This is a genomic window from Microbacterium sp. Cr-K20, from assembly GCF_000708325.1.
Lineage (GTDB): Bacteria > Actinomycetota > Actinomycetes > Actinomycetales > Microbacteriaceae > Microbacterium.
In genome coordinates this window covers 340,942-398,612 of the sequence record NZ_JARE01000047.1, presented here as the reverse complement: position 1 = coordinate 398,612, position 57,671 = coordinate 340,942, and the positions used below count along the sequence as shown (strand labels likewise).

At 68.7% G+C, this 57,671-nt stretch carries 53 protein-coding genes (2 of these 53 only partly in view); 49 read left to right on the top strand and 4 right to left on the bottom strand.

All coding sequences use genetic code 11. The features are described 5' to 3' along the window. Positions 1 to 1,853 carry the 3' portion of a RelA/SpoT family protein gene (locus GZ67_RS0110080; protein ID WP_029263322.1) on the top strand. Its footprint begins 400 nt before the window's first position, so only the last 1,853 of its 2,253 coding nucleotides appear in the window; its start codon lies beyond the left edge, outside the window; it ends in the stop codon at positions 1,851 to 1,853. Here GZ67_RS0110080 and GZ67_RS0110075 read toward each other — a convergent pair. Then, positions 1,840 to 2,391 carry a type IV toxin-antitoxin system AbiEi family antitoxin gene (locus tag GZ67_RS0110075; protein WP_051662454.1) on the bottom strand — a complete coding sequence of 184 codons (552 nt, stop codon included), beginning with the start codon at positions 2,389 to 2,391 and terminating at the stop codon, positions 1,840 to 1,842. The two genes, GZ67_RS0110080 and GZ67_RS0110075, sit on opposite strands and share 14 nt — an antisense overlap. Before the next feature lie 61 nt (positions 2,392 to 2,452). Next, positions 2,453 to 3,811 carry a DUF349 domain-containing protein gene (locus tag GZ67_RS0110070; protein ID WP_029263324.1) on the bottom strand — a complete coding sequence of 453 codons (1,359 nt, stop codon included), beginning with the start codon at positions 3,809 to 3,811 and terminating at the stop codon, positions 2,453 to 2,455. 262 nt (positions 3,812 to 4,073) lie between these two features. Between GZ67_RS0110070 and nirB the strand changes: the two genes are divergently transcribed. Genes nirB through GZ67_RS0110045 form a run of 5 tightly spaced genes read left to right on the top strand, consistent with a single transcriptional unit; the run spans position 4,074 to position 9,994 of the window. After that, a complete protein-coding gene (gene nirB / locus GZ67_RS0110065) occupies positions 4,074 to 6,602 on the top strand; it encodes a nitrite reductase large subunit NirB (protein WP_036304003.1) in 2,529 nt (842 codons plus the stop codon). Continuing rightward, entirely contained in the window at positions 6,599 to 6,961 is a 363-nt protein-coding gene (gene nirD, locus GZ67_RS0110060) for a nitrite reductase small subunit NirD (protein WP_029263326.1), read from the top strand. The genes nirB and nirD overlap by 4 nt, the downstream gene beginning before the upstream one ends. Next, entirely contained in the window at positions 6,958 to 8,193 is a 1,236-nt protein-coding gene (gene cobA / locus GZ67_RS0110055; RefSeq protein WP_029263327.1) for a uroporphyrinogen-III C-methyltransferase, read from the top strand. The genes nirD and cobA overlap by 4 nt, the downstream gene beginning before the upstream one ends. A gap of 26 nt (positions 8,194 to 8,219) precedes the next feature. Beyond that, complete coding sequence (locus GZ67_RS0110050; RefSeq protein WP_197021072.1) at positions 8,220 to 9,320, top strand: uroporphyrinogen-III synthase; 1,101 nt, start codon at positions 8,220 to 8,222, stop codon at positions 9,318 to 9,320. Further along, complete coding sequence (locus tag GZ67_RS0110045; protein WP_029263329.1) at positions 9,317 to 9,994, top strand: sirohydrochlorin chelatase; 678 nt, start codon at positions 9,317 to 9,319, stop codon at positions 9,992 to 9,994. Before GZ67_RS0110050 ends, GZ67_RS0110045 begins: the two co-directional genes overlap by 4 nt. Positions 9,995 to 10,071: 77 nt before the next feature. On the opposite strand, the gene GZ67_RS0110040 is transcribed toward GZ67_RS0110045, so the two are convergent. Then, complete coding sequence (locus tag GZ67_RS0110040; RefSeq protein ID WP_081859952.1) at positions 10,072 to 10,995, bottom strand: formate/nitrite transporter family protein; 924 nt, start codon at positions 10,993 to 10,995, stop codon at positions 10,072 to 10,074. Positions 10,996 to 11,252: 257 nt separating this feature from the next. Here GZ67_RS0110040 and GZ67_RS0110035 point away from each other — a divergent pair, with 257 nt between their 5' ends. After that, positions 11,253 to 12,491, top strand: coding sequence for an NAD(P)/FAD-dependent oxidoreductase (locus tag GZ67_RS0110035; protein WP_051662453.1), 1,239 nt, complete (start codon positions 11,253 to 11,255; stop codon positions 12,489 to 12,491). Between the two features lie 22 nt (positions 12,492 to 12,513). Here the strand turns inward: GZ67_RS0110035 and GZ67_RS0110030 are convergent, their stop codons facing one another. Continuing rightward, on the bottom strand, positions 12,514 to 12,810 hold the full coding sequence (locus tag GZ67_RS0110030) for a hypothetical protein (protein WP_029263332.1): 297 nt from the start codon (positions 12,808 to 12,810) through the stop codon (positions 12,514 to 12,516). Between the two features lie 104 nt (positions 12,811 to 12,914). Between GZ67_RS0110030 and GZ67_RS0110025 the strand changes: the two genes are divergently transcribed. From GZ67_RS0110025 to gltB, 42 genes are all read left to right on the top strand, one after another. Further along, the gene (locus GZ67_RS0110025; protein ID WP_029263333.1) at positions 12,915 to 14,303 is read left to right on the top strand and encodes a replication-associated recombination protein A; all 1,389 of its coding nucleotides are present in this window, start codon (positions 12,915 to 12,917) and stop codon (positions 14,301 to 14,303) included. A 182-nt stretch (positions 14,304 to 14,485) separates the two neighbouring features. Next, positions 14,486 to 15,115, top strand: coding sequence for a 30S ribosomal protein S4 (rpsD, locus tag GZ67_RS0110020; protein WP_029263334.1), 630 nt, complete (start codon positions 14,486 to 14,488; stop codon positions 15,113 to 15,115). Positions 15,116 to 15,240: 125 nt separating this feature from the next. Continuing rightward, the gene (locus tag GZ67_RS0110015) at positions 15,241 to 15,429 is read left to right on the top strand and encodes a hypothetical protein (protein WP_029263335.1); all 189 of its coding nucleotides are present in this window, start codon (positions 15,241 to 15,243) and stop codon (positions 15,427 to 15,429) included. Positions 15,430 to 15,484: 55 nt separating this feature from the next. Further along, positions 15,485 to 18,145 (top strand): alanine--tRNA ligase, encoded by a 2,661-nt coding sequence (gene alaS, locus GZ67_RS0110010; RefSeq protein WP_029263336.1) that lies wholly within the window; start codon positions 15,485 to 15,487, stop codon positions 18,143 to 18,145. Beyond that, entirely contained in the window at positions 18,142 to 18,615 is a 474-nt protein-coding gene (gene ruvX / locus GZ67_RS0110005; protein WP_029263337.1) for a Holliday junction resolvase RuvX, read from the top strand. Before alaS ends, ruvX begins: the two co-directional genes overlap by 4 nt. A gap of 2 nt (positions 18,616 to 18,617) precedes the next feature. Continuing rightward, on the top strand, positions 18,618 to 20,138 hold the full coding sequence (gene mltG, locus GZ67_RS0110000; RefSeq protein WP_029263338.1) for an endolytic transglycosylase MltG: 1,521 nt from the start codon (positions 18,618 to 18,620) through the stop codon (positions 20,136 to 20,138). Positions 20,139 to 20,142: 4 nt separating this feature from the next. Then, entirely contained in the window at positions 20,143 to 20,955 is an 813-nt protein-coding gene (locus GZ67_RS0109995) for a shikimate dehydrogenase family protein (RefSeq protein ID WP_029263339.1), read from the top strand. A 60-nt stretch (positions 20,956 to 21,015) separates the two neighbouring features. Then, positions 21,016 to 22,245, top strand: a complete 1,230-nt coding sequence (gene aroC / locus GZ67_RS0109990) for a chorismate synthase (protein ID WP_029263340.1) — start codon at positions 21,016 to 21,018, stop codon at positions 22,243 to 22,245. After that, positions 22,229 to 22,750: a shikimate kinase gene (locus tag GZ67_RS0109985; protein ID WP_029263341.1), complete on the top strand. Its 522-nt coding sequence runs from the start codon at positions 22,229 to 22,231 to the stop codon at positions 22,748 to 22,750. Before aroC ends, GZ67_RS0109985 begins: the two co-directional genes overlap by 17 nt. Then, positions 22,747 to 23,835 (top strand): 3-dehydroquinate synthase, encoded by a 1,089-nt coding sequence (gene aroB / locus GZ67_RS0109980; RefSeq protein ID WP_029263342.1) that lies wholly within the window; start codon positions 22,747 to 22,749, stop codon positions 23,833 to 23,835. The genes GZ67_RS0109985 and aroB overlap by 4 nt, the downstream gene beginning before the upstream one ends. After that, a complete protein-coding gene (gene aroQ / locus GZ67_RS0109975; RefSeq protein ID WP_029263343.1) occupies positions 23,832 to 24,266 on the top strand; it encodes a type II 3-dehydroquinate dehydratase in 435 nt (144 codons plus the stop codon). The genes aroB and aroQ overlap by 4 nt, the downstream gene beginning before the upstream one ends. A gap of 212 nt (positions 24,267 to 24,478) precedes the next feature. Next, on the top strand, positions 24,479 to 25,039 hold the full coding sequence (efp, locus tag GZ67_RS0109970; protein WP_029263344.1) for an elongation factor P: 561 nt from the start codon (positions 24,479 to 24,481) through the stop codon (positions 25,037 to 25,039). Positions 25,040 to 25,042: 3 nt separating this feature from the next. Next, positions 25,043 to 25,453 carry a transcription antitermination factor NusB gene (gene nusB / locus GZ67_RS0109965; RefSeq protein ID WP_029263345.1) on the top strand — a complete coding sequence of 137 codons (411 nt, stop codon included), beginning with the start codon at positions 25,043 to 25,045 and terminating at the stop codon, positions 25,451 to 25,453. 46 nt (positions 25,454 to 25,499) lie between these two features. Then, positions 25,500 to 28,457, top strand: a complete 2,958-nt coding sequence (locus GZ67_RS0109960) for a DEAD/DEAH box helicase (RefSeq protein WP_029263346.1) — start codon at positions 25,500 to 25,502, stop codon at positions 28,455 to 28,457. A gap of 313 nt (positions 28,458 to 28,770) precedes the next feature. After that, complete coding sequence (locus GZ67_RS20145) at positions 28,771 to 29,361, top strand: hypothetical protein (RefSeq protein ID WP_051662452.1); 591 nt, start codon at positions 28,771 to 28,773, stop codon at positions 29,359 to 29,361. Then, positions 29,358 to 29,693, top strand: coding sequence for a hypothetical protein (locus GZ67_RS0109950; RefSeq protein WP_029263348.1), 336 nt, complete (start codon positions 29,358 to 29,360; stop codon positions 29,691 to 29,693). The genes GZ67_RS20145 and GZ67_RS0109950 overlap by 4 nt, the downstream gene beginning before the upstream one ends. Before the next feature lie 147 nt (positions 29,694 to 29,840). Then, a complete protein-coding gene (locus GZ67_RS0109945) occupies positions 29,841 to 31,418 on the top strand; it encodes a Rieske 2Fe-2S domain-containing protein (protein ID WP_029263349.1) in 1,578 nt (525 codons plus the stop codon). An 84-nt stretch (positions 31,419 to 31,502) separates the two neighbouring features. Then, entirely contained in the window at positions 31,503 to 32,033 is a 531-nt protein-coding gene (gene pyrR / locus GZ67_RS0109940) for a bifunctional pyr operon transcriptional regulator/uracil phosphoribosyltransferase PyrR (protein WP_029263350.1), read from the top strand. Then, positions 32,030 to 32,995 (top strand): aspartate carbamoyltransferase catalytic subunit, encoded by a 966-nt coding sequence (locus tag GZ67_RS0109935; RefSeq protein ID WP_029263351.1) that lies wholly within the window; start codon positions 32,030 to 32,032, stop codon positions 32,993 to 32,995. Before pyrR ends, GZ67_RS0109935 begins: the two co-directional genes overlap by 4 nt. Beyond that, complete coding sequence (locus GZ67_RS0109930; protein WP_029263352.1) at positions 32,992 to 34,296, top strand: dihydroorotase; 1,305 nt, start codon at positions 32,992 to 32,994, stop codon at positions 34,294 to 34,296. Before GZ67_RS0109935 ends, GZ67_RS0109930 begins: the two co-directional genes overlap by 4 nt. Then, complete coding sequence (locus tag GZ67_RS0109925) at positions 34,293 to 34,805, top strand: PH-like domain-containing protein (RefSeq protein ID WP_029263353.1); 513 nt, start codon at positions 34,293 to 34,295, stop codon at positions 34,803 to 34,805. The genes GZ67_RS0109930 and GZ67_RS0109925 overlap by 4 nt, the downstream gene beginning before the upstream one ends. Then, positions 34,802 to 35,980 (top strand): glutamine-hydrolyzing carbamoyl-phosphate synthase small subunit, encoded by a 1,179-nt coding sequence (gene carA / locus GZ67_RS0109920; RefSeq protein ID WP_029263354.1) that lies wholly within the window; start codon positions 34,802 to 34,804, stop codon positions 35,978 to 35,980. Before GZ67_RS0109925 ends, carA begins: the two co-directional genes overlap by 4 nt. Continuing rightward, positions 35,980 to 39,267 carry a carbamoyl-phosphate synthase large subunit gene (carB, locus tag GZ67_RS0109915; RefSeq protein ID WP_029263355.1) on the top strand — a complete coding sequence of 1,096 codons (3,288 nt, stop codon included), beginning with the start codon at positions 35,980 to 35,982 and terminating at the stop codon, positions 39,265 to 39,267. The genes carA and carB overlap by 1 nt, the downstream gene beginning before the upstream one ends. Continuing rightward, positions 39,264 to 40,109: an orotidine-5'-phosphate decarboxylase gene (pyrF, locus tag GZ67_RS0109910; RefSeq protein ID WP_029263356.1), complete on the top strand. Its 846-nt coding sequence runs from the start codon at positions 39,264 to 39,266 to the stop codon at positions 40,107 to 40,109. The genes carB and pyrF overlap by 4 nt, the downstream gene beginning before the upstream one ends. Beyond that, positions 40,102 to 41,013, top strand: coding sequence for a guanylate kinase (gene gmk / locus GZ67_RS0109905; protein WP_029263357.1), 912 nt, complete (start codon positions 40,102 to 40,104; stop codon positions 41,011 to 41,013). The genes pyrF and gmk overlap by 8 nt, the downstream gene beginning before the upstream one ends. 66 nt (positions 41,014 to 41,079) lie before the next feature. Further along, a complete protein-coding gene (rpoZ, locus tag GZ67_RS0109900; protein WP_017204385.1) occupies positions 41,080 to 41,334 on the top strand; it encodes a DNA-directed RNA polymerase subunit omega in 255 nt (84 codons plus the stop codon). Positions 41,335 to 41,422: 88 nt separating this feature from the next. Further along, entirely contained in the window at positions 41,423 to 42,616 is a 1,194-nt protein-coding gene (gene metK / locus GZ67_RS0109895) for a methionine adenosyltransferase (RefSeq protein ID WP_029263358.1), read from the top strand. Positions 42,617 to 42,632: 16 nt separating this feature from the next. Further along, positions 42,633 to 44,591 (top strand): hypothetical protein, encoded by a 1,959-nt coding sequence (locus GZ67_RS0109890; protein WP_029263359.1) that lies wholly within the window; start codon positions 42,633 to 42,635, stop codon positions 44,589 to 44,591. Positions 44,592 to 44,609: 18 nt separating this feature from the next. Beyond that, positions 44,610 to 45,530 carry a methionyl-tRNA formyltransferase gene (gene fmt / locus GZ67_RS0109885; protein ID WP_029263360.1) on the top strand — a complete coding sequence of 307 codons (921 nt, stop codon included), beginning with the start codon at positions 44,610 to 44,612 and terminating at the stop codon, positions 45,528 to 45,530. Continuing rightward, the gene (locus tag GZ67_RS0109880; protein WP_231481755.1) at positions 45,527 to 47,023 is read left to right on the top strand and encodes an RsmB/NOP family class I SAM-dependent RNA methyltransferase; all 1,497 of its coding nucleotides are present in this window, start codon (positions 45,527 to 45,529) and stop codon (positions 47,021 to 47,023) included. The genes fmt and GZ67_RS0109880 overlap by 4 nt, the downstream gene beginning before the upstream one ends. A 4-nt stretch (positions 47,024 to 47,027) precedes the next feature. Continuing rightward, positions 47,028 to 47,708 (top strand): ribulose-phosphate 3-epimerase, encoded by a 681-nt coding sequence (gene rpe / locus GZ67_RS0109875; RefSeq protein ID WP_029263362.1) that lies wholly within the window; start codon positions 47,028 to 47,030, stop codon positions 47,706 to 47,708. Then, positions 47,705 to 47,968, top strand: coding sequence for a phosphoribosyl-ATP diphosphatase (locus GZ67_RS0109870; protein WP_017202142.1), 264 nt, complete (start codon positions 47,705 to 47,707; stop codon positions 47,966 to 47,968). Before rpe ends, GZ67_RS0109870 begins: the two co-directional genes overlap by 4 nt. A 38-nt stretch (positions 47,969 to 48,006) precedes the next feature. Further along, positions 48,007 to 48,849, top strand: a complete 843-nt coding sequence (gene hisG / locus GZ67_RS0109865) for an ATP phosphoribosyltransferase (protein ID WP_029263363.1) — start codon at positions 48,007 to 48,009, stop codon at positions 48,847 to 48,849. Then, positions 48,849 to 49,610 (top strand): imidazole glycerol phosphate synthase subunit HisF, encoded by a 762-nt coding sequence (gene hisF / locus GZ67_RS0109860; protein ID WP_029263364.1) that lies wholly within the window; start codon positions 48,849 to 48,851, stop codon positions 49,608 to 49,610. Before hisG ends, hisF begins: the two co-directional genes overlap by 1 nt. Then, complete coding sequence (hisI, locus tag GZ67_RS0109855) at positions 49,607 to 49,966, top strand: phosphoribosyl-AMP cyclohydrolase (protein ID WP_029263365.1); 360 nt, start codon at positions 49,607 to 49,609, stop codon at positions 49,964 to 49,966. Before hisF ends, hisI begins: the two co-directional genes overlap by 4 nt. Continuing rightward, positions 49,963 to 50,550 carry a Trp biosynthesis-associated membrane protein gene (locus GZ67_RS0109850; protein ID WP_029263366.1) on the top strand — a complete coding sequence of 196 codons (588 nt, stop codon included), beginning with the start codon at positions 49,963 to 49,965 and terminating at the stop codon, positions 50,548 to 50,550. The genes hisI and GZ67_RS0109850 overlap by 4 nt, the downstream gene beginning before the upstream one ends. Before the next feature lie 47 nt (positions 50,551 to 50,597). Continuing rightward, positions 50,598 to 50,828, top strand: a complete 231-nt coding sequence (locus GZ67_RS0109845) for an HGxxPAAW family protein (protein ID WP_029263367.1) — start codon at positions 50,598 to 50,600, stop codon at positions 50,826 to 50,828. Positions 50,829 to 50,830: 2 nt separating this feature from the next. Beyond that, a complete protein-coding gene (trpC, locus tag GZ67_RS0109840) occupies positions 50,831 to 51,601 on the top strand; it encodes an indole-3-glycerol phosphate synthase TrpC (protein WP_029263368.1) in 771 nt (256 codons plus the stop codon). Then, positions 51,601 to 52,869: a tryptophan synthase subunit beta gene (trpB, locus tag GZ67_RS0109835; RefSeq protein WP_029273873.1), complete on the top strand. Its 1,269-nt coding sequence runs from the start codon at positions 51,601 to 51,603 to the stop codon at positions 52,867 to 52,869. The genes trpC and trpB overlap by 1 nt, the downstream gene beginning before the upstream one ends. Then, a complete protein-coding gene (gene trpA / locus GZ67_RS0109830) occupies positions 52,866 to 53,669 on the top strand; it encodes a tryptophan synthase subunit alpha (RefSeq protein WP_029263370.1) in 804 nt (267 codons plus the stop codon). The genes trpB and trpA overlap by 4 nt, the downstream gene beginning before the upstream one ends. A gap of 10 nt (positions 53,670 to 53,679) precedes the next feature. Then, positions 53,680 to 54,705 (top strand): prolipoprotein diacylglyceryl transferase, encoded by a 1,026-nt coding sequence (gene lgt / locus GZ67_RS0109825; RefSeq protein WP_029263371.1) that lies wholly within the window; start codon positions 53,680 to 53,682, stop codon positions 54,703 to 54,705. A 145-nt stretch (positions 54,706 to 54,850) separates the two neighbouring features. Further along, positions 54,851 to 57,671, top strand: partial view of a glutamate synthase large subunit gene (gene gltB, locus GZ67_RS0109820; protein ID WP_136025890.1) — the 5' portion only. Its footprint extends 1,703 nt past the window's final position; 2,821 of the gene's 4,524 nt are visible here — the first part of the coding sequence; it begins with the start codon at positions 54,851 to 54,853; its stop codon lies off the right edge, out of view.

Below are 57,671 nucleotides of genomic sequence, written 5' to 3'. Positions count from 1 at the left end.
ACGGCGAGAGCGCGCAGGCCGAGACGGTCCGCAAGATGATCGTGGCGATGTCGAAGGACATCCGGGTCCTGCTCATCAAGCTGGCCGACCGCCTGCACAATGCGCGCACCTGGGGTTTCGTCCCACCGGAGAAGGCCACGAAGAAGGCCAAGGAGACGCTCGAGATCTACGCCCCGCTGGCGAACCGTCTCGGCATCCAGGCGATCAAGTCCGAGCTCGAAGACCTCTCGTTCGCTGTGCTGCACCCGAAGATCTACAACGAGATCCACAGCCTCATCGCGCAGCGGACCCCGCAGCGCGAGAAGTATCTCGCTCAGGTGGTCGAGGAGATCGACGAGGATCTGCGCGATCTCCGCATCCGCGGCAAAGTCGTCGGGCGCCCGAAGCAGCTCTACTCGGTGTACCAGAAGATGGTCATCCGCGGCCGCGAGTTCGACGACATCTACGATCTGATCGGCATCCGCGTCCTCGTCTCCTCGGTGCGCGACTGCTACGCCGTCCTGGGTGCGATCCACGCTCGCTGGACGCCACTGCCCGGCCGGTTCAAGGACTACATCGCCACCCCGAAGTTCAACCTCTATCAGTCGCTGCACACCACGGTCATCGGTCCCGCCGGTCGCACGGTCGAGATTCAGATCCGTACGCACGAGATGCATCAGCAGGCCGAGTACGGTGTCGCCGCGCACTGGATGTACAAGGAGCGGATGAACGGCGGTGGCAAGACCGAGGTCCGCGCCTCCGACACGGACATGGCGTGGCTCGCGCACATCTCCGACTGGCAGGCCGAGACCGCTGACCCCGGTGAGTTCCTCGACTCGCTGCGCTTCGAGATCGGTGCGAAGGAGGTCTACGTCTTCACGCCCAAGGGGCGGGTGATCGGCCTGCCGGCCAGCGCGACTCCCGTGGACTTCGCCTACGCGGTGCACACCGAGATCGGCCACCGCACGATGGGTGCCAAGGTCAACGGGCGCCTCGTGCCTCTGGAATCGGAACTCAAGAGCGGTGACGTGGTCGAGGTGTTCACCTCGAAGAACCCGGATGCCGGCCCCAGCCAGGACTGGCTCGGTTTCGTCGCGAGCACCCGGGCGCGGAACAAGATCCGCGGCTGGTTCACCAAGGAGCGCCGCGAAGAGGCCATCGAGCAGGGCAAGGAGGCCATCGCCCGCGCGATGCGCCGTCAGAACCTGCCGCTGCAGAAGCTGATGAGCCAGGACTCGTTCGCCGAGGTCGCGCGCGGGCTGCACTACGAAGACGTCTCGGCGCTCTACGCGGCGGTCGGCGAAGGACACGTGTCGACGCAGTCGGTGCTCGAGAAGGTCACGGCTCTGGTCGCGGCCAACGACCCCAGCACGGGCGCCATCGATCTGCCCGGGAGCGTCCCGACGCGTGAGCCGCGATCCGGCGACTCCGGCGTGCTGGTGCGCGGCGCCAACGACATCCTGGTGAAGCTGGCCAAGTGCTGCACCCCGGTTCCCGGTGACCAGATCGTCGGTTTCGTGACGCGCGGTAGTGGCGTCTCGGTGCACCGGGCGGACTGCGTCAACGTCAAGGCGCTCAGCAACGAGCAGGACCGCTTCGTCGAGGTGTCGTGGGCCCCGACGACGAAGAGCGTGTTCCGCGTGCAGATCCAGGTCGAGGCGCTCGACCGCTCGGGCCTTCTCTCCGATGTGACGCGCGTGCTGAGCGAGCACCACGTCAACATCCTCTCGGCGACGGTCACCACCACCGATGAGCGCTTGGCTCTGAGCCGGTTCGTCTTCGAGATGGGCGATGCCGTGCACCTGGACCGTGTACTGAACGCGGTCCGTCGGATCGACGCCGTCTACGACGTCTACCGGGTCACCTCCTCCTGACGGCGAGGCGCTGCAGAGCGGCCGAACCCATGCGGCTGCCCGGCACGCGTCGAAGGTCCTGCAGCGCGTTCATCGCCGCGTCCGGGGTGTCGGGGCAGACGACGGCGAGAAGATCCATCCACGCCAGCACCCGCGGGTCGCGGTGCAGTGTCGTCGCGAGGTCGAGCATCGTCCGGGCCGGGCTCGACACCGCGACGCCGCTGAGCGTGAGGACGTCGGCTGCGGGCAGCAGTGTGTCGTGGAAGACCACGCGCGCGCTGGTGACCGGACGGATCCGACGATCCACGCAGCGCTTGACGTGATGCACGACCGGCGGCGTGTCACCGGCGCCGTGGACCCACGCGGCCGTCTGGTGGCACGCGGCGGTGCCCGGCCGGACGAGCGCGGCGATGGTGCTCGCCCGTACATCCGGCCCCTCGACGAGATCGGCAGGGATGTACGCGTCACCCACGTCGACCACATGGCCGTCGATGCGGGCCGCGCTGAGTTCGGTCTGGCTCAACCGCTCGCCGGGGACATAGAGGAACGCGGGGTGCATCACGCCAGTCTGGCGCAGTGCACCCCGCGTTCGAGACGGTCGCGGAGACCTGTGGAGAAGGTCAGCCGCCCAGAGCACTCAGCCAGGCGCGGCGAGCCTCGAGGGCGTCAGCGGCTTCCTTCGCGGCCTTCTTGTCGCCGGCCTTCTCGGCGGCGGCGACCTCGGCTTCGAGCTTCTCGATGGCCTCCTGCAGCTGCGAGCTCATGTCGTTCGCGCGTGCCTTGGTCTCGGGGTTGTTCTTCTTCCAGTCCACGTCTTCACGGGCCTTCAGCCCCTGCTCGATCGTGCGGAGCTTGTCGTCGAGCGCGCGCTCCTTGTCCCGCGGGAAGATGCGGCCGATCTCATCCCACTGCCGCTGGATGCGGGTGAGCAGCGCGCGAGCACGCTTGATGTTCGACTCGTCGGCGACCGCCTTGGCCTCTTCGAGGAGAGCCTCTCGGGCCTCGATCTTCGGGGCGGATTCCGCTTCTTCCGCGGCGGACTGCTCGGCGCGAGCAGCGTACAGGGCATCGCCCGCCGCCTTGAACCGCGCCCACAGTGCATCGTCTGCCTTGCGCCCGGCGCGCCCGGCCGCCTTCCACTCGTCGAGCAGGGTGCGGTAGGCGGGAATCCCGTCGGTGCCGCGCGGCGCGAGTGCCTCGGCACGCTCGACCAGGCGGGTCTTCACGTCGCGAGCGCTCTTGTGCGCATCGTCGAGCTCGGAGTAGAAGGCGCGACGCTGCTTGTCGACCACGGCGCGCGCATCGCGGAACCGCTTCCAGAGCTGCTGGGAGATGCCCTTGGAGAGGCGGGGGCCACTCTGCTGCTGCGCCTGCCACGCGTCGAACAGCTCACCGAGCTCGGCCGTGACCTGCTTCCACTGCACCTTGCTGAGGTCGCGCGCGGCGATCGCCTCGGCCTTCTCCACGAGCGTGGTGCGCTCGGCGATCGCCTTGTCGACGAGTTCCTTGGCCTGCTGCGCCTCCTGCTCGGTGGCTTCGGACAGCGATGAGGTCAGGGCGTTCAGACGGTCTCGCAGACCTGCGAGGTCGCCGACGGCAGCGGCATCCGTCGCTTCGTCGATGAGATGACCGGCCTGCTTCGCGAGGTCGCTCGCCGAGGCGCCGCCTGCCTGGTGACGCTGTTCGAGCGTGTGCACCTTGAAGGCGATGTCGTCGAACTTGCGCACGAAGTAGGCGAGCGCCTCCTCGGGCGTGCCGTCGGGGTACTGGCCGACCACGCGCCAGACCTCGCCTTCGCGTACCTCGACGGTGCCGTCGTCGGAGACGCGACCCCATTCGGCGGAGGTCGACGACGCGGCCGGAGACGGCGCAGGTGCGGCGGGCACGACGGCTGCCGGCTTGGGGGCCTTCGGCGGCATCGGCACGGCGGGGGGTGCGGGGACGGGGGGAGTCGGCTTCGAGGGCTCGGTGGCAGACACGTGATTCTCCTTGCGCGGTAGGGCCGCGGGAGGCGGAAGGGACGAGGCTCAGCCTAGTACGCCCCGCGGGGCCCTGCCGGACTCGCTCGAAGCGCGATCTCACACGACTGTTACCGAGTTGTGAGAAGAACGTTCGATCCGTGTAACACCGCCCCGGCCTTTCGCGAAACACCGTGTCTCTATCGTCGAGTCCACGGACAGAGGAGGGCTCGTGGTCGTTCGGGAGAGTACATCGTCGGATGTCGTGGTGGTGGGGGCGGGAATGGTCGCGCACCGATTCGTCGAGAGCCTGCTCCGCGGCGACGGTTCGGCGCCGACGGTCACGGTCATCGGCGAGGAGGCGCGAGCGCCGTACGACCGCGTCGGTCTGACCTCGTTCTTCACCGGTGCGAGCGCCGACGACCTCGCACTCGATCCGCAGACCCTCCAGGACGACAGGGTGCGCTTCATCGGCGATGATCGCGTCACCGGGATCGATCGGGCTCGCCGCACGGTGCGCACCCGCTCGGGCGCGGTCCACGCCTACGGGACACTCGTCCTCGCGACCGGCTCCTACGCCATGCGGCCGGCCGTCGACGGCGCTGAGCTCCCCGGCTGCTTCGTCTATCGGACGCTCGACGATGTCGCCGCGATCGACGCGTTCGTCCAGCGCCGCGCGGCGTCACTCGGCCGCCCGTTGCGCGGGACGGTGATCGGCGGCGGACTGTTGGGCCTTGAGGCGGCAGGCGCGTTACAGGGTCTCGACGTCGAGTGCATGGTGGTGCAGTCGTCGGACCGGCTCATGTCCGCCCAGCTCGACCTCGCGGGTGGCACCATCCTGCGCCGCCTGATCGAGTCGAAGGGCATCGATGTGCGCACGGGAACGCGGACCACACGGATCGACCCGGATGCCTCCGGCTCCGTCGCGGCACTGCAGTTCCAGGACGGCAGTATGCAGGGAACGGACGTCGTCATCTTCACCGTCGGCGTGCGCCCGCAGGACTCACTGGCACGCCTCGCCGATCTCGCTGTGCACCCCCACGGTGGCGTACTGATCGATTCGAGGTGCCGCACGGCCGACGACGACATCCTCGCGATCGGCGAGGTCGCCAACTTCGAAGGACGCTCCGTCGGACTCGTGGCCCCCGGATACGCCATGGCGGAGGTCGCGGCCACTCGGATTCTCGGCGGCGATGCCACTTTCCCCGGCTACGACGACTCCTCGAAGTTGAAGCTCTCCGGCGTGGACGTGGCGAGCTTCGGCGACGCGTTCGCCTCCACACCGGATGCCCTGGACGTGGTGTACACCGACCCGGTCAACGGGGTCTACAAGAAGCTGGTCCTCTCGGACGATGCGAAGACACTCTTGGGCGGCATCCTCGTCGGCGATGCCTCGGCATACGGAATGCTCCGCCCCCTGGTGGGTGCTGCGCTGGGCGCAGACCCCGCCGCCTACCTGATGCCGGACGGCGGCACCGCGCTTCCCGACAACGAGCTGCCGGCCGAGGCGGTCGTCTGCTCCTGCTCGAACGTAACCGCCGGACGCATCCGCGATGCGGTGCACGCCGAGGGGTGCACCGACGCCGCGGCCGTGAAGGCCTGCACCAAGGCGGGGGCCACCTGCGGATCCTGCCTCTTCACGGTCAAGAAGATCGTCGGCCAGGAGCTGACCAAGCTCGGTCAGACGACCTCCGACGCCCTGTGCGAGCACTTCTCGATGTCGCGCCGCCAGCTCTTCGACGCGGTGCGCGTGTCGGAACTCGCGACCTTCAGCGCGATCATCGCCCGTTTCGGCACCGGGCGCGGCTGCGACATCTGCAAGCCGGCTTTGGCGAGCATCCTGTCCGTCCTCGTCGGAGCGCACGTGCTCGACGGTGAGAACGCGGCTCTGCAGGACACCAACGACCATGTGATGGCCAACATGCAGAAGGACGGCACGTACTCGGTGGTGCCGCGGATGCCCGGGGGTGAGGTGACTCCCGCGGGGCTCATCGCGATCGGGAACATCGCCGAGACCTACGGGCTCTACACGAAGATCACCGGCGGGCAGCGGATCGACATGTTCGGCGCCCGCCTGGAGCAGCTGCCGCAGATCTGGCAGCGGCTGGTCGACGCCGGGTTCGAGTCCGGGCAGGCGTACGGCAAGGCGCTGCGCACGGTGAAGTCGTGCGTCGGCTCGACCTGGTGCCGGTACGGGGTGCTGGATGCCGTCGGCATGGCCGTGCGCCTCGAGCTCCGCTATCGGGGTCTTCGGGCGCCGCACAAGCTCAAGGTCGGTGTGTCCGGCTGCGCGCGCGAGTGCGCGGAGGCCCGGTCGAAGGACGTCGGTGTGATCGCCACCGAGACGGGGTGGAACATGTACGTCGGCGGCAACGGCGGCTTCTCGCCGCGCCATGCGGAGCTGCTCGCCGCCGACCTCGACGACGAGGGCCTCATCCGCGCGATCGACCGCTTCTTCATGTACTACATCCGCACGGCGGACCGACTCCAGCGCACGGCAGGGTGGTGTGCCGAGCTCGACGGCGGGCTGGACGGTCTCCGCGAGGTGATCTTCGACGACAGTCTCGGCATCTGCGACGACCTCGACGCGGCCATGAGCGTGCACGTCGACCGCTATGAGGACGAGTGGGCGGCGACCCTGCGCGACCCGGTGAAGCTGCGGCGCTTCGAGTCCTTCGTGAATGCGACCGACACCCCTGACCCTTCTCTGGCCTACGTGTCCGAACGCGGTCAGGTGCGGCCGGCGACGACGGAGGAACGATCGGACGCGAGCGTCATGATCGCCGGCACGACTCTGGAGGTGCGGCGATGACCCTCAGCCCTGACATCGGAACGCGAGTCCGCGTCTGCGCGCTCAGCGACCTCGAGGTGGAGCGAGGCAGGGCGGCGCTGTTCGGCTCGGTCCAGATCGCGCTCTTCGTCCTCGCCGACGGCTCGGTGCATGCGGTGTCCAACCTCGATCCCTACAGCGGCGCCCATGTGATGTCCCGCGGGATCGTGGGCACGCGGGGCGATGTGCCGACGCTGGCTTCACCGATGCACAAGCAGGTCTTCGACCTGCGAACGGGGGAGTGTCTCGACACACAGGGCAAAGCCTCGGCGACGCTGCGGGTCTGGGACGTGACCGTTCGAGACGGTCAGATCGAGCTGAACATCGAGGAGATCCGATGACGGTCATGTTGGGAGTCGACCTCACCGGACGCGACGTGCTGCTGGTGGGTGGTGGCGCGGTCGCGGCGAAGAGGATCCGCCGGTTCCTCGACGAAGGGGCGCGAGTGCGGATCGCCGCCCCCGTCCTGCATCCGGACACCGCGCGGCTGGTCGAGCTTCACGGTCTCGTCTGGCGCGCCGGTCGCTTCCGAGGAACGGATCTCGCCGGGGCGTGGCTCGTGCACACGGCCACCGGCGACGCCCGCGTCGACCGCGACGTCGCGGAACGTTGCGAGCGCAAGCGGATCCTCTGCATCAATGCCTCCGACGGCGCCCACGGGTCGACCAGGCTCACCGCACAGGCCGAGATCGGTGACGTGACCGTCGCGGTGACCAGTACGGTCGGTGCGGACCCGCGTCGGTCGGTCGCCGTGCGGGATGCGATCGTCGGCCTCGTGGGCGAAGGCCGCATCCCGCTGCGTCGGCGCCGTGCCGGTCGGAGTGGACGCGTCGACCTGGTCGGAGGCGGGCCGGGCCCCGCGGACCTGATGACGGTGCGCGCGCGTCGGCTCATCGCCGAAGCCGACGTGGTCGTGACCGACCGCCTGGGACCCGCGGCCGAGGTCGTCCGCGGGCTCGACCCCGATGTCGAGGTGATCGACGTGGGGAAGACCCCCGGTCGACACCCCGTGCCGCAGGACGAGATCAACCGCATCATCGTGGGGCGGGCAGCGGAGGGTCGACGCGTCGTCCGGCTCAAGGGCGGGGATCCGTTCGTCTTCGGACGCGGTGGCGAGGAGATGCAGGCGTGCCTGGCTGCGGGCATCCCGGTCGACGTCACTCCGGGGATATCGAGCGCGATCGCTGTTCCGCAAGCGGCAGGCATTCCCGTCACGCATCGAGGCACCGCCGCAGCTTTCCACGTCGTAAACGGTCAGGGCATCATCGGCGAGGGCACGCTCGCGGCGCTGGCCGATGCCACCGTGACCACGGTGGTCCTGATGGGCGTGGCCGCCCTCGAACGTCTGGTCACCGCGGCACTCGCACACGGTGTGCCGGCAGAGAGGCCGATCGCGTTCGTCGAGAGCGGCCACACGGCGCAGCAGCGCACGACGCGGACCACCCTCGGCAGGGCGGTCGCCGATGCCGAGGCCGTCGGCCTCCGCAACCCCGCGGTGATCGTTGTCGGCGAGGTCGCGGGCGCGGGACTGCTCTTTCCCTCGTCGGACACGATCGGGGCTGTCCTGGCGTGACGATCCGCGTTCCATTGACTCCGGTGTTGGCCGGATGCACCATCGTCGTCGCCGCCGACCGACGTTCCGGCGATCTCGTCGCGGCTCTCGAGCGACGCGGCGGCCAGGTGTACCGCGCGCCCGCCCTGAGCATCATCCCCAATGAGGACGATGAGGTGCTCATCGCCCGCACGCGCGATCTCATCGCGTCGCCCCCCGACATCGTGATCGTGACGACCGGGGTGGGTTTCCGCGGGTGGATCGATGCCGCGCACGAGAACGACCTGGCCGAAGACCTCACAGGTGCGCTGGCCGGGGCGCAGTTCATCGCGCGAGGGCCCAAGGCTCACGGGGCGATCCAGCAGGCGGGCTTCATCGCCGACTGGGTCGCGGAGTCCGAGACCTCCGCGGAAGTGGGGGAGTACCTCGCAGCCGAGGGGGTCACCGGGCGACGTATCGCGATTCAGCACCACGGGGCGGGCGCCGACGGGCTCGACACCCTCCTGGCGGGGCTCGGAGCGGACGTGGTCAGCATCACCGTGTACCGCTGGGGGCCGCCGCCGGACCCCCAGGTCGTGCGCCGGTCCGTCGTGCAGGCGGGTGCGGGTGAAGTCGACGCCGTCCTCTTCACCTCCGCACCCGGTGCCGCCGAGTGGGTCCGGACGGCCGTCCGTGCCGGGGCTCTGGAGTCGGTCCGGCGCAGAGCCGCGTCCGGGCGCCTGCTGCTGGCCGCCGTCGGGCCGATCACGGCCGCCCCACTCGCGGATGCCGGGCTCACCGCCACCCTGGCCGCACGTGGACGCCTGGGCTCGCTGGTGCGCTGCGTGGTCGACCACTACGCGTCGGGTGCCGCCCCGCGGCTGCACACGGCTCTCGGCGCGATGGAGATGCGCAGCCGCGGTGTGCTGATCGACGGCGCGTTCGTTCCGCTCTCCCGCGCCGGAGCGAGCATCCTGAGCGAGCTCTTCGATGCCGCCGGACGCGTGCTCTCGCGGGAGGAGCTGGGACTCGCGTTGCCCCGAGGAGGCGAGAGCGCCCACGCCGTCGAGATGGCGGTCGCCCGGCTGCGCGAGGCTCTGGGCGGCGCTGCGGCGATCCAGACCATCGTCAAACGCGGTTACCGACTCACCGTGGAGGAACCCCGATGACCACCCTTGTCGCCTGCTCCCACGGCACGGATTCCCCCGCAGGACGCCGCACTGTCGAAGACATCGTCGATCTCGTGCGCGCACGTATTCCGGGCACCCGTGTCGTCCAGGCCTTCGTCGACGTGCAGGAACCGGCGGTGCCCGAGGTCGTCGAACAGGAACATCTCGACGATGACGTCGTCGTGGTGCCGCTGCTGCTCTCGGTGGGTTTCCACACCGCGGTCGACATCGCGCGCGCGGTCCGTCCGTATGACGGCGTGCGGCAGGGGGAGCCCTTGGGCACCCATCCGCTCATCGCCGAGGTCCTGCGCGCGCGGCTGCGTACGGCGGTTCACGACCGCTGGCTTCCGGGCGATCACGTCGTGCTCGCGGCGGCGGGCTCCAGCAACCCGGCGGCGGTCGCCGATGTCACCACGGCGGCCGCGCACCTCGCCGACCTGATCCCGGTGCCTGTGACGGTCGGGTACGCGTCGGCGATCGAGCCCCGCATCGCCGACGCCGTGAGCTTCGCGCGGGAACGGGGAGCCTCCCGGGTGATCGCCGCGAGCCATGTTCTCGCGCCGGGGTACTTCGCCGGTCTCGTGGAGAGATCAGGAGCAGACCTCGTCTCGGCACCGCTCGGGTCGGATCCGCGCATCGCCGAGGTCATCGTCGAGCGCTTCCGCTCCGCCTGACCCGGAGCGCACCCGGAGCGCATACGGAGAGGGGGCGGATGCCGACGCATCCGCCCCCTCTCGGGCGTGCATTCCCCTCAGACCCGGGACGGTTCGCGCTCAGCCGCGCTGGTGCCGAGGCCCTGCACCGGCTCCTCCGCTGCGGCCGTCGCGACGACCTCCACGCGGGACCGGCGCTCGGTGCGACGCGCTTCGCGGGCGGCCCGAGCCTTCGGGCGGCCGTGCGTGTAGTAGATCGGCAGGCCGACGAAGAGCAGTCCTCCGACGAGGTTCCCCACGACCGTCGGCAGCTCGTTCCAGACGAGGTAATCCCAGACGGTGAAGTCGGCGCCCATCAGGAGTCCGGAGGGGAACAGGAACATGTTCACGATCGAGTGCTCGAAGCCCATGTAGAAGAACAGCATGATCGGCAGCCACATCGCGACGATCTTGCCGATCGTGCTGTCCGACACCATCGCCAGGACCACACCCGTGGAAACCATCCAGTTGCACAGCACACCGCGGATGAAGAGCGTCAGCATGCCTGCGGCGCCGTGATCCGCGTATCCGACCGTGCGCCCGTGGCCGATCTCACTGATGGCCTCGCCCACGGCACTGGGCGCGGTCGAGAACCCGTAGGTGAAGTACACGGCCATCAGGATCGCGACCAGGAAGGCACCGCCGAAGTTGCCGAGGAAGACGAGCCCCCAGTTGCGCATCAGTGCGCCGAACGTGGCACCGGGGCGGCGGTCGAGCACAGCGAGCGGTCCGAGGGTGAACACGCCGGTGAGCAGGTCGTAACCGAGCAGATACAGCATCACGAACCCGACCGGGAACAGGACGGCGCCCAGCAACGGCTGACCGGTCTGTGTCGAGACCGTGACCGCGAAGGCAGCCGCGATCGTGAGGAGTGCCGCGCCCATGAAGGCGCGGATCAGGGTGTCGCGGGTGGACAGTTGCAGCTTGTAGGCGCCGGCATCCACCATGCGTGTGGCGAGTTCGGCGGGCTTGATGTAGGACACAGGACCTCCACGGGGACGGGAGCACGGATGCTCGACTGACTCGAGCATGCGGGAGCCTCGTTTCCGCGGGCCGCACCGGACGTTACGTCTGTGGTGCGAATCTCTCACTTCCCCTTCAGCGAGGTGTGAGATGCGCGGTCGTTATCCATCCGTGATGCGATCGTTCGCGGCGTGAAACACCTCGCGTGACATCCGGGAAACACAGTCCGCATAGCCTCAGCGCTACGGCACGATCGCCGCCGACAGGAGCTGTACCGATGAATCATCCGCTCGCCACCGAGATCGTCGTCGTCGGTGCGGGGATGGCCGCGCAGCGCTTCGTCGAACAGCTCCTGCAGCGGGCGGGCGACGACGTGCGGGTCACGGTGATCGGCGATGAGGGCCGCCGACCGTACGACCGCACCCGCCTTCGAGAGCTGTTCCTCGGCGGGTCGGCCGACGATCTCCCCTTGCCCTTCGACGCGTTCGAGGATGACCGCGTCGAGTTGGTCGTCGACGATCGCGTGCTGCACATCGACCGGCGGGCGAAGACCGTGCGCACGCGCTCGCGTCGCCTGCATCGGTATGACCTCCTGGTGCTCGCGACCGGGGCTTCCGCCGGCAGGGTGGCGGTGGAAGGTGCGGGGCTTCCCGGTTGCTTCTCGTATCGCACCGTCGAAGATGCGGAGGCGCTGCGTGACTTCGTGGGCGCTCGCGCGTCGGAGCTCGAGCGGGATCTGCGCGGGGTGGTCGTCGGTGGCGGCCCCATCGGGCTCGAGGCCGCCGGGGCGCTGCAGGCCATCGGGGTCGATGCCACGGTGGTGCAGTACGCGGATCGGCTGATGGAGGCGCAGCTCGACGGCACCGCCGGAAGCATCGTGAAGCGGCATCTGCAGGCGCGGGGGATCGCGGTGCGCACAGGGACACGCGTGACGCGGCTGGACCCTGACGAGTCCGGCGTCATCACGGCGATCGAGTTCCAGGACGGCTCCTTCCAACGTGTCGACGTCGTCGTGTTCACGGTCGGGCTGCGCGCGCGCGACGAGCTCGCACGCAATGCCGGGATCGCGGTTCATCCCTACGGAGGCATCGTCATCGACGACGCCTGCCGGACGTCGGATCCGGCGGTGCTGGCAATCGGAGAGGTCGCCAGCCTCGACGGGCGCCGCTTCGGTCTGGTCGCTCCGGCCCGCGAGATGGCCGATGTGGCGGTGCGGCGCATCCTCGGCCACGAAGCGAGGTTCGGCGGGTTCGATGAATCCGCTGCCATCACCCTGGCGGGTGTCGATGTGGCGAGCTTCGGGGACGCGCTCGCACGGACACCGGACGCGGTCGACGTGCTCTACGCGGATCCCGTCGCCGGGGTGTACCGGAAACTGGTGCTGGCAGGTGATGCGCACACGCTGCTCGGGGGGATCCTGGTCGGCGACGCCTCGGCGTACCCGGCTCTGCACACCCTCGTCGGCGCCCGGCTCGAAGCGGACCCGTCGTCCTACGTGCTGCCGAGCCGCGGTTAGCGAGACCGGTCGGCCTGGGGAGCTACTCGGCGGGGCTCTCGGAGGGGAGCGGTGCCGGGCTCTCCGTGGGCGTGTCGGTGGGAGCCGTCGTCGGCTCGACGGTCGGCGTCGGAGTCGGCTCGGGTGCGGTCACCTGCGCGTGCACGACCTGACTGCCGATCGCGGCGACGACGATGAGGCTGCCGACGATCGCGGCGATCGTGTTGTCCCGGACGCGGCGCCGGATCTGCCCCTCGTGCCATTGGGTACGCGCGGTGTGCAGTCGTGCGCGCTCTGCCGCGGTGCGTGACTGTGCGTTCTTGGAACCGCGTGCGGCCATGCCCTGGATCTCCCGTTCCGACGCCGGTGCGCAGCGTCGCCTGAGAGCCTACCGGGAGCTGCCCGATCGTCCGAAGTGTCGGGGGCCGCCGGTAGCCTGGAGGGATGACCTCCCCTGCCGCGCTGCTCTCCGGGCAGACGCCTCTCGCCGTGCGCATGCGCCCGATCTCGCTCGACGAGGTCGCGGGGCAGCGGCACCTGTTGCGCGCAGGGTCCCCCATCGTCGCCCTCGCCGATCCGGAGGCGACCTCGCCCGGAGCGGTCTCGATCATCCTGTGGGGCCCGCCGGGCACCGGAAAGACCACGCTCGCGCAGGCGATCGCGCGCTCATCCGGGCGCCGCTTCGTCGAGCTGTCCGCCATCACCGCCGGCGTCAAAGACGTGCGCGAGGTGATGCAGGAGGCGATCACGCAGCGCGACCTCTACGGTCAGACAACGATCCTCTTCCTCGATGAGATCCACCGGTTCACGAAGGCGCAGCAGGACGCTCTGCTGCCCGGCGTCGAGAACGGGTGGGTGATCCTGATCGCCGCGACCACCGAGAACCCCTCGTTCTCGGTGATCTCTCCGCTGCTGTCCCGTTCCCTGCTGCTCACGCTCCAGCCGCTCACCGACGATGACATCGGTGTACTCGTGGATCGTGCCGTCGTCGACGCACGGGGGATGAACGGGGCCGTGGCGCTGAGCGCCGAAGCTCGCGCCGCACTGATCCGGCTCGCCTCGGGGGACGCCAGGCGCGCGCTGACCGGTCTCGAGGCCGGTGCTGCTGTCGCCCTCTCGCACGCATCCTCCGCGGAGGCCGGCTCCGACGAAGGCGAGGACAGCGGATCGGCCGAGGCGGACGCCGCGGCGACGGTACCGGAGGTCTCCGCCGACGACGTCGCCCAGGCCGTCGACAAGGCGCTTCTGCGCTACGACCGGCAGGGCGACGAGCACTACGACGTCATCAGTGCGTTCATCAAGTCGATCAGAGGGTCCGACCCCGATGCGGCGCTGCACTACCTCGCGCGCATGATCGAGGCGGGGGAGGACCCGCGGTTCATCGCCCGACGCCTGGTGATCTCCGCGTCGGAAGATGTCGGTCTCGCCGACCCTCAGGGCCTCGTCATCGCGGTCGCCGCTGCGGATGCGGTCGCGTTCATCGGCATGCCGGAGGGGCGGATCCCGCTCGCCGAAGCGACCGTGTACCTCGCCACCACCGCGAAATCCAACGCCGCCTATGTGGGGATCGATGCCGCGATCGCCGACATCCGCTCCGGAGGCTTCGGACGTGTGCCGCTGCACCTGCGCGACGCGCACTATCCGGGCGCCAAGCGCCTCGGGCACGGGCGCGGTTACGTCTACTCGCACGACAGCGAGTACGGCGTGGTGGCGCAGCAGTATCTGCCCGACGAGCTCGACGGCAAGCACTACTACGAGCCGAAGAACCTGGGTGCCGAGCGCGACATCGGTTCGCGACTGGAGCGCATCCGCCGCATCCTCGGCGACCGGTGACCCACGCGATCAGGCGCGCAGCCGCGATCTGTTAGACTTGAGCGGCTCGAAACCGTGTTTTCGGGCATCTCCTCGTTCACACCACACCTTGCTGGCGCCCCGGCGTGCGCTCCAAGGCAGAACGCGGACGATACGTCCGTGAGTCGTGAAAGTCGCGACCACGTCATCGGAAGGACAGCTTCGTGACCACGAAGTCCCAGGACCGCCGCAAGGTGCGTCTGAGCCGTGCCCTCGGCATCCCGCTCACCCCGAAGGCCGCCCGCTACCTCGAGAAGCGCCCCTACGCTCCGGGTGAGCACGGCCGCACCAAGCGCAAGGCAGACAGCGACTACGCCGTCCGTCTGCGTGAGAAGCAGCGTCTGCGCGAGCAGTACGGCATCCGCGAGAAGCAGATGCGCAACACGTTCAACGAGGCCCGTCGCCACGACGGTCTGACCGGTGAGAACCTGGTCGAGCTCCTCGAGATGCGTCTCGACGCTCTCGTGGTGCGTTCGGGCTTCGCCCGCACCACCGCACAGGCTCGCCAGCTCGTCGTGCACCGTCACATCCTCGTCGACGGCCAGCTCGTCGACCGCCCGTCGTTCCGCGTGAAGCCGGGTCAGCTCATCCACGTCAAGCCCAAGAGCGAGGGCACCGAGCCCTTCCAGGTGGCAGCAGCCGGCGGTCACGCCGAGGTTCTGCCGCCCGTTCCCGGTTACCTCGAGGTCGAGCTCGACAAGCTCCAGTCGCGTCTGGTTCGTCGTCCGAAGCGCGCCGAGGTCCCCGTGACCTGTGAAGTGCAGCTCGTCGTCGAGTACTACGCAGCACGCTGAGCATCGCTCACGCTGCTCTCTGAGAGCAGCAGCGCAAGAGGCGTCGGGGTGACCCGACGCCTCTTGTCGTTTCGGCATACGATGGTGACACCGCGCCTTCGCGGATCAAGGGCAAGGATGACGACATGAAGAACGTGCAATGGTTCCTGGTCGGTGTGATCGGCGGCTTCGTCGCGGCTCACTTCATGAACAAGGACCCGCGCGGTCACGACATCCTCGCTGAGGTCGACGCCAGGATCAACGGATTCACCGCTCTTATCGGCGACGCCTACCGCGAGCAGGAGGCACGGCTCACGGAGCCGGGCGACAACTGAACCACCGCAGCAGCGCCACGGCGCGGCATCTTCACGCAAGGACACCCGGCACTCTATGAAAACTGCGGAGATCGCGCAGCGTTACCTCGACTTCTTCGAGAAGAACGACCACCTCATCGTCCCTTCGGCCTCACTCGTCAGCGACGATCCGTCGCTGCTGTTCACGGTGGCCGGGATGGTGCCGATGATCCCGTACCTCACGGGCGTCGTCCCCGCCCCGCATCCGCGCATCGCCGATGTGCAGAAGTGCATCCGCACGAACGACATCGAAGAGGTCGGTCGCACCGCGCGTCACGGCACGTTCTTCCAGATGCTCGGCAACTGGTCGTTCGGCGACTACTTCAAAGAAGGCGCGATCCGCTACGCCTGGGAGCTGCTGACGAGCTCCGAGTCCGACGGCGGTCTCGGCTTCGATGAGAAGGACCTCTGGGTCACCGTCTACGAGACCGACGACGAGGCCGAGGCAATCTGGCGCGACATCATCGGGCTGAAGCCCGAGCGTATCCAGCGTCTCGGACGCGCGGACAACTACTGGAACACCGGACAGCCCGGCCCCGGTGGCCCCGACTCGGAGATCTTCTTCGATCGCGGTCCGGCCTACGGCAAGGAGGGCGGCCCGGCCGTCGACGACTCGCGGTTCCTGGAGATCTGGAACCTCGTGTTCATGCAGGACCTCCTCGAGAACATCCGCAGCAAGACGGAGTTCGACATCATCGGCGAACTGCCGATGAAGAACATCGACACGGGCATGGGCCTCGAGCGCGTCGCGTTCCTCAAGCAGGGCGTCGAGAACATGTACGAGTCCGACCAGGTGCGTCCGGTGCTGGACCGCGCCGTCGAGCTCTCCGGGCGCCCCTACGGCGTGCAGCACGAGGACGACGTGCGCTTCCGCGTCGTCGCCGACCATGTGCGCTCCTCTCTCATGCTCCTCTCCGACGGGGTTCGTCCCTCCAACGAGGGACGCGGGTACATCCTCCGCCGCCTGATGCGCCGCACCGTTCGCTCCATGCGTCTGCTCGGCGTCGACGAGCCGGTGTTCCCCGAGCTGTTCGCCGCCTCGCGCGACGTGATGAAGACCACATACCCGGAGCTCGAGAAGGACTGGTCTGTGCTCTCGGCGTCGGCCTTCGCGGAGGAGGAGACCTTCCGTCGCACGCTCGTCGCCGGTTCGACGATCCTCGACCTCGCTCTGGACGAGACCAAGAAGGGCGGCAGCAAGACCCTCAGTGGTCCCGAGGCCTTCCTGCTGCACGACACCTACGGCTTCCCGATCGATCTCACCCTCGAGGTTGCCGAAGAGGCCGGGCTCGAGGTCGACCGCACCGCGTTCGACACGCTCATGCAGGAGCAGCGCCAGCGCGCCAAGGACGACGCTCGCAATCGCAAGCGTCAGCTCGCCGACGTCTCGGTGTACCGCGACCTGCGCGGCCTGGGCGAGACCGGCTTCGACGGATACACGGCGCTCGAGGTCGAGTCCCGTGTCATCGGGCTGCTCGTCGACGGGGTTCCGGTGCGCAGCGCCGCCGAGGGGCAGATCGCCGAGGTCGTACTCAGCGAGACCACGCTGTATGCGGAGTCGGGCGGTCAGGTCGCCGACAAGGGCACGATCGTCGGACCGGGCTACGAGCTCGAGGTCCTCGATGTGCAGAAGCCCGTTCCCGGTCTCATCAGCCACACCGTCGAGGTCGCGCGCGGAAGCGTCGCGGTCGACGACGTCGCGACGACCGTCGTGGACGCCGCCAACCGTCGCGCGGCACGCCAGGCGCACTCGGCGACGCACCTCGTGCATGCCGCTCTCCGGGACACGCTCGGACCGACCGCCACGCAGGCGGGGTCGTTGAACCGCGCGGGTTACATGCGATTCGACTTCTCGTGGTCGCAGGCGCTCTCCGCGGACACGCGCAGCGAGATCGAGGAGATCACCAACCGCGCCGTGCAGGACGCCCTCGAGGTGACCACGCGCATCGTCTCCCTCGACGAGGCGAAGGAAGCCGGCGCCATGGCGCTGTTCGGCGAGAAGTACGGCGACGTCGTGCGCATGGTCGACATCGGCGGGCCCTGGTCGCGTGAGCTGTGCGCCGGTACACACGTGGGCACGAGTGCCGAGATCGGTCTGGTCAGCCTCGTCGGAGAGTCGTCCGTCGGCGCATCCAACCGCCGTATCGAGGCCCTCGTCGGCGCCGATGCCTTCCGCGAGCTCGCAGCCGAGCGGGCGATCGTCTCGCAGCTCACCAGCTCGCTGAAGACGCCCCGTGAGCAGTTGCCCGAGCGGATCGCCGATCTCACGGCGAGCCTGAAGGCCGCGGAGAAGCGCATCGCGCAGTTCGAGTCCCAGCAGCGCGCGGGGCAGATCCCGGCGATCGTCGAGGCCGCGAAGCGCGTCGGCGCCTTCCGGCTCGCGGCGCTGAACCTCGGCGATGTGGCATCTGCCGATGATGTGCGCGACCTCGTCAACGGCGTGCGCGATCGGCTCGGCTCCGATGCGGCGGTCGTCGCCCTGGGGGCGGTCGTCAACGGCCGCCCGGTCGTGGTCGTGGCGACGAACGATTCTGCTCGATCCGCCGGCGCGAAGGCGGGTGCGCTCGCGAAGCGCGCCGCCGGTGTACTCGGCGGCGGTGGCGGAGGACGCGATGATGTCGCGCAGGGCGGCGGCGCGGACGCCGAGGCTCTTCCCGCGGCTCTCGAGGCCATCTCGCAGGAGCTGCACGGCGCGTGAGCGGCTTCCGCCGCGGTGTGCGGCTCGGCATCGACGTGGGTCGGGCGAGGGTCGGTGTCGCCCGCTGCGACCCCGACGGCATGCTCGCCGTGCCGGTCGAGACGGTCCCGCGGGACGAGGCGTCGATCGATCGCCTCGTCCAGCTCGCGGGGGAGTACGAGCCTCTGGAGTTCGTGGTCGGACTGCCGGTGAACATGCGGGGCGCCGATACGCCGTCGACAACGGACGCACGGGAGTTCGCGGCGGCTCTCCAGCTGCGCAGTGGCATCGTCGTGCGGCTCGTCGACGAGCGTCTGAGCACCGTTTCCGCGCACGCCGCCCTGCGCAGTTCCGGGAGATCTCAGAAGAAGTCTCGTAGCATTGTGGATCAGGTCGCCGCCGTGGTGCTTCTGCAGCAGGCGATCGATATGGAGAAGAGCACCGGAAACCCGGCCGGTGCGGCCATCTCGCCTGACGAGGAGCACGCCTGACGATGTCCGAACGCGACAACGAAACGCCGCGGCATGACGCAGACTCCCGCCTGGGGGAGCTGTTCGAGAACCTTCCGGAGCCGACCACGCAGATTCCGACGGTCGACAACAGTGCGCCCGCTCCGGGTTCGCGTCGTGCGGCTCGTGAAGCCGCCTCGGGGGACGCCACGGCGCCCACGAACGGCGCATCGGGTGACCATCTGCAGCCATCGCCCGTGCCGGTTCGTGCGTCCGCCGACGAGGCGGCCGCGGCGAACCGCGAGTCCCCGTCGCCGATCCCGGTGCGCGACTCGGCCGACTCCGTGGACGCGGGCGATACGCCGACGCGAGCCGTTCCGGTGACCCGGCCGCCGGCAGCATCCGCGTCGCCGGCCGCGACGCCGGAGCCCGTGATCGGCGGCGGGCTCGACGATCTCTTCGCCCCGCACGACGATCACGTCGACGCCACGCCGAAGAAGAAGCGTCGCAAGGGATGCCTGATCGCGTTGATCATCGTCCTCGCAATCGTCGGCGGCCTCGCGGGAGCCGGCGTCTGGGTGGCGAACACCTACGGTGACAGGATCAGCGAGGCCATGGGCTGGGGGCCGTCGAAGGACTGGGAACCGGGTCAGGCGACCGGCGAAGCACTGGTCACTATCAAGGAAGGCGACACGGGCGGACCGGTCTCGATCACTCTCCACGAAGCGGGCGTCACGAAGACCGAGGATGTGTTCTACGACTACCTGGTCGATGAGGGCATCAACCCGACGTTCTACCCCGGTGTGTACCGCCTGCAGCAGAAGATGACGGCCGAGGCCGCTCTCGCCGCTCTCGAGGATGAGGCCAACAAGCTCGAGAACACGGTGTCGGTCGGCGAGGGCGCGACGATCGTCTCGTCGCTGCCCGGCATGGCCGAGACTCTCGGCCTCCCGCTCGCCGACTTCGAGGCGGCCGTCAAGGACCCGTCGCAGTACGGCGTCGACGCGCGTAGCCTCGAAGGCTGGCTGTTCCCGGCCGTGTACACCTTCGACCCTGAGGTCACCCCGACGCAGGTCATCCAGCGGATGGTCGACCGCACCCGCCAAGCGCTCGATGAGGCAGGAGTGCCGCCCGAAGACGCGCAGCGCGTGCTGACGATCGCCTCGATCATCCAGCGTGAAGGCCGACTGGACGACTTCGCGAAGGTGTCGCGAGTCATCCAGAACCGTCTGGACATCGACATGCTGCTGCAGATGGACTCGACAGCCCAGTACGGCTATGGATCGCTGCACGAGGGTGTCGTCTCGAGCTCCAAGGAGGCGCTCGAGAGCGACAACGAGTGGAACACCTATAAGCGCCAGGGGCTCCCCGCGACCCCGATCTCGAGCGCGAGCGACGCTGCCATCGATGCCGCCATGCATCCGGTGGACGGTCCCTGGCTGTACTTCGTCACGATCAATCTGGAGACCGGAGAGACACAGTTCTCCGAGACCATGTCCGAGCACGAACAGGGGATCGAGAAGTGGCGCGCTTGGTGCCGGGACAACCCCGACGCGGGCTGCTGAGACGGTGACCGGTACCCGTCTGGCGGTCTGGGGCGACCCGATCGCGCACTCCAAGTCACCGGACCTGCACGCCGCGGCCTACCGCGTGCTGGGCATGGACTGGGAGTACGGGCGCCGTCAGGTCACCGCCGACGGATTCGCGGGGGCGCTCCGAGGACTCGACGACTCCTGGCGCGGTCTCTCGCTGACCATGCCGTTGAAGGAGGAGGCGTTTCGCGCCGCTGAGACGAGGGACGCCCACGCCGAGCTCACCGGCGCCGTCAACACCCTGCTGCTCGGGGACGCACCCGCGGGTTTCAACACCGACGTCGGAGGGATCGTCGACGCACTGGCCGAGGCCGGGGTGACCGAGGCGGGAACGGTCCGCATCCTCGGGGCCGGCGCCACGGCTGCCTCCGCGCTCGTGGCGGCGTCGGAGCTGGGTGCGACCCGGGTGTTCGTGCACGCCCGACGCCCCGAACGGGCGGAGGGGCTCGTGGCTCTCGGAGGGCGCATCGACCTCCTGGTGGAAGCCCTCCCTCTCGATGGGCCGACCGCGTACGCCGACCTCACGATCGCCACGCTGCCGAGTGGGACCGCACTCCCCGTCGACACCTCGACGGCCTTGGCGGCGAGCGGGGGAGCGCTCTTCGACGCCGCGTACGCGCCGTGGCCTTCGGCTCTCGCGGCGGGTTGGGACGACGGGGCCGTGATCTCCGGACTCGGCATGCTGCTGCACCAGGCCGTTCGTCAGATCCGCGTCTTCCATCACGGGGATCCCCGCACAGAGCTGCCGAATGAGGACTCGGTCGTGGCCGCGATGCGCGCCGCGCTCTGACCCGACGCGCAGGACGAAACGCGTCGCGGCGGGGGGCCGAACACGTGGGAGACTGGAGCAATGCTCCGCGTGCTCACGGCCGGCGAATCCCACGGCCCAGAACTCATCGCCGTCATGGAGGGTCTGCCCTCCGGCGTCCCTGTCTCCTCCGAAGCCATCCAGGCCGATCTCGCCCGCCGCAAGCTGGGCTACGGCCGTGGCTCGCGAATGAAGTTCGAGCAGGACGAGCTGACCCTCTCGGGCGGCGTCCGTCACGGCAAGAGCCTGGGTAGCCCGATCGCCCTGCGCATCGGTAACACCGAGTGGCCGAAGTGGATCGAGGTCATGAACCCCGATCCCGTCGAGCTCACCGACAAGTCCCGTGGGCGCAGCGCTCCGCTGACGCGGCCGCGCCCGGGGCACGCCGACCTCGTCGGCATGCAGAAGTATGACTTCGACGAGGCGCGTCCGATCCTCGAGCGTGCGAGCGCCCGCGAGACGGCGGCACGCGTCGCTCTCGGCGCCATCGCCCGTTCGTTCCTCGGCGAGCTCGGCATCCGTCTGGTCAGCCACACGCTCTCGATCGGTCCTGTGCAGGTTCCTCCGGGATCTGCTCTTCCGACTCCGGATGACGTGGATGCCCTGGACGCCGATCCGCTGCGTTGCTTCGACCCCGCGACCTCGGCGCTGATGGTCGCCGAGGTCGACGATGCGAAGAAGGACGGCGACACGCTCGGCGGCATCGTCGAGGTGCTGGCGTACGGCCTCCCGCCCGGGCTCGGCTCGCACGTGCACTGGGACCGGCGCCTGGACGCCCGTCTCGCCCAGGCACTGATGAGCATCCAGGCGATCAAGGGCGTCGAGGTGGGCGACGGATTCGAGACCACGCGCCGTCGTGGCTCGGCGGCGCACGACGAGCTGTTCGCGACCGCTGACGGCATCACGCGCGGCTCTGACCGCGCCGGCGGCACCGAGGGCGGTATGTCCACGGGAACCGTCCTGCGCGTGCGTGCCGGCATGAAGCCGATCGCCACGGTGCCGCACGCGCTGCGCACCATCGACATCGCGACCGGCGACGACGCGACCGCCCACCACCAGCGCTCCGACGTGTGCGCGGTTCCCGCTGCGGGTGTGGTCGCCGAGGCCATGGTCGCGGTCGAGCTGGCGAACGCCGTGCTCGAGAAGTTCGGCGGCGACAGCATCCGTGAGACGCGGCGCAACCTCGACGGGTACCTCGACGGCATCCCCGCGGAACTGCGCACGACACCCGCGTCCGAGGCGGCGCTCATCGCGCATGACGAGCGAGGCTGACCCGCTGACGCTGGTGCTGGTCGGCCCGATGGCCGCCGGCAAGACCAGCGTCGGTCGACGCGTTGCGCGTCGACTGGGAGTCGCCTTCGTCGACACCGACAAGCGCATCGTCGCGACGCACGGCCCGATCCCTGCCATCTTCGCCGAGCACGGAGAGGCGCACTTCCGCGACCTCGAGCGGGCAGCGGTGGCGGAGGCGCTCTCCGAGGGCGGCGTGATCTCCCTCGGAGGCGGCGCGGTGACGCAGGCCGACACGCGCGATCTGCTCAAGGATCAACCGGTCGTCTTCCTGACGGTGAGCGTCGATGCGGTGGCCGATCGGCTGCGCGGGAGCAATCGCCCCCTGCTGGCGGGCGAGGAGGATCCGGTCGAGCGCTGGAAGAAGATCTTCGAGGAACGCCGGAGGTGGTACGCCGAGGTCGCCTCGACGACCTTCGACACCTCACGTCGTCCGATGCAGAGGATCGCGGACGACATCGTGACATGGAGGAGAGAGCAGCGATGAGCACGACGACCATCAGTGTCACCGGAAACGATGCCTACGACATCACGATCGGGCGGGGGATCCTCGAGCAGGTCTCCGCTGCCCTCGCGCCGGGTGTGCGCAAGATCCTGGTCGTGCACCCGCCGACGCTCGCGGCGCGCGCGGCCGAGCTGCGGGACCGTCTGCTCGCCGACACGGCCGAAGGACCGCGCGAAGTTCTGCTCGCCGAGATCCCGGACGCGGAGCAGGGCAAGCGCATCGAGGTCGCCGCATTCTGCTGGCAGGTCATGGGGCAGGCCGACTTCACCCGCAGCGACGCCGTCGTCGGCTACGGCGGCGGTGCAGTGACCGATCTCGCCGGTTTCGTCGCGGCGACCTGGCTGCGCGGTGTGCAGCTGGTCCAGGTGCCCACCACCGTTCTCGGGCTGGTCGACGCCGCGGTCGGCGGGAAGACCGGCGTGAACACCGCCGAGGGCAAGAACCTCGTCGGCGCGTTCTGGGCCCCCAGCGCCGTGATCGGCGACCTCGACGAGCTCGCCAGCCTGAGCCCGAACGAGGCGACGGCAGGGTTCGCCGAGGTGGTCAAGGCCGGGTTCATCTGGGCACCGGAGATCCTCGACATCATCGAGGCTGATCCCGTCCGCGCGGTGGATACGACCACCGACGAATTCCGTCGTGCGATCGAGCTGGCTATCGGTATGAAGGCGGAGGTGGTCTCCGACGACTTCCGCGAGGCCGGCCTCCGCGAGATCCTGAACTACGGACACACCCTCGGGCACGCGATCGAGCATGCCGAGCGGTACCGCTGGCGGCATGGTGCGGCGATCTCGGTGGGGATGCTGTACGCCGCGGAGCTCTCTCGCCTCGCGGGCCGGCTCTCCGACGCCGCGGCCGAACGCCACCGCACCGTCCTCGACTCTCTGGGGCTTCCCACGTCGTACCGCGCCGGAGCGTGGCCGCAACTGCTCGCCACGATGCAGCGCGACAAGAAGAGCCGCGGCGGGATGCTCCGTTTCATCCTGCTCGATGACATCGCCAAGCCCACCGTGCTGCAGGCCCCGGACGAGTCGCTGATGTTCGCCGCCTACCAGGAGGTGGGCGCGTGACCCGCCGCATCCTCCTGGTCAACGGCCCGAACCTGAACCTGCTGGGCACGCGCGAACCCGAGGTCTACGGCACGGCGACGCTCGCTGATGTGGAGCGGATCACCGCCGCCGCCGCCGCCGAGTTCGACTTCGAGGTGCGCGCGGTGCAGAGCAACCACGAGGGCGTCCTGATCGACGCGATCCATGCCGCCCGCGAGGACTGCACGGCCATCGTCATCAACCCCGGCGGCCTCACGCACACCTCCGTGGTGCTGCGGGACGCGCTGACGGGTGTGTCGCTGCCGTTCGCCGAGGTGCACATCTCCGATGTGTACGCGCGCGAGGAGTTCCGCCACCACTCCTACCTGCATGATGTCGCCGTGGTCCGCATCGTCGGACGCGGCGTCGACGGATATGCCGACGCCGTGCGCGAACTGGTCACGCACCTCTGATCGAAACGAGTCGCCGTCCACCGCGATGGCCATCAGCTGAGCGCCGAAACGGATGACGTCCACGGGGCGTGCGAGGCGGTGCTGCGTGCCTACGTTCTCGTGGGATGGGCTGATCCACGGCATGGGCCGTGCGGGGGTCCGGCCGCTCATCCCTTAGACTCGACTGTCGGCCTCGTCCGAACCCGCAGACACACGAACGGAACTCGCAGCGCATGGCATCTACCGCAGACATCAAGAACGGCGTCGTCCTCAGCATCGACGGGCAGCTCTGGAGCGTCATCGAGTTCCAGCACGTCAAGCCCGGCAAGGGTGGCGCGTTCGTGCGCACGAAGCTGAAGAACGTCGTCTCCGGCAAGGTCGTCGACCGCACGTACAACGCGGGCGCGAAGATCGAGATCGAGAACGTCGACCGCCGCGACTACACGTACCTGTACACCGACGGCGACGGCTACGTCTTCATGGATCAGACCGACTTCGACCAGATCACGGTCGGCGCCGCCACTGTCGGCGACGCGAAGAACTTCCTTCTCGAGAACCAGGCCGTGACCATCGCCCTGAACAACGGCAACCCGCTGTACATCGACCTTCCGGCATCCGTGATCCTCGAGATCACCTACACCGAGCCGGGCCTGCAGGGCGACCGCTCGTCGGCCGGCACCAAGCCCGCGACGCTCGAGACCGGCTACGAGATCCAGGTGCCGCTGTTCGTCGAGACCGGCACCAAGGTCAAGGTCGACACCCGCACGGGTGACTACCTCGGCCGCGAGAAGTAAGGCGTGAGCGCCCGGACGAAGGCGCGCAAGCGCGCTCTCGACATCCTGTTCTCCGCCGATGTGCGCGGGGATGACATCGCCGTGACGTTGGCGGCCGAGGCGAAGCGTGCGGCCAGCGAGCCGGCACGTGAGGCCTCCTGGCTCTACGCCCGCGAGATCGTCGACGGCATCATCGACCAGCGCGATGAGATCGATGAGCAGATCACGACGCACAGCCGCGACTGGAAGCTCGAGCGGATGCCCGCGGTCGACCGCGCGCTGCTCCGCATCGCGGTGTGGGAGATCCTCTACAACGACGAGGTTCCGACGGCCGTGGCGATCGACGAGGCCGTGGAGCTCGCGAAGGAGTTCTCGACCGACGACTCCGGCGCGTTCGTGCACGGCGTCCTCGCGCGGGTCGCCCGCTCCGCCTGATCGTCCGCCGCGAGGCACTGTCGGTGGTGTCGGAGAGGATGGGGGCATGTCCTTCGCGTCCGATCCGTCCCGCTCGGAGGGCTCGTCATCCGCGGACTGGCGGTCGATTCTCGGTTCTCCGCGCGACGACGCAGAAACTCCACTCGCACTCGGTGTGGAACTGCGGCTGCGCGACGGCCGAGGCGCGAACCCGTGGGCGTCCCGCCCGCAGCGCACGGCGACCGCGCGCGACGTGGCGAAGCGTACCGGCGAGATCCTGCTCGGCATCCGGCCGCTCGAGAAGAGTGCGTCGACCGGAGCCTGGGTGCAGGGCACGGCATCGTGGGACGCCGTCCGCCGCTCACCCACGCAGTACGGACGCGACCGGTCGCGGTGGTTCGCCGATCTGCTCAGCATCGCGCGCGACACTCTTCTGTCGGGCACGGCCGGCGACTGGCTGGTCGCCGACCTGATCGAGTCCGGCCTGCTCTGGGGGCATCTGCGTGCCGCGGCCGACGTCGGCATCCCGCTGGTCGCCACCCAGAAGAGCACGACCGTCGTGCTCGCGGAGCGTGCATCGATCGGTGCGACCGTCGCACGCGAGGGCGGTGGCCTCGTCGTGCACCCCGCCGTCACGATCGACGGCCGCGAGGTCGAACCGCTCGCCGTGCATCCGATCGGGCACAGTGGTCTGTACGAGGTCGCACAACGCGGCACGAATCTCCGTGTCACGCTGGCCGAGGTGGCGATCAGCCGCCCCGTGCACGCCCTGCTCGGCGCCGGCAAGGGTCTCGAGGTGCCTGCCGGTGACGAGGCGGCATTCTTCCGTGATGCCTACCCGCTGCTGGCGCGTCGCATCGATGTGCGGCCGGTCGGTCGGGTCGAGCTGCCTCCTCTTCCGGCGCCCCGTGCCGTGGTGGCGCTGTCCTTCCAACGGGGCGACACCGTCAAGTATTCGTTCGCGTGGGACTACCGCGGGTTCGGTCTCGTGCCTTTCATGCCGAGTTCCGATGCGGTGCGAGACACCGTCGCCGAAGATGCGCTCAGGGATGCGCTTCAGGCCGTGTGGACGGAACGACTGGGGGAGGAGCTCGCTCCCACCGGGGCTTTCCACGACGTCGCGGCCGCCGAATTCGTCACCCGAGTGGTGCCGGCGCTCGAGGCCGAGGGCGTCACCGTCACCGTCACCGGCCGCAGCAAGAGCTATCACGAGCTCACGGGCGAGCCGGAGATCACGGTGACCACGGTAGAGAGCACTGATCCCGACTGGTTCGATCTCGGCGTCCTGGTGAAGATCGACGGCCGCACCATCCCGTTCGGACCCCTCTTCACCGCATTGAGCAAGGGCAAGAAGAAGCTCCTGCTCTCCGACGGCGGCTATTTCTCCCTGAATCACCGGGCGCTCGACCGCCTCCGCGAACTGATCGAGGAGGCCGGCGAACTCGAGGAGTGGGAAGCCGGCCCGCGGATCAGCCGACATCAGACCGATCTCTGGGAGGAGTTCGAGGATCTCGCCGACGAGGCTCTTCCCGCCGTGACATGGCGGGCGACGGCCGACGGGCTGCGTCGGGCGAGTTCCGTACCGGCGGTCGCGGTGCCGCAGGGAATCACGGCCGAACTCCGCCCTTATCAGAAAGAGGGTCTGGACTGGCTCGCCTTTCTCTGGGCGCACCGTCTCGGCGGCATCCTCGCCGACGACATGGGCCTCGGCAAGACGCTGCAGCTGCTGGCGCTCATCATGCACGCGCGCGAAGCGGGGGAGCGGCGACCGTTCCTCGTCGTCGTGCCCACGTCTGTCCTCGCGACCTGGCGCAGCGAGGCCGCACGATTCGCGCCGGCGCTGCGCGTGCAGGTCAGGGCGAACACACAGGGGCCACCGCTGGCATCCTCGCTGGGTGACATCGACCTCGTGATCACGACCTATGCCGTCGCACGGCTCGACGAAGACTCGTACGCCGGTGTCGAGTGGGCCGGACTCATCCTCGACGAAGCCCAGTTCGTGAAGAACCCCGAGACCAAGCTGCACCGCGCGGTCGCGACTTTCCCCGCCGACGTCACCTTCGCGGTCACCGGAACGCCGATGGAGAACAGCCTCAGCGAGCTGTGGGCACTGCTCAAGCTGACCGCTCCGGGCCTCTTCGCCTCTGCCCGGAAGTTCCGCGAGGACTACATCCAGCCGATCGAGCAGGGCAAGGTCCCCGAGAACGAGGAGGGCGGGGCCTATCGGCAGCGCCGGCTCGAACGGCTGCGCCGCCGCATCCGCCCGCTCCTGCTGCGCCGCACGAAGGAGCTGGTAGCACCGGAGCTGCCGGCGAAACAGGAGCAGATCCTCGAGGTCGAGCTGAGTTCCTCCCACCGGGCGCTCTACGAGGTCGTTCTACAGCGAGAGCGGCAGAAGGTGCTGGGACTGCTGGAAGACCTCGACCGCAACCGCTTCATCGTGTTCCGCTCCCTGACGCTGATGCGCATGCTCAGCCTGGCTCCCGGACTGATCGATCCCGAAGACGCGAAGATCGGATCCCGCAAGCTCGATGTTCTGCTCGAGCGCGTGATCGAGCTGCAGGCGGAGGGGCATCGGGCTCTGGTGTTCAGCCAGTTCACGTCGTTCCTCGACATGGCCGCGGCGCGCCTCGATGGCGCAGGCATCCCGTATGCGCATCTCGACGGTTCGACGCGACACCGCCAGAAGGTGGTCGTAGGCTTCACATCGGGGGAGCAGCCGGTGTTCCTCATCAGCCTGAAGGCCGGCGGATTCGGACTCACCCTCACCGAGGCCGACTACGTGTTCCTTCTCGACCCATGGTGGAACCCGGCCGCCGAGGCGCAGGCCGTGGACCGCACGCACCGCATCGGTCAGGACAACCAGGTGTTCGTCTACCGCATGATCGCCACGGGCACGATCGAGGAGAAGGTGCTCGAACTCCAGCGTCGGAAGGCGCGCCTGTTCACGGCGGTGCTGGACGACGAGGCACTGTTCGCGCAGTCCCTCTCCGCCGAAGACATCCGCGGGCTGTTCGACGCCTGACCTGTCTCTCGCCGCGAGGTTCGAAGGAGGACGAGCGCGGGCACGTCGTTTGGACAGCTCAAGCCGGACGGGGTGGGTGGGGCGCATCTACGGGAAGTTCGGTGCGCAAGCAGTCGCAACTCGTACACAGCTAGCGTGTTACCGGTTAGCGGGGATCAAATAGAGGAGGCTTGGAGATGCACATGAGAACGAACCGGACAGTAGGAATCATCATCGCGGGAGCGTTGGCTGCAACAATAGTGACGGCTACACCGGCTCTCGCCGAGGAAGGTACGTCCTCATATGGTGAGGAGGATCCAGAGATGGCGTTTCCATGACCGTAGGGGAGTTCTCGCTCGGGATATCTCTCCCCAATGCAGCAACCTCAGGCCCCGCCAGTACGCTAGAGAACGGCGCCGTCGCGTTTGCCTCTGGCGGTGAGAGCTCCAACGCCGTCGTTCCAACGGAGGGAGGCGTACAGCTCCTCTCGGTCATCGAGAATGAACTGGCGTCCGAGTCTTACGCGTATGGCCTGTCGATTCCCGCAGGGCACAGGCTCGTGGCGACCGACGAAGGCGGGGCGCAGATCATTGACGCGCAAGGTGTGACCAAGGTGGTCTTTGAGCCGGCTTGGGCCCGCGACGCCAATGGCGAGGCAGTACCAACGCATTACATCGTCGAGGGAACGACCTTGACGCAGATCGTCAAGCATCAGGAGCTCAGCGACGTGGCGTACCCCGTCGTTGCCGATCCTCTCCCCCTGGTCGTCATCGTCGTGACGACGATTGCGATGATCGTCGTTGCCGCGGCGGTACTCGGTGTCGCTACGTGGATCGTTGTCAGCTGGTGGAACACGTGCCGGGCGATGGGGAAGTATCCCGAGCTGTCCACGAAGAATGGCTTCACTGCCAGGTGCGTACGATGACGAGCGCTGAAGGGGCGATCGGAATGCGCGGCTCGGCTTCGTCGATGGTTGGCTATTGCCTGGTCGTTCTCCATTCACTCCTCATCTCGGTCGGGATCGTGCTCGTCGGATGGATGCTATGCGCGGCCGTGGCGTTCGGCGGCGGGACGACGATCGCGATTCCATTTATCGCGACGTTTCGCGGCGCTGCCGGACGGGAGTATGCTCCGGCCGTGACGATCACCGGATCCGTAGGCGCCACTGCTCTCCTGATAGTCGCATTGGCAGCGCTCATCACCTTGTTGGTCATCGGAGCGGCCCGCCTGCGATACCCCCACGGCTCCAACGCCTGAAGTGTGGCACGGCGGCCTCGCGCGGCGATGTGTCGGTGAGGCCGCCGCGGGTTCTTCGACGCCTGACCGGAATACTCACGGCGAGGTCGACCGGGCCCACAGGGAGCCCTCGGTACAATCAAACGGTTCACTTTCGGGAGGAATGCAATGCGGATCACGGGACTCGGCCACGCCGGGATGTTCATCGAGACCTTGGGCGGGAACATCATCTGCGACCCGGTCCTCGGGCCTTCTTTCTACGGATCCTGGTTCCCGTTCCCCGACAACCGAGGGCTCGACTGGGAGCGTTTCGGGCGTGAGGCCGACTTCCTCTGGATCTCGCACCGCCACCGCGACCACTTCGACCCGAAGCTGCTCGAGCGCTACATCCGCAAGGACATCGAGGTGCTTCTTCCGGAGTACCCGACCGATGACCTCGAGAAGGACATCCGCGCGCTCGGCTACACGAACATCACCTACGCACCCGCGGGTCGGATCATCGAGCGCGGTGAGCTCAAGATGATGATCACACCGCTGCGCGCGCCCAGCGACGGTCCGATCGGCGACTCCTCCCTGAGCGTCGACGACGGTACCGGCTCGGTGCTCAACCAGAACGACTCGCACCCGCTCGACCTCGAGAAGCTGCTCGATTTCGGCAAGCCCGACGCGTACTTCACGCAGGTCTCCGGAGCTATCTGGTGGCCCATGGTCTACGACCTGCCGCTGGATGCCAAGCAGAACTTCGCTCGGCTCAAGCGCGAGGCGCAGAACAAGCGCGCCATGTACTACATCGAGAAGGTCGATGCCCCGCACGTCTTCCCGATGGCCGGCCCGCCCATGTTCCTCCGCGACGACCTGTTCGACTTCAACGGGCTCGGCAAGAACGGCGAGTCTATCTTCACGGATCAGAAGCAGTTCCTCGCGCACATGAAGGAACTCGCGCCGCAGTACGACGGCCAGCTCTTCATCCCCGGCACCGTGGTCACGGTCGATGGGGGAGCAGTCACGAGTGAGCAGACCCTCTACACCGAGGCCGAGATCGCGCACATCTTCGATGAGAAGTGGGACTACCTCGAGGAGCAGCGCGCGAGCCGACAGCAGGAGATCCGCGATGAGGAGGCCTCTCGCGCCGAGATCATCCCGCCCGCGGAGATGCTCGAAGCCCTCAAGACGTGGTGGGAGCCGCTGCTGAAGAAGTCCCGCACGATCCGGCTCGGCGTCGGTGGCTGCGTGCGCTTCCGCATCGGCGAGCTCGACATGGTCGTCGACTTTCCGCGCGCGAAGGTCCGCGAGTACGCGGGCGAAGAGTGCGTGTACTGGTACACCATCCCCGCCGATCTGGTGTCGACCAACATCGTCGACCACGAGATCGACTGGTCGAACTCGATCTTCCTCTCGATGCAGTTCTCCGTGGGCCGCAGCGGCAAGTTCAACGAGTTCCTCACCACGTTCCTCAAGTGCCTGTCGGTCGACCGCATCGAGTACGTCGAGAACTGGTATCAGGAGCAGACCGACCAGACCGAAGACACCGAGATCGGTGACTGGGTCGTTCAGCGTCGCTGCCCGCACCTGCGCGCAGACCTCACCCGCACCGGCACGGTCGACGAAGACGGGATCCTCACGTGCAGCATGCACGACTGGAAGTGGGATCTGAAGACCGGGCGCTGCCTTTCCACCGCCGGTCACGCGATCCGTTCGTCGAAGATCGACGACGTCACCGATCCGGTGCTGCAAGAGGCCAGCTGACCCTCGGGAGCCTCATCGCTCCGATACACTGGCATGACAAGCAACCTTTAACACCGTCCTGTGAGGCGGAGAAGGGAGCGGCCGATGAGCATGCGCACCGTGCTGCACGAAGCCGACATCTCACGAGCGCTGACCCGTATCGCGCACGAGATCCTCGAGTCCAATCGAGGCGCCGAGAACCTCGTCCTGCTGGGCATTCCGACCCGGGGCGTCACTCTCGCCCACCGACTCGGCCTGCTGATCAGCGAGATCGCACAGCAGTCCGTCCCGGTCGGATCGCTCGATGTCACGCTGTTCCGCGATGACCTCGCCAAGCACCCGACCCGTTCTCCGCAGCCGACCGAGATCCCTGTGGGCGGCATCGACGGCAAGACCGTCGTCCTCGTCGACGACGTGCTCTTCTCCGGTCGCAGCATCCGCGCCGCTCTCGACGCGATCCAGTCCATCGGACGCCCCGCCGTCGTGCGCCTCGCGATCCTCGTGGACCGTGGGCACCGTGAGCTTCCGATCCGGCCGGACTTCATCGGCAAGAACATCCCCTCCGCCCGCACCGAACGGGTCAACGTGCGCCTCCTCGAGAACGACGGGGCCGAGGAGGTGACGATCGGCGAATGAGACACCTCCTCGACACACGCACCCTCGACAGGACCACTGCCCTGCGCATCCTCGACGTCGCCGAAGACATGTCCGACACGCAGTCGCGCGAGGTCAAGAAGCTCCCGACTCTGCGGGGCAAGACGGTCGTCAACCTCTTCTTCGAGGACTCGACGCGCACGCGCATTTCGTTCGAAGCCGCCGCCAAGCGACTCTCCGCCGATGTCATCAACTTCGCCGCGAAGGGCTCCAGCGTCTCGAAGGGCGAGAGCCTGAAGGACACCGCGCAGACGCTCGAGGCGATCGGTGCCGATGCGGTCGTGGTCCGTCACCCGGGCTCCGGTGCGCCACAGACCCTCGCGACCAGCGGGTGGATCTCGGCGGGGGTGGTGAATGCCGGCGACGGCACCCACGAGCATCCGACGCAGGCGCTGCTCGACGCCTTCACGATCCGCAAGCGCCGGTTCGGGGTCGACAGCCGCGGCCAGGACCTGAGCGGAATGCGGGTCGTGATCGTGGGCGACGTCCTGCACTCACGGGTCGCCCGCTCGAATGTCTGGCTGCTCACCACGCTCGGCGCCGAGGTCACCCTGGTGGCTCCGCCGACGCTGGTTCCGCAGAACGTCTCGCTCTGGCCGGTCCGGGTCGTGTACGACCTCGATCACGCGCTGGCGGACGAGCCGGACGCGGTGATGATGCTGCGCATCCAGCTCGAACGGATGAACGCCGCGTATTTCCCGACTGAGCGGGAGTATTCCCGCCGCTGGGGCCTGGACGCGCGGCGAGTGGCGGCTCTTCCGGGCGGTAGCATTGTGATGCACCCCGGCCCCATGAACCGGGGACTGGAGATCTCTTCGGAAGCAGCCGATTCCCCCCGTTCGACGGTGCTGGAACAGGTCACGAACGGGGTGTCCGTCCGCATGGCGGTGCTGTACCTGCTGCTGGCAGGAGAACGAGACGACGAACGAGGGGGAGACCTGTGAACGAGACCCTCGTCATCACCGGCGCACAGCTTCTCGGTGCCGAGAGCGCCGACATCATCATCGAGGACGGCCGGATCGCCGAGATCGGCAGCGGGTTGAGCCGCTCCGGCGCCCGCGTCGTCGACGCGGCGGGACTCGTCGCGCTGCCCGGACTCGTCGACCTGCACACGCATCTGCGCGAGCCGGGCTACGAAGCGTCCGAGACGATCCTCACCGGCACGAGGGCTGCGGCCGCCGGCGGCTTCACGGCCGTCTTCGCCATGCCCAACACCTCGCCGGTCGCCGACACCGCGGGTGTGGTCGAGCAGGAGCTCGCCCTCGGTGAAGCAGCCGGCTACGCCACCGTGCAGCCCATCGGCGCGGTCACCGTCGGCCAGAAGGGCGAGCGTCTCGCCGAGCTGGGCGCCATGGCGACCTCCCGCGCGCAGGTCCGCGTCTTCAGCGACGACGGCTTCTGCGTGTTCGACCCGCTGATCATGCGCCGTGCGCTGGAGTATGTGAAGTCCTTCGGGGGAGTCATCGCCCAGCACGCGCAGGATCCCCGCCTCACCGAGGGCGCCCAGATGAACGAGGGCACGGTCTCGGCAGAGCTGGGCCTCGCAGGCTGGCCCGCCGTCGCCGAGGAGTCGATCATCGCCCGCGACGTGCTGCTCGCGGAGCATGTCGGCTCGCGCCTGCACGTCTGCCACCTCTCCACCGCGGGGTCGGTGGACATCATCCGCTGGGCCAAGAAGCGCGGTATCGATGTCACGGCCGAGGTCACCCCGCACCACCTGCTGCTGACCGACGAGCTGGTGCGCGGATACGACGCGCGGTACAAGGTCAACCCGCCGCTGCGCCGGGAAGAGGATGTGCTCGCCGTGCGCGAGGGCCTCGCCGACGGCACGATCGACATCGTGGCCACCGACCACGCCCCGCACCCGAGCGAACACAAGGCGTGCGAGTGGCAGGCTGCCGCGAACGGCATGGTGGGCCTCGAGAGCGCGCTGCGCGTCGTGCACCAGTCGATGGTGCAGACCGGACTGCTGGAGTGGTCCGATGTCGCACGCGTGATGAGTGCGACGCCGGCGCGCATCGGCCGACTCGCCGGTCACGGCACCCCGCTCGAGGTCGGTCAGCCGGCGCAGATCACGCTCTACGACGCCTCCGTCGACGGCGTCTTCACCGAAGCGGATCTGCACGGCCGCAGTGTGAACTCGCCGTACCTCGGCAGGGCTCTTCCCGGACGGGTCGAATACACGATCCACGGGGGCGTCCTCACGGTCGACGGCGGCAACGTCGTCGAGGAGCTCGGCGCATGAGCGCTCGGGATCTCGCCGTCGCGATCACGATCGCGGTCGCGCTCCTGGTGCTGCTCACAATGCTCTTCGCCTGGCGACGACGAATCCGCCGCGACTCCGTGTTCACGGCCCCGCTGGGGGTTCCGGAGCATGCGGAGGTCTCCCGCCGCGACGAGGTGCTGTACGTGTCGACGACACGGCACGAGCAGCCGCTCGAGCGTCTGGCGGTGTCGCCCCTCGCGTACCGGGCCCGCGGCGAACTCGCCCTCACGGATCGCGGCATCGCCCTCTGCCTCGACGGCGAGCCGACGGTGTTCCTCGCGAGCGCCCGGCTCGTCGCCGTCGACCGCGCCACGGTCACGATCGACCGGGTCGTCGAGCCCGGTGGCCTCGTGCGCATCGCCTGGAACATCGACGACGACACGATCGTCGACAGCTACCTGCGGCTCGCCACCGGCGACCCGCGGACTCTCATCTCCGACCTGCAGCGGCTCGTCCCCGCCGCCCCCGACACAGGAGCAACGTCATGACACTCTCGACACCCCCCGGACAGGCCCGCGCGGCCCAGCTCCCCGATCCCGCAGTCCTCGTCCTGGAAGACGGCACCCGCCACACCGGACGCGCCTACGGCGCCCGCGGACGCACCCTGGGCGAAGTCGTCTTCGCGACCGGCATGTCCGGTTACCAGGAGACGATCACCGACCCCTCCTACGCGGGCCAGATCGTCCTGCAGACGGCACCGCACATCGGCAACACCGGCATGAACGACGAGGATGCGGAATCCCGTCGCATCTGGGTCTCCGGATACATCGTGCGCGACCCCTCGCGTGTGGTCTCCAACTGGCGTGCGAACGCCTCGCTCGACGACGTGCTCGTCGAAGACGGCATCGTGGGCATCAGCGGCATCGACACCCGGGCGATCACCCGCCACATCCGCTCGGCCGGCTCCATGCGCGGCGGAATCTTCTCCGGCCCGGATGCCGCCCTCGATCCGGAGGAGCAGGTGCGCATCGTCCGCGAAGCGCCCGAGATGGCGGGACGCAACCTCTCCGCCGAGGTCTCGGTCGACGTCGCGACCATCACGACGGCGATGGGCAACCGGATCGGCAACCTCGCCGTCCTCGACCTCGGCGTGAAGCAGGCGACGATCGACAACCTCGCCGCCCGCGGCTTCGAGGTGCACGTGCTTCCGCAGGATGTCACGATCGACGAGATCCGGGCGATCGACCCCGTGGCGGTCTTCTACTCGAACGGCCCCGGTGACCCCGCGGCCTCCGGCGACCACGTCGAGCTGCTCCGCTCGGTGCTCGATGACGGCCTCCCGTTCTTCGGCATCTGCTTCGGCAACCAGCTGCTCGGTCGCGCGCTCGGCCTCGGCACCTACAAGCTGCCCTTCGGCCACCGCGGTATCAACCAGCCGGTGCTCGACAAGCAGACCGGCAAGGTCGAGATCACGGCCCACAACCACGGCTTCGCGGTCGAGGCGCCCCTGGAGGGCTCCTTCGACAGCCCGAACGGCTACGGCAAGGTCGAGGTCAGCCACGTCGGCCTCAACGACAACGTCGTCGAGGGTCTCCGCGCCCTCGACATCCCGGCCTTCTCGGTGCAGTACCACCCCGAGGCGGCGGCCGGCCCGCACGATGCCAACTACCTCTTCGACAGGTTCCGCGACCTGGTCATCGCCAGCCAGAAGGACTCCAAGTAATGCCCAAGCGCGACGACATCAACTCCGTCCTCGTCATCGGCTCCGGCCCGATCGTCATCGGTCAGGCCTGCGAGTTCGACTACTCCGGCACCCAGGCGTGCCGCGTGCTCCGTGAAGAGGGTGTCCGGGTCATCCTGGTCAACTCCAACCCGGCCACGATCATGACCGACCCCGACTTCGCCGACGCGACCTACATCGAGCCGATCACCTGGCAGGTCATCGAGACGATCATCGCCAAGGAGCGCCCCGACGCGATCCTCCCGACCCTCGGCGGCCAGACCGCGCTGAACGCGGCGATCGAACTGCACAACCACGGCATCCTCGAGAAGTACGACGTCGAGCTCATCGGCGCGAACTTCGAGGCGATCAACAAGGGCGAGGACCGCCAGATCTTCAAGCAGCTGGTCCTCGATGCCGGTGCCGACGTGGCGGATTCCCGCATCGCCCACACGATGGACGAGGTTCTCGCGGCCGCCGACGAGCTCGGCTACCCGCTCGTGGTCCGCCCGAGCTTCACGATGGGCGGCCTGGGGTCCGGCTTCGCGTACGACGAGAGCGACCTGCGTCGCATCGCCGGTGCGGGCCTGCGCGACTCGCCCACCACCGAGGTGCTCCTGGAGGAGTCCATCCTCGGCTGGAAGGAGTACGAACTCGAGCTCATGCGCGACACGGCCGACAACACGGTCGTGGTCTGCTCCATCGAGAACGTCGACCCGGTCGGCGTGCACACGGGCGACTCGATCACGGTCGCTCCCGCGCTGACCCTCACCGACCGCGAGTACCAGAAGATGCGCGACATCGGCATCGACATCATCCGTGCCGTCGGCGTCGACACCGGTGGCTGCAACATCCAGTTCGCGGTTGATCCGTCGAACGGCCGCATCATCGTCATCGAGATGAACCCGCGCGTCTCGCGCTCCAGCGCCCTGGCCTCGAAGGCGACGGGATTCCCGATCGCCAAGCTCGCGGCCAAGCTCGCGCTCGGCTACCGCCTCGACGAGATTCCGAACGACATCACCGGCGTGACACCGGCGAGCTTCGAGCCCACGCTCGACTACGTCGTGGTCAAGGTGCCGCGCTTCGCGTTCGAGAAGTTCCCGGCGGCCGACGCGACGCTGACCACGACCATGAAGTCGGTGGGCGAGGCGATGGCGATCGGCCGCAACTACGCGACCGCGCTGCAGAAGGCGCTCCGCTCGCTGGAGAAGCGCGGATCCAGCTTCCACTGGGGCCCGGAGGAGCGCTCGGTGGAGGAACTCCTCGAGATCTCGAAGATCCCGACCGACGGCCGGATCGTGACGCTGCAGCAGGCGCTGCGCAAGGGAGCGACCGTCGAGCAGGCCTTCGACGCGACCGCGATCGACCCGTGGTTCCTCGACCAGATCGTGCTGATCAACGAGGTCGCCGAGATCGTCCGCACGGCTCCCGAGCTCGACGCCGCGACCCTCCGGTACGCCAAGGAGCACGGCTTCTCCGACGCGCAGCTCGCCGAGATCCGCGGCACGAACGAGGCAGAGGTGCGCGGCGTCCGCCACGGCCTCGGCATCCGCCCGGTGTACAAGACGGTCGACACCTGCGCCGGCGAGTTCCCGGCTCTCACGCCGTACCACTACTCGAGCTACGACTACGAGACCGAGGTGGCACCGTCCGAGCGGACCAAGGTCGTCATCATCGGCTCGGGCCCGAACCGCATCGGTCAGGGCGTCGAATTCGACTACTCGTGCGTGCACGCCTCGTTCGCGCTGTCGGACGCCGGCTTCGAGACCGTGATGGTCAACTGCAACCCGGAGACCGTGTCAACCGACTACGACACCTCCGACCGCCTGTACTTCGAGCCGCTGACGCTCGAAGACGTGCTGGAGGTGCTCGACGCGGAAGCCGCGAGCGGAACCATCCTCGGCGTCGTGTGCCAGCTCGGCGGCCAGACGCCGCTCGGGCTCGCGAAGGGCATCGAGGCAGCCGGGTACACGGTGCTCGGCACCAGCCCCGAGGCGATCGACCTGGCCGAGGAGCGCGAGCTCTTCTCCCGTCTGCTCGACGAGGCAGGGCTCGTGGCGCCGCGAAACGGCACCGCGATCGACGTCGAGGGCGCCGTACGCATCGCCGAGGAGATCGGCTACCCGGTGCTGGTGCGCCCGAGCTTCGTGCTCGGCGGACGCGGCATGGAGATCGTCTACGACACCGCGTCGCTGCGTGACTACTTCGTGCGCACCGCGGGCGAGGTCGTCATCGAGGAGGGCAAGCCGCTCCTGGTCGACCGCTTCCTCGACGACGCGATCGAACTCGACGTGGACGCGCTCTACGACGGCACCGATCTGTACATCGGCGGCGTCATGGAGCACCTCGAAGAGGCCGGCATCCACTCCGGCGACTCGAGCTGCACCTTGCCTCCGGTCTCGCTCGGCCGCACCGATGTGGACCGCGTGCGCGAGGCCACTCTGGCCATCGCGAAGGGCGTCGGCGTGCGCGGACTGCTGAACGTGCAGTTCGCCATCAGCGCCGGTGTGCTCTACGTCATCGAGGCGAACCCCCGCGCCAGCCGGACCGTGCCCTTCGTCTCCAAGGCGCTCGGCATCCCGATGGCCAAGGCCGCGAGCCGTGTGATGACCGGTTCCACGATCGCCGAGCTGCGCGCCGAGGGCATGCTGCCGGAGCAGGACGGATCCCGCGTTCCGCTCGACGCCCCGGTGTCGGTCAAGGAGGCCGTGCTCCCGTTCAAGCGGTTCCGTACGGCCGACGGCAAGACGGTCGACTCCATCCTCGGCCCGGAGATGCGCTCCACCGGTGAGGTCATGGGCATCGACCGTGACTTCCCGACAGCGTTCGCGAAGAGCCAGGCCGCGGCCTACGGCGGCATGCCCACCTCGGGCACCGTGTTCATCTCGGTCGCCGACTCGGACAAGCGCGCCGTGATCCTGCCCGCGCACCGACTGCAGCAGCTGGGCTTCACGATCGTCGCGACCGAGGGCACCGCCGAGATCCTCTCCCGTAACGGCATCGCCGTGACCGTCGTCGAGAAGTTCAGTGCGACGCAGGAGTCCGGGGCGAAGAACATCGTCGACCTCATCAACGAGGGGGCGATCGACATCGTCGTGAACACCCCGTCTGGCGGGGCGGCCCGTGCCGACGGGTATGAGATCCGCGCGGCAGCGGTCGCCGCTGACAAGGCCCTGTTCACGACCATGGCCGTGCTCGGCGCCGCGGTGAGCGGCATGGACGCGGCCCACGAGGGCTTCCAGGTCAAGAGCCTCCAGGAGTACGCGCTGGAGCGGAAGGCGGCACTGTGAGCGCACGCTTCGGCGAGCGAGTCCGCGCGGCGCTGCACGCACGCGGACCGCTCTGCGTCGGCATCGACCCCCACGCCGCGTTGCTCGCGGCGTGGGGGCTGAGCGACGATGCGCAGGGCGTCCGCGAGTTCGGCCTGCGCACGGTCGAGGCCGCTTCCGGGCGGGTGGGCATCGTCAAGCCCCAGGTCTCGTTCTTCGAGCGCTTCGGCTCCCAGGGCATCGCCGCACTCGAAGATGTTCTCGCAGCGGCACGCGCGGCCGGTCTCGTCGTGATCGCCGACGCCAAGCGGGGAGACATCGGTTCGACGATGGACGACTACGCGCGTGCGTGGCTGACTCCGGGTTCGCCACTGGAGGCCGACGCGCTCACGGTCAACCCGTTCCTCGGAGTCGGTGCTCTCGACGGGGCATTTGCGCTGGCCGCCGACCACGGCAAGGGGCTGTTCGTGCTCGCCGCGACCAGCAACCCCGAGGCCGAACTCCTGCAGCGCTCCACCGGCTCGACGGGTGCGACGGTGTCCGCCGCTGTCATCAGCGAGGTCTCCGCTCGCAACGCCGCGGAGTCAGCGGCAGGGGAGTGGGGGAGCTTCGGTTTCGTGATCGGCGCGACCGTCGACTGGACCCTGGCCGGCATCGAACCCTTCTCCCCAGCAGCTCCCATCCTCGCTCCCGGCTTCGGCGCCCAGGGGGCCACGCCGGCCGACCTGCGTCGCCGCTTCGGCCCGATGTCGGAAGCGGTGATCGCGAGCGAGAGCCGCAGCATCCTCTCGGCGGGTCCCGCGGATCTGGCCGTGGCGATCACCGCACGCGCCGCCGAGTACCGCGAGGTGGCCGGTGTCTGACGCGCAGCGCACGGTTCCCGAAGTCGACAGGGCTGCTGCGGCACGCCGCGCCGTGGAGCGGCGGCGCGCCAGGGCTTCGGTGAAGCGCGATCTCACGATGCGGGTGGTGACCCCGCAGACCGTTCTGCACCGCGCCACCGCGGATGCCGACTCCGTCGAGGGGTCGATGCGCATCACCGACTTCCTCCTCGCTCTCCCCGCGATCGGTGCCGGCAAGCGCGACCGGGTACTGGAGGAGCTGCAGATCTCTCCGGTCAAGCGCCTCGGTGGTCTCGGAGCTCGTCAGCGCCGGGTACTCGAGGAATGGCTCGACACGCGCTTCCCCGCGCCGAGCGCGCGAGGAGCGCGGAGTCGACTCCTCGTGCTCGCCGGCCCCACCGCGGTCGGCAAGGGCACGGTCGCCGCGCACATCCGCGAGCACAACCCGGAGATCCACCTCTCGGTGTCAGCGACCACACGGCCCCCGCGCCCCGGCGAGATCCACGGCGTGCACTACTACTTCGTCGACGACGCGGAGTTCGATCGGCTGATCGCCGACGGGGAACTCCTCGAGTACGCGGTGGTCCACAACAAGTCGCGCTACGGCACGCCGCGGGGGCCCATCGACGAGGCTCTGGCCGCAGGCAAGACCGTGCTGCTCGAGATCGACCTGCAGGGCGCTCGTCAGGTGCGCGCCGCAGAACCCGCCGCGACGCTCATCTTCCTGCTGCCTCCGAGCTGGGACGAACTGGTGCACCGGCTGGTCGGCCGTGGCACCGAGGATGCCGAGGAGCGCGCCCGTCGACTGCGCACCGCGAAGGGCGAACTCGCCGCTCAAAACGAGTTCGATCACCTCATCGTGAACGAGGACGTCGCCACGGCGGCCCGCGAGGTCGTAGAATTGTCTTCAAGCTCTGCGCGCTGAGCGTCTTCGCGCGCCATTTCGCACCGACTTCGCGACGATCCCGTCGCCTGACCAGGAGGTCTCACCATGGCCGGACACAACAACGGCATCATCGATCCCCCCATCGACAACCTGCTCGACCGCGTCGACTCCAAGTACGAGCTCGTGATCTACGCCGCCAAGCGCGCGCGCCAGATCAACGATTACTACTCCGATCTGCACGAGGGCAACCTCTTCGACAACGTGGGCCCGCTGGTCGACTCCTCCGTCGAGGACAAGCCGCTCACCATCGCACTGCACGAGATCAACGAGGACAAGCTCCGCCTGCGTCACGCAGAGTGATATTCGAGGCCGCGCCTCCCTTCTGTCGGAGGCGCGGTCCAGAATGGGTGCAACACCCTCCCTCTGTCCGTCCCGTTCTGGAGTTTCGATGAGCGCCCTGCGTCTGTTCACGTCCGAGTCCGTCACCGAGGGGCATCCGGACAAGATCTGCGATCAGATCTCGGACAGCATCCTCGACGGGCTCATCGCCAAGGACAGAGACTCCCGCGTGGCGGTCGAGACGCTCGTCACGACGGGCCTCGTGCACGTCGCCGGCGAGATCCGCACCGAGGCCTACGTCGACATCCCCACGATCGTCCGCCAGGTCGTGAACGGCATCGGCTACACATCCAGTGAGACCGGCTTCGACGGCGACTCCTGCGGTGTCAGTGTCTCGGTGGGCGAGCAGTCGACCGACATCGCGCACGGCGTCGACAGCGCTCAGGAGCACCGCGACGGATCGTCGGTCGATCCGCTCGACGCCCTCGGCGCCGGCGACCAGGGCATCATGTTCGGCTTCGCGACGAACGAGACGCCGCAGCTCATGCCGATGGCCGCGTGGACCGCGCACCGGCTCGCCGAGCGGCTGACGGAGGTGCGCCGCTCCGGTGTTCTGCCGTTCCTCCGCCCCGACGGCAAGACCCAGGTGACCCTCGGTTACGACGGCTTCACCCCGAAGACGGTCGACGCCGTCGTGGTCTCGACACAGCATCACCCCGACATCTCGCAGGAAGACCTGCAGGCGCGGGTTCGCGAGCACGTCATCGACCCCGTGCTGGCCACGACCGGTCTCGACCTCGACGACGTCACCCTCTACATCAACCCGGCCGGTCCCTTCGTGACCGGTGGCCCCAAGGGAGACGCCGGGCTCACCGGCCGCAAGATCATCATCGACACCTACGGTGGCGCCTCCCGCCACGGCGGAGGAGCCTTCAGCGGCAAGGACCCGTCGAAGGTCGACCGCTCCGGCGCCTACGCGACCCGATGGGTGGCGAAGAACGCGGTGGCAGCGGGACTCGCAGACAGGCTCGAGGTGCAGATCGCCTATGCGATCGGTGTCGCACGTCCGGTCGGTCTCTACGTCGAGACCTTCGGCACCGGCAAGGTGTCCGACGAGGTCATCACACAGGCGATCACGTCGGTGTTCGATCTGCGTCCGCAGGCGATCATCGAGCAGCTCGACCTGCTGCGTCCGATCTACGCCCAGACGGCCGCGTACGGTCACTTCGGTCGAGAACTCCCTGATTTCACGTGGGAGCGCACCGACCGCGTCGAAGAACTGCGCCGCGCTGCCGGGCTCTGATGGGACCGCGGTCCTGATGTCTCCGGTGAGCCGGCGCATCGCGCGCGTGCTCCTCGATTCCCCGCTGCCTCAACTCGATCGGCTCTTCGACTACGCGCTCCCTGCGGAACTGGGCGACGTCCCGCTCGGGGTTCGGGTCCGCGTGCCGCTGCGCACCGCTGGGCGCGTGATCGACGGCTACGTCGTCGAGATCGGCACCGAGGACGACGCGGACCGCCCGCTCTCCGAGGTGGAGAGCGTCGTGTCGGAGGTCCCGGTCCTGCCGGAACGTCTGCACACGCTCGCGCGCCGGGTGGCCGACCGGGCAGCCGGCTCTGCCTCAGATGTGCTGCGCCTGGTGATCCCCAAGCGTCAGGTGCGTGTCGAGAAGGCGTGGACCGCCGATGCGCCGGCGGAGACGCCCGACCCGGATGCGCTCGCGGTGGCCGAGGGCACCGTCGGACTGTACGAGGGCCTCGGGGCCGTGCTCGACTCGGGCGGACGCGCCGCTGTGGAGGCGATTCCTCAGCTCGTCGATGGCCTGCAGGGGTGGGCCCGACTGCTGGCATCTTCCGCGGCCCGGATGCTCGCGGCGGGCAAGTCGTCGATCATCGTCGTCCCCGACAGCCGTGATCTCGACAGGCTCCTCGCTGCGCTCGACGCTCTCGTCCCCACCGGAGCGGTCGTGCGCCACGACTCCCGGCAGACGAATCCCGACCGCTACCGCGGATTCCTGCGCACGCTCGAGGATGCGCCGTGCATCGTGGTGGGCAACCGCTCGGCCGTGTACTCCCCGGTCGTGGCGGGGATGGTCGCGATCTGGGACGACGGCGATCCGCTCCTGGGGGAGCCGCTCGCTCCGTATGTCAACGCTCGCGACGCGGCTCTCCTTCGACAGGAGCTCGAGGGGTCGGCGCTGCTCTTCGCGGGACACACCCGCACCACGGATGTGGAGCGCCTCGTGGTTCTCGGCTGGCTGCAGGATGTGAGGGCGGCACGCCGCGTGCTTCCTCGCGTCGTGCTCAGCACACCGCAGGAGATGGAGCAGCCGACGGCCCAGCGGATGCCGTCCTCCGCCTTCCTCGCCGCGCGCACCGCAGCGGCCGAGGGGCCGGTGCTCGTTCAGGTCTCGCGACCCGGCTTCTCGCCCTCGCTCGTCTGTGCCGAGTGCCGCGCGCCGGCGCGATGCGCCCACTGCGGCGGCCCGCTCGGCGCGAAGCATCGGGGTGCAGTGCCCGTGTGCGGCTGGTGTGGCCGGGCAGCCAGCGCCTGGGCGTGCCCTGCGTGCTCCTCGACCAAGCTGCGACTCGCCTCCTCAGGGAGCGAGCGCACCGCCGACGAGCTCGGGCGGGCGTTCCCGGGTGTACGCGTGATCGTCGCCGACAGTGCGCACCCGGTCGAGCGCGTGCCGGCCAAACCCGCACTCGTGGTCGCGACCCGCGGCGCGGAGCCGATCGCGGAGGGCGGATACCGTGCCGTCGTCCTCCTCGACGGCCCTCGCATGCTCCAGGCGCCCGACCTGCGAGTCGCGGAATCCTGTCTGCGATGGTGGTCCAACGCGACCGCCCTGGCCGCGCCCGGCGCTCCGATCCATCTCGTCGGTGTCAACGGTGCGGCGGCGAAGGCACTCGCGACCTGGAACCAGGCAGGCCACGCGCGGTCTGAGCTGGAGAGCAGGGCGCCGCTGCACATGCCCCCGACGACCAGAGTGGCTCTGGTCCAGGGCTCGGTTCCGGCGGTCGCGAACGCTCTCGCCGCCCTCACCGAGCTCGCCCTACCCGGGGATGCCGTACTCGGCCCTGTCCCCGTCGAGTCCGACGACGTTCCCCCTCGGGTGCGAGCCCTCGTGAGGTTCGACTACGGCTCGGGCCCTCGCGTGGCGACCGCCCTGCGCGCCGCTGTCGTCGCCGAAGCAGTGAGTGGCCGCCGCAGAAAGGGGCGTGCGACCAAGAGCACGCTCTCCGTCCGCCTCGATATCCTCGAACCAGAGCTCTGACCCTTCCGGAGAACCTTCATGCGCCTCGTCTTCGCCGGCACACCCGCTGCCGCCGTGCCCACCCTGCGACGTCTCGCGACCTCGCACGACATCGCCGCGGTCGTCACGCGACCCGATGCCCCGCTCGGGAGAAGGCGGGTGCTGACGCCGTCTCCGGTCGCCCAGGCCGCCGTCGAGCTGGGTCTTCCCGTGATCAAGACGGCGCGGCTCGACGAGGCCGCGACAGCCGAGATCTCGGCGCTGCAGGTCGAGCTCGGAGTGATCGTCGCGTACGGCGGGCTGGTGCGCGAGCCGCTGCTCTCCGCCCCGACCGCCGGGTGGATCAACCTGCACTTCTCTCTGCTGCCCGCATGGCGGGGAGCCGCCCCCGTGCAGCGCGCACTCATCGCGGGGGATCGGGTGCTCGGTGCGAGCGTGTTCCAGCTCGTCGCCGAGCTGGATGCCGGTGACGTATTCGCCATGCGGGAGATCGACCTTCCCGAGACGGCGACCGCAGGAGAGGCGCTCGAGGCGCTCGCGCTGGACGGAGCAGAGCTCACGGCCGATGTGGTCTCCGCCATCGCGGACGGCACGGCGCGGGCGGTTCCGCAGCAGGGCGAGCCGACCTTCGCCGCCAAGCTCACGCTCGCCGACGGACTGCTCGATTGGGACCAGCCGCTCGACGCCGTGTTCGCCCGCTTCCGCGGCGTGACTCCCGAGCCGGGAGCGCACACGACCGTCGCCGGTCAGCCCCTCAAGGTACTCGAGGCGGCTCCGGCAACGGATGCCGAATCGCTGCCCCCCGGACGACTCCGGGGTACCAAGACCGCTCTGCACATCGGTACGGGCACCGGGGCACTCGCCGTCACGAGGGTGCAGCCTGCGGGCAAGGGAGCGATGAACGCGGTCGACTGGTGGCACGGCCTGCGCGGGGGAGATGAGCTGGTGGCCGGATCATGAGCGACGAGCGACGCAACCGTCGAAGCACGCCGTCGATCGGTCGACCCCGCGGCTCCCAGAGCTCGGCGGAGGGGCATCGCGGCGGTCAGCGCGGTCCCGCTCGCACCGTGCAGCCCGCGAGACGGGTGGCCTACGACGTTCTGCGTGCCGTCTCCGAGACCGACGCGTACGCGAACCTCGTGCTTCCCTCGGCCATCGCCGACGCGAAGCTCACGCCTCAGGACGCGGCGCTCGCGACCGAGCTGACCTATGGGACCCTGCGACGGCTCGGGACCTATGACGCGATCATCGCCTCGGCGGCAGATCGTGCGACAGACGGCATCGACCCGGCGGTTCTCGATGCGCTCCGGCTCGCGGTGCACCAGCTGCTCGCGACACGTGTCGCCTCGCACGCCGCGGTGAACGAGTCGGTGAACCTGGTCGCCATCGAATCAGGTCGCGGTGCGTCGAGTTTCGCGAACGCGGTTCTGCGGCGCATCACCCGGGATTCGGCGGAGGCCTGGCAGGAGCGCATCGAAGAGCAGGCGCGCTCCGACGACGAGCGCCTGGCGCTGCGTTCCGCACATCCGGTCTGGGTGATCCGGGCGCTCCGTCGCGCCCTTGCGGCGGAAGGTCGCGACGCCGAGCTCGACGCCCTCCTCGAGGCCGACAACGCCTCGCCCGATGTGACGCTCGTCGCCCTGCCCGGTCTCGCGGAGCCCGGCGAACCTCGTCTGCCTTACGCCCCGACGGCCTTCGCCTCTCCCGGTGGCGATCCGCGTCTGTCGGTCGAGGCCTCCGGCGGCACGGTGCGCGTGCAGGACGAGGGCTCCCAGCTCGTCGCGCTCGCCCTGGCCGGAGTCTCACCGATCGCCGCGGGGGAGCGGTGGCTCGATCTCTGTGCCGGCCCGGGTGGGAAGACCGCGCTCCTGGCGGCGATCGCGCTCGAGAAGGATGTCGTCCTCGAGGCCAACGAGGTCGTCCCCGTCCGCGCGCGCCTGGTGCGCAAGGCGCTCCGCGCTGTCCCCGGCGAGATCGTGGTGCACGAGCAGGACGGCCGCGAGATCGCGGCCTCGCGTGCCGGCGAGTTCGACCGGATCCTCGTCGACGCGCCGTGCACGGGGCTGGGTGCGCTGCGCCGCCGGCCCGAGGCTCGGTGGCGCAAGTCACCCGCCGACGTGGCCGAGCTCGTACCGCTCCAGGTGGAGCTGCTCTCCGCCGCGCTCGACGCGCTCGCCCCGGGCGGGATCGTCGCATACGTCACATGCTCGCCCCACCTCGCCGAGACCACGGGCGTCGTGCAGGAGGTGCTGCGCGGGCGCACCGACATCGTCGAGCTCGATGCGCGCGCAGCGATCGCCGACGTCTCGCGGTCGCCGATCGACCTCGCGTCCGAGGGGCGCTCCGGTTCCGGCAGCGCACAGCTCTGGCCGCATCGACACGGTACCGATGCGATGTTCCTCGCGCTCCTGCAGCGCTCCGCAACCGTCAACACCACAGGGAAGGAAGACTAGGACCGTGGATCTGCCTCGCGCACCGCGCATCAACCCCAGCATCCTCGCCGCCGACTTCGTGAACATGCAGGCGGACCTCGCCCGCATCGCGACAGCGGACTTCGCGCACGTCGACGTGATGGACAACCACTTCGTCCCCAACCTGACGTTCGGACCGCAGATGGTCGAGCGCATCCAGGCGACCAGCCCGATCCCGCTCGACGTGCACCTGATGATCACCGACCCGGAGCGCTGGGCACCCGAGTATGCCGAGATCGGCGCGGCGAGCGTCACGTTCCACCTCGAGGCCGCCGCCGATCCTGTGGCCCTCGCCCGGCGCCTGCGCGACGTCGGTTCCCGCGCCGGCGTCGCGGTGAAGCCGGAAACCCCGGTCGATTCGCTGTTCGACGTGCTCGACGAGTTCGATCAGATCCTCGTGATGACGGTCGAGCCGGGATTCGGCGGACAGAGCTTCATGCCCGAGACGATGCCGAAGCTCCGCTCCCTGGCGAAGGAGGCGCGTCGGCGCGGCTCCTCCGTCTGGCTCCAGGTCGACGGCGGTATCTCGGACAGCACGATCGAGTACGCCGCCGCCGCCGGAGCAGACACCTTCGTCGCAGGTTCGGCCGTGTACGGCGCCGACGACATCGAAGCGGCCGTCACCCGGCTGAGAGACCTCGCCCGAGCCGGTAGCCTGGAATCGTGAAGACTTTCGACGAGCTGTTCGCCGAGCTCAGCGTCAAGGCCGAGACCCGTCCCGAAGGATCGGGCACGGTCGCCGAGCTCGACGGCGGCGTGCACACGATCGGCAAGAAGATCGTCGAAGAGGCCGCCGAGGTGTGGATGGCGTCGGAGTACGAGTCCGATGAGGCCGCCGCCGAGGAGATCTCGCAACTCCTCTATCACGTCCAGGTGATGATGCTCGCGAAGGGTCTCAGCCTGCAAGACGTCTACCGACATCTGTGATGCGCTCCGTTCCTCTCCTCTCGAACTGAAAGCACTCCATGCTGCGCATCGCCGTTCCCAACAAGGGCTCGCTCTCCGAGACCGCCGCCGACATGCTCGCCGAGGCGGGCTACGCCGGACGCCGGGACCCCAAGACCCTGCATGTCATCGACGCCGAGAACGACGTCGAGTTCTTCTTCCTCCGCCCCAAGGACATCGCGACCTACGTCGGTTCCGGTGCGATCGATGTGGGCATCACGGGTCGTGACCTGCTGCTCGACGCCCGCATGCCCGGCGCACGCGAGATCGAGGCTCTCGGCTTCGCGGGATCCACGTTCCGCTTCGCGGCACCCACCGGTCGCTACACCGACGTGGCCGAGCTCGACGGACTGCGCATCGCCACCTCCTACCCGGGGCTGGTCGACGCGTTCCTCGACGAGCGCGACATCGCGGTAGACCTCGTTCCGCTCGACGGAGCGGTCGAATCGGCCGTCCGACTCGGTGTGGCCGACGCGGTCGCCGATGTCGTCGAGACGGGGACCACACTCCGCCAGGCCGGGCTCGAGGTCTTCGGTCCGGTCATCCTGCAGTCCGAGGCCGTGCTCATCGCCGGCCCCACCGATGCCGAGGGTGCCGAGACGCTCCTGCGCCGGCTTCGCGGCGTCATGGTCGCTCGCCGCTTCGTGATGATCGACTACGACCTGCCGGTCGCTCTGCTCGATGAGGCCGTGAAGATCGCCGGTGGCGTGGAGTCGCCGACCGTCTCACCGCTGCGTGACCCGGAATGGGTGGCCGTACGCGTCATGGTCGCGCGCACGCGGGTCAACCCGGTCATGGATGCGCTCTATGCCCTCGGCGCCCGCGCCATCCTGGTCACCGCCATCCACAACGCGAGGCTCTGATGGCCCTCGCCAGTCGTGTCATCCCGTGTCTGGATGTGGCCGAAGGCCGTGTCGTCAAGGGCGTGAACTTCGAGAACCTGCGCGACATGGGCGACCCGGTCGAACTCGCCAGGCACTACGCGGCGCAGGGGGCCGACGAGATCACGTTCCTCGACGTGACCGCGACGGTCGATGCGCGAGCCACGACCTACGACGTCGTGCAGCGCACCGCCGAGCAGGTCTTCGTGCCGCTCACGGTCGGCGGGGGAGTGCGCAGCGCCGAAGACGTCGCCCGGCTGCTCTCGGTCGGCGCCGACAAGGTGGGGGTCAACTCGGCCGCCATCGCACGCCCCGAGCTGATCGGCGAGATCGCCGACCGCTTCGGTGCACAGGTGCTCGTCCTGTCGCTCGACGTGAAGCGTGCGCCGACCACGCCCTCCGGCTTCGTCGTCACGACGCACGGCGGTCGCACGCAGACCACCCTCGACGCGGTCGCCTGGGCGCGAGAGGCCGTCGAGCGCGGCGCCGGTGAGCTGCTGGTCAACTCGATCGATGCCGACGGCACGCGCGACGGGTTCGACCTCGAGCTCGTACGACTCATGCGGGAAGCGGCCTCCGTGCCCGTCATCGCTTCGGGCGGTGCCGGTCAGGTCTCCGATTTCGCGCCGGCCATCAAGGCCGGAGCCGATGCCGTGCTCGCGGCGAGCGTCTTCCATACGGGGGCGCTCACCGTCGGCGACGTCAAGGACGCCCTGCGCGCAGAAGGGGTGGTGGTCCGATGACCTCCGTGGAAGAGCGCATCGCCCAGGTCGCCTTCAACGCAGACGGGCTCGCGCCGGTGATCGTGCAGCAGTTCGACACGCATGAGGTGCTGATGCTCGCGTGGGTCGATGCCGAGGCGCTGCGGCGCACGCTGACCTCAGGGCGGGCGACCTACTGGTCCCGATCCCGCCAGGAGTATTGGCGCAAGGGCGACACGTCGGGCCACATCCAGGTGGTTCACGAGGCGCGCCTCGACTGCGACGGCGACGCCATCCTGCTCCTGGTCGCGCAGACCGGCCCCGCGTGTCACACCGGCACGCGCACCTGTTTCGACACCACCGACCTCGAGGCGACGACGGGAGCGGATCAGTCATGAGCCTCGCGCAGCGCGGTCGCTCGCTCTCTGTCTCCGGCTTCCTGCTCGCCGGGGCGATCGGCATCATCTCGTCGACCCAGACGTGGTTGACGGTGGAGCGTGCGGATGCCGGCGAAGCGATCCTGGTTCCGGGAGCCTCGGCCCTGGTACTGCTCGCTCCGCTCAGCCTCGCGGTGCTCGCCCTCGGGGCGGCACTCGCCATCTCCGGCAAGGTCGTGCGCCTCGTCTTCGGCGTGCTCGCGGCCGCGACGGCGCTGTTCCTCGGCTGGTCGACGATCCAGCTCCTCCTCACCGAACCGTTCGACGCCGTCGCCGCGACAGTGACCGAGGTCACGGGTCTCGCCGGTGGTGGCGCTGTCCACGAGGTCGTCACGAGCATCGTGCCGTCGGCGTGGCCGTACATCGCCCTCGTCGGATGGGTGATCCTGCTCGTCGCGTCGGTGGTGGTCCTCACGACTTGGCGTGGCTGGAAGGCGGGTGGGCGGCGGTACCGCACCGACCACGTCGAGGCCGCGCACGACGGCCCGGTGGACGCGGTCGATTCCTGGGACGAGCTGTCCCGGGGAACCGATCCGACGCGTTGACCCCGATAGACTGATTCCGAACTGCACGTCGTCCCCCGGAGGAGAACATGACCAACCCGATCGCCGATCCCGGCCACGGACACTCGCCTGCAGCCTGGACCGCCGTGGTCATCATGCTGGTCGGCGTCGCCGCCGCGACTGTCGCATTCTGCTTCGAGCAGCCGGTGCTCGTCATGATCTCTCTGGTGCTCGTCCCGATCGGTGCGATCGCGGGTTGGGTGCTCGCGAGGGCCGGTTACGGCGTGAAGGGTCCGAAGTACGCTCCGAAGGCGCACTAATGGTGCTCGCCGACCTGACGGCCGGCGCAGTCGCAGACGCTGAGCGTCGTGCTCTGTCGCGCCCGCTGGATGCGGTCGAACGCGCGGCGCTTGCGCGCCCGGCCGCGAAGGACGCACTCTCGTTCCTCGCCCCGGCCGATCGCGTCAAGATCATCGCCGAGGTCAAGCGGGCGAGCCCGTCGCGTGGCGCACTCGCCGAGATCCCCGACCCTGCTCTGCAGGCCTCCCTGTACGAGACGGGTGGAGCCTCGGCGATCAGCGTGCTCACGGAGGAGCGTCGCTTCGGCGGCAGTCTCGCCGACCTCGAGGCCGTCACCGCCCGAGTGTCGCTCCCGGTGCTGCGCAAGGACTTCATCGCCACCCGCTACCAGGTGCTCGAGGCACGGGCAGCGGGCGCTGATCTGGTGCTGCTGATCGTCGCCGGTCTCGAACCCGATGTCCTTCGCGATCTGTTCGGCTTCATCGGCGAGCTGGGTATGACACCCCTCGTCGAGACGCACTCGGCCGATGAGCTCGAGGCCGCGATCGACCTGGGCGCACCGCTGATCGGTGTGAACGCCCGCGATCTGAAGACCCTCGAACTCGACCGCGACCTGTTCGGACGCCTGGTCGACCGCATCCCGACGACCGCGGTGAAGATCGCCGAATCCGCGGTTCTCACGCCCGCCGACGTCGTGCATTACCGCTCCGCCGGCGCTGACGTCGTCCTGATCGGCGAGGCGCTCGTGACCGGCGATCCCGTCGCCACCCTCAAGAGTTTCCTGGAGGCATGATGAGCCTGCGCGACCAGCACGGCCCCTTCTTCGGCGAGTTCGGCGGGCGCTTCATGCCCGAGTCGCTCATCGCCGCGATCGACGAGCTGACCGTCGCGTATGAGGAGGCGATAGTCGACCCGGCCTTCCGGGACGAGCTCGCACACCTCCTGAGCTCGTATGCGGGCCGCCCCTCGGCGATCACCGAGGTGCCGCGGTTCGCAGAGCACGCCGGGGGTGCGCGCGTCTTCCTCAAGCGTGAAGACCTGAACCACACGGGATCGCACAAGATCAACAACGTGCTCGGTCAGGCGCTGCTCACGAAGCGGCTCGGCAAGACCCGCGTGATCGCCGAGACGGGTGCCGGACAGCACGGTGTCGCCACGGCGACCGCCGCCGCACTGTTCGGTCTGGACTGCACGATCTACATGGGCGAGGTCGACACCGAGCGTCAGGCGCTCAACGTCGCCCGTATGCGCCTGCTCGGCGCGGAGGTCATCCCGGTCACCTCGGGTTCGCGCACGCTCAAGGACGCGATCAACGATGCCTACCGCGACTGGGTGGCATCGGTCGAGACGACCAACTACATCTTCGGCACCGCCGCCGGTCCGCACCCGTTCCCGGCGATGGTCCGCGACTTCCAGAAGATCATCGGCGAAGAGGCCCGCGCGCAACTGCTCGACGAGGTCGGTCGGCTCCCGGATGCGGTCGTCGCCTGTGTGGGTGGCGGATCCAACGCCATCGGCATGTTCGACGCGTTCCTCGACGATGAGGGCGTCAAGCTCTACGGCGTGGAGGCAGCCGGTGACGGCGTCGACACCGAGAAGCACGCGGCCTCGATCGAGCGCGGACGACCCGGCGTGCTGCACGGTGCCAAGACCTACGTGCTGCAGAACGAAGACGGCCAGACCATCGAGTCGCACTCCATCTCCGCGGGGCTCGACTATCCGGGAGTCGGTCCGGAGCACTCGTGGCTCGCCGACATCGGACGCGCCGAGTACATCCCGGCCACCGATGACGAGGCCATGCAGGCGCTGCGGCTGCTCAGCCGCACGGAGGGCATCATCCCGGCCATCGAATCGGCGCATGCCCTCGCCGGCGCTCTGCGGATCGGGCGTGACCTCGGCCCGGACGGCCTCATCGCGATCTGTCTCTCCGGCCGCGGCGACAAAGACATGGACACCGCGGCGCGCTACTTCGAGCTGTACGACGAAGCCGCTCTCGCGCACGACGTCGACGACGAGAGCGAGGCCGAAGAGACGGCCTCGAAGGGGGAGCCTCAGCTATGAGTCGCGTCGAACAGGCGATCCAGCGCGCACAGGACGCCGGTCGCAGCGCCTTCGTCGGATACCTCCCGGTCGGTTTCCCCGACCTCGAGACCAGCATCCAGGCCGCCATCGCCCTCGCCGAGAACGGCGTCGACATCATCGAGCTGGGCCCGCCGTACAGCGACCCGGTGATGGACGGCGCGATCATCCAGGAAGCGACCACCACGGCTCTCGCCGCGGGGTTCCGGATGGCCGACCTCTTCACAGCGATCCGTGCGATCACCGCGGCCACCGACGTACCCGTCCTCGTGATGACGTACTGGAACCCGGTCATGCAGTACGGCGTCGACCGCTATGCCGACGACCTGCTCGCCGCGGGTGGCGCGGGGCTCATCACACCCGACATCACCCCCGACGCGGCAGGGGAGTGGATCGCCGCCAGTGAGCGGACCGGTCTCGATCGGGTGTTCCTCGCAGCCCCCACCTCCTCCGACGAGCGGCTCGACCTGGTGGTGAAGTCGTCCACCGGTTTCGTCTACACCGTCTCGACGATGGGAATCACGGGAGAGCGCGCCGAACTCGACCGCGCCGCCCGTACCCTGGTCGGACGCCTCCGCGCACACGGAGCGCACCGCGCGTGCGTGGGCATCGGCATCTCCACCGCCGAACAGATCGCCGGTGTCTCGGAGTACGCCGACGGCGCCATCGTCGGGACCGCACTGGTCCGCGCTCTCCGTGACGGCGGCGTCCCCGCCCTCGCCGAGGTCACCCGAAACCTGGCAGCCGGCACCTCGTCGGCGCGCCCCGAAACCGAGAACTAGAATCGCACTCATGTCACTCGCGTTCCCCAGCACCGTCACCAGCGTGCTCGCCAGCATCCCGAGCCCTCCGGTGTCGTACATCGACCTCGGACCCGTACGGATCCACTTCTACGCGCTGTGCATCATCGCGGGCATCATCGCGGCGACGCTGCTGACCAACTACCGCCTGACCAAGCGCGGAGCGGAGCCGTGGGTCGTGATCGACATCTCGATCCTCGCCGTGCCGCTGGCGATCATCGGCGCCCGAATCTTCCACGTGCTCACGCACCCGAACTTCTACTTCGGCGAGGGCAGGAACACCTGGAACCCGTTCGAACCCGGTTCGGTGTGGGCCATCTGGGAGGGCGGCATCGCGATCTTCGGCGCCCTCATCGGCGGCGCGATCGGCGCATACTTCGGCTGCCGTTGGACGGGCATCCGCTTCTGGACGTTCGCCGACGCGCTGGCGCCCGGTCTGCTGCTGGCTCAGGCCATGGGCCGTTTCGGCAACTGGTTCAACCACGAACTGTTCGGCCTTCCCACAGGCCTGCCGTGGGGACTGGAGATCGAGTCGACGAACTCCGCGTTCCCGGCCGGTCTGCCGGAAGGCACCCTCTTCCACCCGACCTTCCTCTACGAGATCATCTGGAACGGTCTGGGTGTGCTGGTCCTCCTGTGGCTCGGCCGCAAGCTCTTCTTCCAGTGGGGTCGCCTGTTCGCGATCTACCTCATCTGGTACAGCGCGGGCCGCATCGTCTGGGAGTCGATCCGCATCGATCCGAGCGAGATCATCCTGGGGCTGCGCAGCAACGTCTGGGCAGCGATCATCGGAGTCGTCGTCGGACTCGTGATCCTCGTCGTGCAGACGCGTCGTCACCCCGGTCTCGAGCCGTCACCGTACCAGCCGGGCCGCGAGAAGGTCGACGCCGACGCTGATGTACAATCGCAGAACAATCCCTCTGACTTCGTGGACGTGAGCGAGCCTCCGACCGAGGAAGTCACCGCAGGAGCCACTGCCACAAGCACTGCTCCCACGAGCGAGAACGGCTCCCGATAAAAACGCCACCTCGTGGCGGGAGAACCATTGCACTGAACGAGCGGGCCGACGTCGTCCCCGGGTTTCACTGAAGATCTGAGGACGGTAACTGGTGTACTTCCAGCCACCCTACGGCGCGTCCGGCGCCTACCCCCCGAAGCAGGGCATGTACAACCCGGCGTTCGAAAAGGACGCCTGCGGCCTCGCCATGGTCGCGACCCTGCGCGGCGAAGCCGGGCACGACATCATCGCGTTGGCCCTCGAGGCCCTGCGCAACCTGGAGCACCGCGGAGCCATCGGTTCCGACGCGGGCACCGGGGACGGCGCCGGCATCCTGACGCAGATGCCCGATGCGTTCCTCCGCGCAGTCGTCGGCTTCGAACTGCCGCCCGTGGGGGAGTACGCCGCTGGATTGGCCTTCCTGCCTCGCGACTCGAGCGAGCGCCGCCAGCAGAAAGCCGGGATCGAGAAGATCGCCCGCTCCGAAGGACTCCGCGTCCTCGGCTGGCGCGAGGTCCCCACCGCCAACGAGAATCTCGGCAAGCTCGCCGATGAGGCGCGTCCCGCCTTCGAGCAGCTGTTCGTCAGCGCCGGCGGAGCGACCCACACCGATGCACCGCTCACGGGCATCGCCCTCGACCGCGTCGCCTACCGGCTCCGCAAGCGCGCCGGCCATGAGCTCGGCGCCTACTTCGTCTCGCTCTCGGCCCGCACCCTCGGTTACAAGGGCATGGTCACCACGCTGCAGCTCGAGCCGTTCTACCCCGATCTGCAGGACGAACGCCTCGCCTCGGAGCTGGCCGTCGTGCACTCCCGCTACTCCACGAACACCTTCCCGTCGTGGCCTCTGGCGCAGCCGCTGCGCATGCTCGCCCACAACGGCGAGATCAACACGGTCGGCGGCAACCGCAACTGGATGCGCGCCCGCCAGTCGCAGCTCGAGTCCGAGCTGCTCGGCGACATCCAGCCGTTGCTCCCGATCTGCACCGACGGCGCCAGCGACTCCGCGTCGTTCGACGAGGTGCTCGAGCTGCTGACCCTGACCGGGCGCAGTCTGCCGCACGCCATCATGATGATGGTTCCCGAGGCGTACGAGAAGCAGGCCGACATCACGCCGGAGCTGCGCTCGTTCTATGAGTACCACTCCAACCAGATGGAGCCGTGGGACGGTCCGGCCGCCCTCATCTTCACCGACGGCACGCTCGTCGGCGCCACGCTGGACCGCAACGGTCTGCGCCCCGGACGCTGGACCGAGACGACCGACGGCCTGGTCGTGATCGGCTCCGAGACCGGCGTGCTGCAGTTCGAGCCGGAGCGCATCAAGCGTCGCGGACGCCTGCAGCCGGGCAAGATGTTCCTGGTCGACACCTCGCAGCGTCGCATCGTCGAAGACAGCGAGATCAAGCACGACCTCGCCACGATGCACCCGTGGCAGGAGTGGCTGGATGCCGGCGCCGTCCGGCTTGCCGAGCTCCCCGAGCGCGAGCACATCGTGCACCCGCCCGCGTCGATCACCCGTCGTCAGCGCACGTTCGGATACACCGAGGAAGAGGTCCGCATCCTCCTCACCCCGATGGGGCAGACCGGTGTCGAGCCGCTCGGCGCCATGGGATCCGACACTCCGATCGCCGTGCTCAGCAAGCGTCCGCGTCTGCTGTTCGACTACTTCACGCAGCAGTTCGCGCAGGTCACGAACCCGCCCCTGGACTCGATCCGCGAAGAGGTCGTCACGAGCCTCAAGCTGGGCCTCGGCCCCGAGAGCAACCTGCTCTCCTGGGGTCCGGAGCACACGCGCACGGTGTCGCTGGACTTCCCCGTCATCGACAACGATGAGCTCGCGAAGATCCGTCACATCGACAAGGCCATGCCCGGTCGGTCGAGTGCGACTATCCGCGGTCTCTACCACTTCGACGCCGGCCCCCAGACGCTGCAGGACCGGCTCACCGAGATGTGCGCAGAGGTCGATGAAGCGATCGAGAACGGCACCGAGTTCATCATCCTGTCCGACCGCGACTCGAACAAGGACCTGACGCCGATCCCCTCGCTGCTCATGGTCTCGGCGATCCACCACCACCTCATCCGCCGTGAGAACCGGATGAAGGTGGGCCTGATCGTCGAAGCCGGCGATGTGCGCGAGGTGCACCACGTCGCCACGCTGATCGGCTACGGCGCCTCCGCCGTCAACCCGTACCTGGCGATGGAGTCGGTCGAGCACCTGGTGCGCACCGGCTACATCACCGGGATCACGCCCGAGAAGGCCGTCAAGAACCTGATCTACGCGCTGGGCAAGGGTGTGCTCAAGATCATGTCGAAGATGGGCATCTCCACGGTGTCGTCGTATGCGGGTGCCCAGGTGTTCGAGGCGATCGGCCTCAGCCAAGAGTTCATCGACGCGTACTTCACCCGCACCGAGTCCAAGCTCGGTGGTATCGGCATCGAAGAGATCTTCGCCGAGAACCAGGCGCGTCATGACTACGCCTACCCGGAAGATGCCGCGGCACGTGCGCACGAGCGGCTGTGGACCGGCGGCGAGTACCAGTGGCGGCGCGACGGCTCGCCGCACCTCTTCAACCCGGAGACGGTGTTCAAGCTGCAGCACTCGACCCGCACCCGGCGCTACGACATCTTCCGCGAGTACACGAAGCTCGTCGACGAGCAGGCTGCCGAGCTGAAGACGCTGCGCGGCCTGTTCCAGCTGCGAACCGGAACCCGCAAGCCCGTGCCGCTGGACGAGGTCGAGCCGGTGTCCGCGATCGTCAAGCGCTTCTCCACGGGAGCCATGAGCTACGGCTCGATCTCCCGTGAGGCACACGAGACGCTCGCGATCGCGATGAACAGCATCGGCGGCAAGTCGAACACCGGTGAGGGCGGCGAGGATCCGGACCGGCTGCTCGACCCCCAGCGCCGCAGCTCGATCAAGCAGGTGGCCTCCGGGCGCTTCGGCGTGACCAGCCTGTACCTGACCGAGTCGGACGACATCCAGATCA

Excerpts from the sequence above, each read along its gene's own strand:
- hisI (WP_029263365.1), top strand. The coding sequence starts at position 49,607 with ATGACCTCCGTGGAAGAGCGCATCGCCCAGGTCGCCTTCAACGCAGAC.
- fmt (WP_029263360.1), top strand. The coding sequence starts at position 44,610 with ATGCGCCTCGTCTTCGCCGGCACACCCGCTGCCGCCGTGCCCACCCTG.
- GZ67_RS0110045 (WP_029263329.1), top strand. The coding sequence starts at position 9,317 with ATGACCACCCTTGTCGCCTGCTCCCACGGCACGGATTCCCCCGCAGGA.
- GZ67_RS0109890 (WP_029263359.1), top strand. The coding sequence starts at position 42,633 with ATGTCTCCGGTGAGCCGGCGCATCGCGCGCGTGCTCCTCGATTCCCCG.
- GZ67_RS0110025 (WP_029263333.1), top strand. The coding sequence starts at position 12,915 with ATGACCTCCCCTGCCGCGCTGCTCTCCGGGCAGACGCCTCTCGCCGTG.
- GZ67_RS0110030 (WP_029263332.1), bottom strand. The coding sequence starts at position 12,810 with ATGGCCGCACGCGGTTCCAAGAACGCACAGTCACGCACCGCGGCAGAG.
- carA (WP_029263354.1), top strand. The coding sequence starts at position 34,802 with ATGACACTCTCGACACCCCCCGGACAGGCCCGCGCGGCCCAGCTCCCC.
- nirB (WP_036304003.1), top strand. The coding sequence starts at position 4,074 with ATGGTCGCGCACCGATTCGTCGAGAGCCTGCTCCGCGGCGACGGTTCG.
- carB (WP_029263355.1), top strand. The coding sequence starts at position 35,980 with ATGCCCAAGCGCGACGACATCAACTCCGTCCTCGTCATCGGCTCCGGC.
- cobA (WP_029263327.1), top strand. The coding sequence starts at position 6,958 with ATGACGGTCATGTTGGGAGTCGACCTCACCGGACGCGACGTGCTGCTG.
- GZ67_RS0109925 (WP_029263353.1), top strand. The coding sequence starts at position 34,293 with ATGAGCGCTCGGGATCTCGCCGTCGCGATCACGATCGCGGTCGCGCTC.
- GZ67_RS0109935 (WP_029263351.1), top strand. The coding sequence starts at position 32,030 with ATGAGACACCTCCTCGACACACGCACCCTCGACAGGACCACTGCCCTG.
- GZ67_RS0110015 (WP_029263335.1), top strand. The coding sequence starts at position 15,241 with ATGAAGAACGTGCAATGGTTCCTGGTCGGTGTGATCGGCGGCTTCGTC.
- pyrR (WP_029263350.1), top strand. The coding sequence starts at position 31,503 with ATGAGCATGCGCACCGTGCTGCACGAAGCCGACATCTCACGAGCGCTG.
- rpoZ (WP_017204385.1), top strand. The coding sequence starts at position 41,080 with ATGGCCGGACACAACAACGGCATCATCGATCCCCCCATCGACAACCTG.
- lgt (WP_029263371.1), top strand. The coding sequence starts at position 53,680 with ATGTCACTCGCGTTCCCCAGCACCGTCACCAGCGTGCTCGCCAGCATC.
- efp (WP_029263344.1), top strand. The coding sequence starts at position 24,479 with ATGGCATCTACCGCAGACATCAAGAACGGCGTCGTCCTCAGCATCGAC.
- GZ67_RS0109845 (WP_029263367.1), top strand. The coding sequence starts at position 50,598 with ATGACCAACCCGATCGCCGATCCCGGCCACGGACACTCGCCTGCAGCC.
- GZ67_RS0109950 (WP_029263348.1), top strand. The coding sequence starts at position 29,358 with ATGACGAGCGCTGAAGGGGCGATCGGAATGCGCGGCTCGGCTTCGTCG.
- hisG (WP_029263363.1), top strand. The coding sequence starts at position 48,007 with ATGCTGCGCATCGCCGTTCCCAACAAGGGCTCGCTCTCCGAGACCGCC.
- aroB (WP_029263342.1), top strand. The coding sequence starts at position 22,747 with ATGAGCACGACGACCATCAGTGTCACCGGAAACGATGCCTACGACATC.
- GZ67_RS0110075 (WP_051662454.1), bottom strand. The coding sequence starts at position 2,391 with ATGCACCCCGCGTTCCTCTATGTCCCCGGCGAGCGGTTGAGCCAGACC.
- GZ67_RS0109850 (WP_029263366.1), top strand. The coding sequence starts at position 49,963 with ATGAGCCTCGCGCAGCGCGGTCGCTCGCTCTCTGTCTCCGGCTTCCTG.
- aroC (WP_029263340.1), top strand. The coding sequence starts at position 21,016 with ATGCTCCGCGTGCTCACGGCCGGCGAATCCCACGGCCCAGAACTCATC.
- GZ67_RS0110035 (WP_051662453.1), top strand. The coding sequence starts at position 11,253 with ATGAATCATCCGCTCGCCACCGAGATCGTCGTCGTCGGTGCGGGGATG.
- trpA (WP_029263370.1), top strand. The coding sequence starts at position 52,866 with ATGAGTCGCGTCGAACAGGCGATCCAGCGCGCACAGGACGCCGGTCGC.
- trpB (WP_029273873.1), top strand. The coding sequence starts at position 51,601 with ATGAGCCTGCGCGACCAGCACGGCCCCTTCTTCGGCGAGTTCGGCGGG.
- mltG (WP_029263338.1), top strand. The coding sequence starts at position 18,618 with ATGTCCGAACGCGACAACGAAACGCCGCGGCATGACGCAGACTCCCGC.
- metK (WP_029263358.1), top strand. The coding sequence starts at position 41,423 with ATGAGCGCCCTGCGTCTGTTCACGTCCGAGTCCGTCACCGAGGGGCAT.
- hisF (WP_029263364.1), top strand. The coding sequence starts at position 48,849 with ATGGCCCTCGCCAGTCGTGTCATCCCGTGTCTGGATGTGGCCGAAGGC.
- GZ67_RS0109945 (WP_029263349.1), top strand. The coding sequence starts at position 29,841 with ATGCGGATCACGGGACTCGGCCACGCCGGGATGTTCATCGAGACCTTG.
- GZ67_RS0109985 (WP_029263341.1), top strand. The coding sequence starts at position 22,229 with ATGACGAGCGAGGCTGACCCGCTGACGCTGGTGCTGGTCGGCCCGATG.
- alaS (WP_029263336.1), top strand. The coding sequence starts at position 15,485 with ATGAAAACTGCGGAGATCGCGCAGCGTTACCTCGACTTCTTCGAGAAG.
- nirD (WP_029263326.1), top strand. The coding sequence starts at position 6,599 with ATGACCCTCAGCCCTGACATCGGAACGCGAGTCCGCGTCTGCGCGCTC.
- GZ67_RS20145 (WP_051662452.1), top strand. The coding sequence starts at position 28,771 with ATGACCGTAGGGGAGTTCTCGCTCGGGATATCTCTCCCCAATGCAGCA.
- GZ67_RS0109880 (WP_231481755.1), top strand. The coding sequence starts at position 45,527 with ATGAGCGACGAGCGACGCAACCGTCGAAGCACGCCGTCGATCGGTCGA.
- GZ67_RS0109960 (WP_029263346.1), top strand. The coding sequence starts at position 25,500 with ATGTCCTTCGCGTCCGATCCGTCCCGCTCGGAGGGCTCGTCATCCGCG.